The following is a 57,671-nucleotide window of genomic DNA, read 5'->3' on the forward strand; positions in this document are numbered from 1 at the left end:
GTCTGGGTCATGTTGGAAATGGTCTGCGGCGTGTAATGATGGCCGTACATGCGTTCGAGGAGATCGGCGATCTCCGCGGTAGTGACGCCCTTGTGGTACATATGCATCACAAACGCTTCCAGCGTGTCGTTCGTCCGTTTGTACGGCGCGACCGTCTGTTGGTGAAAGTCTCCGTTCCGGTCCCGGGGGATCGCCAGCGACAGCTCTCCAAATTCGGTTTTCAGCGTGCGTTCGTACGTGCCGTTGCGGGAATTGCCAGAACCAATGCCGGAGGCATCGTATTTGTCGTAATCCAGAAAGGACGTTAATTCGGTTTGAAGCAGCTGGTTGACGGCGTGTTCCAGGTGAGATCGAAAGATCTCGTTCACGTCCTGATGTTGGACTAGAGCGTGAGCAATATCTGTAGTAAAATCATTCATAGGGAAGTCCTCTTTTCTATGGATGTGGTCGGTAACTTCATTCTACTAGAAAAGGACTTCCTTTTTTCTTGTTCGCTCGTTTACACAAAATATTTTACGCTCTCGAAGCGAATCTATTCTTTCACTTAATAAATGAATTGTATAATCAAACATCAATTATATTGACATCAAATAAAGGACCAAGTGACTGGGGTGAATTATTGGGAGACCCAGCAATAACTGCAGCAATTTTGGATAGAATTATCCATCGTGCAGAAGTAATACAGTTATCAGGAGAAAGCCTTCGATTAAAAAATCGAAGTACTATATTTGAAGGTTAAACTGTTCAAAATTAATGAGCAAAAAGTGTTCAATTTAACTTGACAGTTACAGAGCCTTCATCGGTTCTGGAATGGTACAAAAAACAAGCGTGGCTACAACTGAATCAAATGTATTATCCGCAAACGGAAGCTTTTCCGCTTTGACCAGATAGGTTTGAATAGGGATACATGCTCTCTCCGTCCTTTTAAGTGCTCGTTCCTTCATCAAAGGGTTCGGTTCAATTGCATCTACCCGTGTTGCATCCAGATAGTGAGGAAAGTTCACTCCTGTACCTGAACCAACCTCCAGCACCCTTCCTACAGCCTGACTTACCAATGTTTTACGTATTTTCTTAAACTTAGTTTGTTCAAGCGGTCTCATTAACAAATCATAAATAGATGGAAACCATTTTCCCATTCTTCATTCACCTCACCTCGGAAAGGAACTTCTCCAGAACTGGACATACCATGAGACATATTACCTTGTGAATCGGAGGTTGATTCCTCGCTTGTATTTTGCTCGTTTTAATCATTCACTAAGACGACATCTGTTTCGATGGTGACATCCGTACCAGCTTTCTATCGCAATACCCAATACCAAGATCGGATCCGGCTGATGCTGGGGCATTATTAAAGCCATCACCTATCATGGCTGCCTTTTCCCACTTTTCTTTAATTCTTTACATGACAAAGCTGATTTTCCAGTCAGAAAACCAGCTTTGTCATTTTATATTTAGGAACTAACATCATAGCCTTGATCTTCAACAGCTTCTTTTAGTGTCTCAACTTTTACTTTTGATTCCTCAAAAGTAACATCTACTTTGCCAGATTTTAAGTTAACTTCAGCTGCTGATACGCCATCTAATTCATTTAATGCACCTTCAACGGACATTTTGCAATGTCCGCATGTCATGCCTTGAACATCTAGAGTTTTTTGTCCCATGCTTTTTCACCCCCTTTAAAGGTTTTAGAAAAAGTTATATCTTAACTCTCTTCAAGCGAAGGGAGTTAGAAACAACACTTACTGAACTTAATGCCATAGCTGCACCGGCAACCCATGGTGCAAGTAATCCAACTGCTGCAACCGGGATTCCTGCTGTGTTGTAGCCGAATGCCCAGAAGAGGTTTTGACGGATATTTCTAATTGTCGCATGGCTGATTTTAATGGCTTTCGGTATGAGCAATAGCTCCCCACCAAGAATCGTAATGTCAGCAGCTTCAATGGCCACTTCTGTACCAGTTCCAATGGCAATTCCAATATCGGCGATTGCAAGCGCAGGAGCATCATTTACCCCGTCCCCAACCATTCCAACCTTTTTACCTTGTAACTGAATTTCTTTTACTTTATCCGCTTTTTCTTCAGGCAATACTTGGGCTATTACTTGATCAATTCCTACCTGCTTTGCAATTGCTTGTGCAGTTCGCTCGTTATCGCCTGTTAACATGATAACTTCCAAGCCTTCTTCTTGTAACTCTTTAATTGCTTGTGGTGCTGTTTCTTTAATCGTATCTGCAACGGCAACAATTCCGCGATACTTCCCATCAACAGCAATTAACATCGCTGTTTTTCCATCCACTTCATAGTCGATCAATTCCTGCTCCGCACTACCAACATCAACTTGGTGATCTTGCATGAGTTTTCGATTTCCTACAAGAATGTTATTGCTGGAAATCGTAGCTTCGATACCATGACCAGGTATCGCATTGAAATCATCTACTTCACCTAACTCAATATCTTGTTCTGTTGCATAGGCAACAATCGCTTCTGCAAGTGGATGCTCGGAACCTTTTTCCGCACTAGCGAGTAATTGTAATGTCTCATCATCACCTGTAAAGTTTGTTACTTCAGGTTTTCCTTTTGTAATTGTTCCCGTTTTATCCAACACGATTGCATTTAATGCATGGGTACGCTCGAGATGTTCTCCACCTTTAAAAAGAATGCCATTTTCTGCACCTTTTCCTGTGCCAACCATAATAGATGTTGGTGTTGCAAGGCCTAAAGCACAAGGACATGCAATCACAAGGACAGCAATCGCTGCGACTAAAGCAGGTTCAAATTGCCCAGGTTGGACAAACGCGATCCATACAGTAAATGTTAAAATGGCAATACCTACAACGATTGGTACGAAATAGCCGGAAATGACGTCGGCTAGTCGCTGGATTGGTGCTTTCGATCCCTGTGCATCCTCGACTACTTTCACAATCGATGCAAGTGCCGTATCTTTACCAACCTTCGTTGCATGCATTTCAATCGAACCGTTTTTGTTTATCGTTGAGCCGATTACGCTAGCATCTACGTCTTTTTCAATCGGGATGGACTCCCCTGTAATCATCGATTCATCTACAGAGGTTCTTCCTTTTACAATCCTACCGTCCACAGGTATTTTTTCTCCAGGTTTTACAACTAATCGATCACCAACGACAACTTCCTCAACTGGAGTCATGATTTCCTCGCCATTTCTTATCACGCGAGCTTCTTTTGCCTGTAAATTAAGCAAAGAAGATAGTGCATTCGTTGTCTGGCTTTTTGCTCTTGTTTCCAAATACTTCCCAAATAAAATCAACGTAATGATTACAGCACTTGTTTCAAAGTACAAATGCGGTTCGTACACTGGATTACCGATGGTCCTAAACGCTTCGAATAAACTATAGAAATATGCTGCACTCGTTCCTAATGCAACAAGTACATCCATGTTTGCCCCGCCATTACGAAGGTTCTTATATGCACCAACATAAAACTGCCAGCCGATAATAAATTGTACTGGTGTTGCGAGTGCAAATTGGAACCACGGATTCATGAATATATCCGGTATATTCATATTAAATAAATGAACCAACATGGTTACTATTAGCGGCGCAGTTAACACGGCTGAAACGATTAATTTCGTCTTCATATTTTTAATTTCTTTTTCTTTATGCGTTTGCTTTTCTTCTGCTTCCGCTTTAAGTTGCGCATCATAACCCAATTTTTTGATTTTCTCAATGATTCCTTTTGTATCTACGAGTCCTGGGTTATATTCTACAGATGCCGTTTCTGTTGTTAAGTTTACATTTGCAGATTTAACCCCGTCTTGCTTATTCAATACCTTTTCAATACGGGTTGAACAGGCGGCACAGGTCATTCCAAAAACATCTAAATCTGTTTGTTCCATTAAAACGCCGTAGCCGACTTTTTCAATTTTATTCGAAATATCTTCGATGGAGGTTTTCTCTGAATCATAGTCTACTGTTGCTTTTTCTGTCGTTAAATTAACCTGTGCATCTACTCCATCCATTTTATTTAAAACTTTTTCAATACGATTGGAACAAGCAGCACAGGTCATGCCTGTCACACCAAGTGTTGCATGGTTTGTTTCGGTTTCACTCATGAATGCTCCCTCCTAACTACTTGGAAAACTGCTTCAGTACACTCATTAATTCTTCAATCGTTTCCGCGCCTTCACCTTGTTTAATCGCATCACTGACACAATGGTTGATATGTCGTTCCGTGACTGCGAAACCTACATTTTTTAATGCGGATTGAATGGCGCTAATTTGTACTAAAATATCTACACAATAGCGATCCTCTTCCACCATTTTCTGTATTCCACGAACTTGACCTTCTATACGTTTTAAACGATTAATCATTTTTTCCTTTTCAGCTTCTGTTCTTGGGGTACTTGGGTGATCACGTAAGAATTTATCCAAATGAATCACTTCCTTTTCTTTTATACTTATGCTATACCCCCGCATGGTATATTTGTCAACAAAAAAATCAGGAAAAAGTTAAATTACACCTTTTTCATAATTACCATACTAGCTAGGGGGGGATTTAGCCAAAAATACTCTCGCTCTAATCATAATGATATTAGCTATCCTACATTTAGCAGCCTTTTTATTTCATCCTTATTCCTTTCAAACCCAATCATACTTTTTGGCTTTCTCACCAACCTCAAAAGGGATGGATCAGAAAATACAAGTGCTGGTACGATTCTATTTCCCGTTATCTTTATAAGATCTTTTTCTTTTGATGGTTGTTTTGCCAAATCATATTGCTTGTGCGGAATATGATGACCTTCCAAGAATTTTTTCAGGTCCTGGCAATCCGAACAAGTAGGTCTCGTGTAGATTTCCAAATGATATTTAGCCATCTCTCTCCCCCCTATTGCTTATTCTTTTACTTCTATAATAAACTCCATGTCTTCTTCGAAAAGATCTAGCGTGAGTTTACTACAATAACCTCACGCTAGAGTTTTACTTTAAATAGCTGTTTGATGACATTACTTAAGCTTTTAATAGTTTTGCATTTATCGCAACAATAATGGTACTCAAACTCATCAATACTGCCCCTACTGCAGGACTTAGTACAATGCCAATCGGCGCTAGGACACCTGCTGCGAGTGGTATGGCAAAAATATTATAACCTGTCGCCCACCAGAGATTCTGGACCATTTTCCGATAGGTTTTTTTCGATAAATCCATTAGTGCCACAACATCATTCGGGTTGCTTTTCACAAGCACCACATCAGCTGTTTCCATTGCTACATCCGTACCTGCGCCAATAGCAATTCCCAAATCAGCTGTAGCAAGTGCCGGCGCATCATTCACACCATCACCCGTCATAGCAACCTTCCAGCCTTTTGCTTGTATTTGTTTCACCTGATTCGCTTTGTCATCCGGTAAAACTTCTGCATAGACTTCATCGATACCCAGTTGTTTTGCTACCCAGTTTGCAACCTTTTTATTGTCTCCTGTTAGCATAATGGAATGTATTCCATTTTCCTTCAGGGTTGAAATAGCTTCTTTTGCTGTTTCACGAACGATATCTGCTAACGCGATCATCCCGATCAATTCATCTTCAAGCAGAACAAATACGACGGTCTTTCCTTCTTCTGACATTTCATTAAACAACTGCTGATCGTAACTAAAATTATTATCACTTACATAACCCGGACTGACAACATTTACTTTTCTTCCGTCCACTTTCCCTTGAATTCCTTTTCCTGTTATCGACTCGAAATCAGTTAATTTTCCTAAAGCAACCTCTTGTTCTTTCGCTTCCTTCACAATCCCGGTTGCTATCGGATGTTCAGAGTTTTGTTCTACAGTGGATGCATATTTTAAAAGATCTCCTTCGTTATATCCCTCACTAGGCACGATATTAGTTACACCAAATTCACCTTTTGTCAGTGTACCTGTTTTGTCAAAAACAACCGCATTTAAATTACGTGCCCCTTCAAAATTAGCACGGTTCCGAATTAGCAATCCTTTTTTGGCAGAAATAGATGTAGAAACTGCTACAACAAGAGGTGCTGCTAACCCGAGTGCATGCGGACAAGTAATAACCATAACGGTAACCATCCGTTCAATGGCAACATCAAAAGAGTACCCCAAGAGCAACCAAATAAATAAGGTTGCAAAACCAGCAGCTAGTGCAAGGTAAAATAACCACTTAGCCGCGCGGTTCGTCAAATCCTGTGTTCTGGATTTTGATTCCTGTGCTTCCTTTACCATTGTAATAACCTGTGATAAATAGGAATCTTCCCCTGTTTTTTCAACCTTTACGGTAAGAGAGCCTTCCTTATTAATCGATCCGCCGATGACTTCATCACCTTTATTTTTTTCAACCGGAACAGATTCCCCCGTAAGCATAGATTCATCAATAGCCGAATTCCCATCAATAATCGTTCCGTCTACAGGGATCTTTTCGCCCGGTTTTATAAGTACCCTGTCATTATTTCCCAACTCCGATAATGGGACATCCTGTACTTGATCATTATCATCTAATCGATGTGCTTCGTTTGGCATAAGTTTCACCAGCTGTTCAAGCGCGTTGGATGCACCCATCACAGACCGCATTTCAATCCAGTGACCGAGTAACATAATGTCAACCAATGTAGCCAGTTCCCAGAATAGCTGACTGCCTTCCCAGCCGAATACAACCATGGTGCTGTATCCGTACGCTATAGTAATCGCAAGCGCAATGAGTGTCATCATTCCAGGGTTCTTATCTTTCAACTCACTGATTCCGCCTGTTATAAATGGCCAGCCACCATAGAAAAATACTACGGTTGATAATGCAAATAAAATATACATATCACCAATGAAACGCCAATCAACTCCCATGAAATCTTGAATCATAGGTGATAAAGCGAGAATTGGAATGGTAAAAATTAAAGAAATAAAGAATCGTTTCTTGAAATCTCCAATCATATCTCCATGATCATGGTGCCCATGACCTCCGTGGCCGCCATGGTCATGTCCCCCGTGACTGTCATGGTCATGAGCATGACTTTGATGACTGTCATGGCTATGTTCTTCACCATCATGATGGTCATGGTTATGGTGGTTGTGTTCGCTATGCTTATGTTTTTCGTCCTCATGTTTTGCCATTAATATCACTCCTTCTAAATTATTTTGTTTGTCCTTCCATATGTTGCACAAATATCCATTCCTTATTTCTAATATATCATACTATACCCATGTATGGTAATTTTAATATTAAAGAATTAATTATAATTAAGTGTTTTCTTTTTCGTATCGTTTAACCATTCGATAATACGTGGTTTTATTGACGTTCACCCGCTTGGCAGCTTCTACCGCCGTGATTTTTCCCTGTTTCCACTGATGATAGACGTCCACAAAATGCTCATCGAGAGGGGCCTGCGGTCGCCCCAGCTTCACGCCTTTACGTTGGGCCGAATCAATCCCTTCGCGTTGCCGCTGGCGAATGCGCGTGCGCTCTTCTTCCGCAATCCAGGACAAAATCTGCAGGACCATATCGACAATGAATGTGCGCATGGAATCATTTTGTTCCCGAGTATCTAAAAGCGGCATATCCAACACCACAATGTCGCACTGCATTGTTTTTGTCAGCTCGTTCCATTCCTGCAAAATCTCGTCTTTGTTTCGACCAAATCGGTCCAGCGAATGAATGGTCAGCACGTCCCCTTTACGGAGAATGCGTTTTAATAATTGATACTGTTCGCGCTCGAAATTTTTTCCACTCACGTGATCCACAAAAATATCCCGTTCCAGAATGCCGGCTTCTTTCATCGCATCCATTTGACGAGCTTCATTTTGGTCGCGGCTGCTGACGCGTATGTATCCATAATTCCGATTATCCATGATCGGTCGACTCCTTGCTCGTTAACATAGTCATTTCATCTATTTAGTGTATCAAAAAAGCCGTGCCAATTATACAACGTGGCAAAAATAGCAATTGGATATTTTGCCACGCTTATAACTCCTTGATGTGTATGATTTCAACGCGTGGCGAAAAGTCTACCTTTTTCAACGATTAGAAGGAACTTTATTACAATAAAAGTAGTGGAAAGTATTTCAATATTATATACGTATTTTGAATTTTATGAAAAAATAGTAAGAGGTAATAATTACATTAATTTCTAAGGGGGAAGTTTTATGAGGCTTGTAGAATTTAGTGTCAAAAATTATAAAATTTTCAAAAACGAATTTTCGATTAAATTTAGTGAAGAAAATATGTCTATCTTGACTGGTAGAAATAATACCGGTAAATCTACTATTTTAGAAGCCTTGAACCACTTTTATAAAAAAAACATAAAAGCTAATTGTATTCCATTAGATTGTTTTTCTAATAAAAGAGAAATTATTTCAATGAAAGCTATTTTAAGAGCAGAAAATGGCGAAGAGTATGAAATTCAAAAAAAATATGAAGCAGAAAAAGCAGCTAAGTTTTTGATAGGAAATCAAGAAGCTAAGAAAACAGGCGAAGATGCTGAACTTATCAATAATTTATTAGAGAATCCACCATTTTATATAACACCAAATATGTCACCAGAAGATATAAACAAACTTATTCAAGACATTTACACTGACGTCCTTAAAGAAAAGCTTGAAACTTTTGATAAGGGAGAAGTTCAAGAAGGAGAAGAAGAACTTTTAGAAAAATACCGGCAAGTGCAAAAGGCTGTACCATCTTTTCTAGAAGAAATCACTGGCAATGTTGACAATTCGTTAGAATATGTAAGCAATGTAGTGTCTGGAGACTTGCAAAGACTTTTTTCAAATCAGCAACTTTCTATCCAAATTTCTGGTGGAGAAAGCCAAGGATTCTCTCCTGCTGATATCATTAAATCTACTTCTTCTAAAGTAACAGTTAAAGATCAACAAGCTACGGACAATATGCCATTAGAGAATCAAGGTACCGGTCTGCAACGAATGAGCCTAATCTATTTAATACAGAAATTAATTTCTGAAAAAGTTATTGGTAGCGATAATAAATTATTGTTAATTGATGAACCCGAGGCCTTTCTTCATCCAGAAGCAATACGCGCCCTAAGTAGCTCTCTTTATCAAATAGGAGGGAATATGCCTTTAATTATTTCTACCCATTCTCCAATACTGATTGACCTTTCCAAAGAACATTCAAATCTTCAAGTGTTTCGTGTGTCTAAAGATAAAGCTATTGATTTGTTCAAATCCACAAGAATTCGGTTCGAAGACGATGATATAAAAAATATGAAAGTAATGAACTATGTTGATTCCCATGTAAGTGAATTTTTCTTTGCTGACAACATTATCATAGTTGAAGGAGACACTGAATATCTAGCATTTCAGCACTTTGCAGAAGTCCACGATAAAAACGTACATATATTAAGAGCTAGAGGTAAAGACACTATTTGTACTTTAATGAAAATTTTAAATCAATTCAATACCAGCTATGCAGTTTTACATGATGCCGACAATCATCAACATTACGCCTCCTCTCAATACCAAGCTCAAGAAACTAAATGTAAAAATATATTCGATCTCTCTGAGGGCGATAATGGCATATATATATATTGTGCTAATAAAACATTTGAAGTTGCCATTGGCCATGAAGAACTTTCAAGCAAAAATAAAACAGCCTTTACTTTTGAATTAATTCACAACCCAACTGATGAAAATAAAGTATATAGAAAAAAAACAGAAAATTTATTTCTCAATATACTCGATCGAGAAACTAATAGTGAAGAATTCAGCGGAGAATTCAACATGATCACTTGCTATGAAGACATAGAAAAACACTTTCAAAATTGAAGAGTTTTTCCTTGGTCGATTAGTGTTCAATGGGCTGTAAGCTAAAAACAGCCATTCAGTACTTAGGAGTCAGTACCGAATGGCTGTTTTTATTATTGTAATATTTATGCTTCGTTATATTTAACTTACTAAAAAACGAGTTTGGCTATATCCTTCAAGCGTTTTAGAAACTTCAAGAATTGCTGGAAAGACTTTTTTCATCTCTTGCACATGAGAAATAACTCCAATGGTGCGTCCGGATTTTTGTAGATCAATCAATGTATCAATGACTTTATGCAGAGACTCTTCATCCAGGGAACCAAATCCTTCATCAATGAACATGGTATCAATCGTTATACCACCCTGATAACTTTGAATGATATCCGACATTCCAAGGGCCATACTCAAGGAAGCATTAAATTTTTCCCCACCAGATAAAGTTTTAACATCCCGATTTTGCCCCGTATAGGCATCGTAAACATCCAGACTTAAGCCGCTTTGCTTGCCGCGACTTTCCTGACGATCACTACGGATGAGGTGAAACTGTCCGTCTGTAATTCGGTAGAGACGCTCATTGGCCGCAGCAATAATTTGTTCGAGAAATTCAATTTGAACATAACGTTCAAAGGAAATTTTATTATTGTTATTCCCACGAATCATGTCGTGCAAATCAGCAATGACGCCGACTCTTTTCTCTTTATTGTCTAAATCATGTACGGTCTCTGTTATTTTTGTAATATAATTGTTAATCAGTTTTAGGTAATTTTCCGCTTCCGAATTCTTTTTTCTAATGTTCTCTAGTCTCTCTTTTAAGCTATTAAGCTCTTGTTCCATCGCTTCTAGGTCAACTTGATAGTGACCTTCAAGCGCTTGTTTTAGGTCATTAATTTGTTGAGAGAGCTTTTCTAACGTGGAATCATAATCGTTGATTTCCTGTTTCAGTTGTAAACGTGTTTCTTTCGACAAAAGAGCCTCACGATAAGATTCTTCCGTGCTAAAACCTTCATCTTGAATGGCCGAAAAGAATTGGTTTTCGGTTTTTTTACGTTTTTCTTGAACTTCTGTTAATTGATTAACTCGTTCTGTATAGGTTGTTTGATGCGTTAATTCCATTTGTCGGGCTTCAGAAAGCTCTTGTTGGGCTAGATTCCATTCTTTTTCTAGTCGGTTTTTCTTTTCTTTTAGACTATCAATGGTCTTTTTCAGTTCTGTTGGTGTTCGAAGATTTTCCGGAATGTTACTAATTTTTTCTTCATATCTTGATTTAGCAGTGGCTTGCTCAATTTTGATTTCTTGAATTTTTTCTTCTATCTTTTCTTTTTTTTCTTGGAGAGTTTTTAATTGCTTTTCTTTGTCGTCTTTGAGCTTTCGTTTTTGTTTTATTAAATTGAAGGTTTTCTCGAGCTCTTGGATTTTCTGCTTCATTTGCTCTGCTTCAGCATATAGTTTATTAAAAATGCTCTCTGCTTCATTGTAGGTAGAAAAGTGAAATTGTGCTAGCTCCTCCTCTCTTAAACGTTTAGTTTCTTCTACCTTGGATTGATACTCCACTTTCGCTTGCATGAACGCTTGGTGGGACTGATCATACTGATTTCGAATTTGCTTAAACTGCTCCTCCGTTGGAATCTTTTCATGAAATTTTGCTTTGTTCGGATGACTAGTACTTCCACAAACTGGACAAGAATCTCCATCGTGAAGATGTTCTGCCAATACTACTGCTTGCCCTTTGATCCAGGTTTCCTCTGTAGAATGGTACATTGACTTGTCTTTTTCAAACTGGATTTGCTTTTGCTCCATACTCGTTTTTAGCTCTTCGTTCGCTTTAACCTGTTCGAGATAGCTACGGAAGGTACGACCAACCTTTTGTTTTTCTTGAAAATGGTTTTGTTGCTCAGTTAGTGTTTCCGTTTCTTCCTCGTTTTGCTGAATAAATGTTCGTAAGTCATCGATTTCTTGTTGGATAGTATTGAGTTCTTTTACTGTATCTTCATGACTCTTATTTTCTTTATCAATTTGTTTTTGATGATTATCTAGAATTCGTTTATCTTGGTCGGCGTTTTCCACAGTTGGTTGAAGTTCTTCGAAACGGTTCAGCTCGTACACTGTACGAGCTCGCTCGTCTTCTTTTCTCTGTTCCGTTTCGTGAACCCTTTCGGCTTTTTGACGACGATCAACGGCCGCATGTATGTTGTTCTTTATTTCCTCAAGAGCTTCTTGTTTTTCCTGCTCCTCAATGCGACTGTTCTCTCTATACTCGTCATAGAGAGTCAGACTAGCTGCTTTTTCGGCATTTTCGAACCGATGCTTTTTGTCTTCAATTTCTTTTTCTCTTTTTCTCATTTCTTGCAACGTAGTTTCTTTTTCTCGAAGTTGGTCAAATTGTTGATTAATCTGCTTAGCCTCATAAAAATTTTCAACCATCTTCTCGTGTTTTTCTTCCGCCAATTGCATTTCGTTTTTAGTTTGTTCTAATTGATGCTGAAAGTATTCCGCTTCTTCTTCCATCCCACTGATGACCTGTGTCGGAAGATAATTTTCTTGATGAAATATTTTTGTAAGAGTCGATGCTTCTCTATATGGAACTGCTTCATGAATATGGTTTATATGCTGATGCAATTGAACGTTAATCCGCTCGTGTTGTTTTTCTGCTTCTTGACGCTTTTCTTTCATTTGATTGGCAAACCATTGATAAGGCTCTGTTTTAAATATTTTGCGCAGTATGGATTCCTTGTTTTCAGTTTCAGAAGTGAGAAGCTTGCGAAATTCTCCCTGGGGAAGCATAACGATTTGTTTAAATTGCTCTTCAGTTAAACCAATTAAGTCCTTCACCTTTTGATTAATTTCACTAACTATTTGTCGATCAACGCAAGGGAATTCGTTTTCTCCCCTCTGTTCATAGAATTCATATTTTTCTCCAGTAGCACTTTTATTGCCTTCTTTCACGTGAGGCATTTGACGTAGAATACGATATGATCTATCCTGCAGTTCAAACTCGAATTCTACGGACGTAGGTGTGTCGTCTCGAGCGAAATGACTGCGCATCATTCTCGGCTCTCCCCGATCTTCTCCACTCGCGCTTCCAAAAAGCGCAAAACAAATACCATCAAATAAAGTAGTCTTTCCGGCTCCCGTATTACCTGAAATAATAAACAACTTATGTTCTTTTAGATCAGAGAATTGTATGACTTCTTTTTCCTTATAAGGACCGAAGGCAGTCATCGTTAATTTGATTGGCTTCATTGATTTCGCTCCTCCCTCTCGAATTCTTCCAAAATCTCTTTAAAGATTATTTCTTCTTCTTTTTTTAATTCAGTCCCTTTCACTTCATAGTAAAAGGATTTGAAAAGAGAGACACGGTCCATTTCATCGCGCTTGGCAGGAGACGCGAAACTATGCCCTGCTGTAGAGACAGAAATTTCTCTATGAATATGCAAGGTGTTTGGAAAGACAGCACGTATTTTTTCCATGGGAGAAAGTATAGGTGTCTCATCTTCTAAATGAACAAAGACATAATCTTCACTCGGCGTTTCACTAAGTAATTCTTCCATTTTTCCTTTGATAACTCGCATATCTCTTTTTGGATTAAAGAGTTGCTTGTCAATAGTCGCATTTCCTTGCTCGTCTAAATCTACTACATAAAATCCTTTTTGATGCTTTGCCTCTGATGAAGAGTATTTTAGTGGGGAACCCGAGTAACGAATGGTGCTTTCTCCCGTATAATGAGCCTGATGAAGATGACCCAAAGCTGTGTAGTGAAAAACATTAAAAATTTCTGAAGAGACGTATTCTGCCCCACCGATAGACAACGGACGTTCAGAATCACTCGTATTCTCTTGCTCTTCACCATAAGGAGTAACAAATAAATGGCCTACGAAAACATGTCGAGCCTTCGCATCCATTTGTTCTTTTATTAGATCTACAATTTTCCTTGCAGCATCATTATGGGTTCGTATTTCCTCATCACCCGTAACTATTCGAATAATGCTAGGGTCCGTGTAAGGAATGGTGTGAAAGTGCACTTCCCCGTATTCATCATTAAGTTTTATTGGTTCAAAATCTTCAGTAAATTCACCAGTGACGTGAAATCCTCTTGACTTCATAATACTACTAGCAAAATGGAGACGGCTTGGACTGTCATGATTACCAGCAACAGCAATCACAGGAATATTTAAGTCTAGCACAATTTTTTCAAGTGTCTCGTCTAATAATTTTACAGCTTCCGTTGGAGGCACTGCACGATCATAAAGATCACCAGCTACTATGACTGCATCTGGTTGTTCTGCTTCTACTGCATAGACAAACTGTTCTAAGATAAACCTTTGATCTTCTGTCATATAAACGCCTTGAACTAATTTTCCTAAATGCCAGTCCGCTGTATGTAAAAATTTCATGTTTTTCACTCTTTCTGGCGATGGCCCGGTATATACTTCCCATTTTACTGGAATATTCTAATGAAAGGAATCACTAACTTTTTTCATCTCATAAAGTGTACTTTTTGATATATATAAAGAAAGCCCACACGAACGTCTCTATCGTTCGTGTGGGCTTTCTTATGACCTATTCACACCATGATACGTTTAAATTCTTTGGGCATTACACGTTGAATCGATCCGATTCGTGCAGGAAAGTGTTTATGATTATCTGTCACGATATAATCACAATCGGTTTCGATCGCTGTAGCCCATTCAAGATGAAAAAAGCCGAGGCCAAAGAAATGCTTCGAACCCCGGCTTAGACGCCAACAAAGTTTCAACAGCTCTGTTTATATGTCGAAAAGGCAGACAAACATGCGCTAGCACGTGGGATGATAAAGACCGATGAAAACAGGCATCGTTTACGAATAGAGCATATAGGTAAGAGCTTCGGCGACGCCGTGTTCGTCATTGGTCCCGACAATGTGGTCGCTCATGGTTTTGACTTCATCCACGGCGTTTCCGATAGCTACAGCGTATCCGGCCGTTTCAAGCATACTGATATCATTGACATTGTCTCCGATGGCAGCGGTGTCTTTTAACGGTATAACCAGCGCTGTAGCCAGTCTTTCGAGCGCAATCCCCTTCGAAGCTCCCGTATGTTCAATTTCGAAATTATGATTCCCCGAAGTAACGAGGGTTAAATCTTCCCGGTGTTTAAAGTGCTCAATCCCTGCCTGGCGCTTTTCTTCGATAAAAGAAACGGCCAAAATATTATACAGGGAAACGTTCATCTCATGCAGATCGAGATAGCTTTCCATAAAGGAAAATCCGCTTTGGCTGTATTGTCGTTTCGCTGCTTGCTGCATGGAGGCTGTATCCGCATGGGGGTTGGCGCTTTTGATCCGGTCCTGCTCGATGTGAAGCAGTTCCCGGCTGTTGTGGGGGGTGTAGATCGCTTTTTCGGTAAACGCTTCATAATAGAATTCCTGCTGATGAAGCCATGAAAGGACTTCCATACCTGTGTCTTTGGGAAGAGGCACCGAAATATACAACTCCCGGTCCGGCGAGTGAATAGCGGCACCGTTCGCCGAAATGACCCACGGTTGAAGAGATGTATTTTGAAGCATGTTCCATACATCAAAGTGGGCTCTGCCTGTAGCGATAACGATAGCAATACCGTTTTCGACGGCTGCTTCAAGTGTTTGTACGGTTTTGTCATCTAATTGATTTTCGCTGTTCAACAGCGTGCCGTCCAAGTCAATGGCGACCATTGAAAACATGGCATGTCCTCCTATCCATAGACGAGGTTCAAAGCATGAACCTTTTATACCTTACCATAACATATCATCACCAACGAAATTACACACAAAGATTTGTATAAAATGGTAACCTATTTATATGGTTTCATTCGGAAGATGTATAAAAAATGCAGTGATCATATGATCTGTTTAACCCTTAAAATGAACAGGAAATAACAAGAGCCCTTGCTTTTAACAGAAGAAAGCCAATGGTGTTTTTTGTTAAAAATACGGTCCATGAAATTTTACATTTTACTTCCTCAAGAAGTTCCGTGGTTGCACCTCTAGGTCAAAACCTTGAAAATGGAAATAACTTACACTATTTTTTGAGCGTGTTGGGAGGAGGCTTATGGATGAGCCTGCGTTTGCTTTATAGATAGAGCACCCTGTGTTTATTGCTTAGTCTGACGTCGTGGCTACCCAACCTGATCTGGGATGATGGTTTTAGTTCCTGGATCATCAGCCAGGGATTCGGAGCTATTGGTTTTGTGTTAGCCGTCATTGGTCGGCTATGGTGGCTTCTTTTGCAGCCATTTGTCATCATGGCCAATAGTTTTTTTGTTTTCATGGCAGTGAGCTATTATTTTATTTTTTAAGCGCAACGATCGACACCAATCATTTCAATGGTGTTTCTTCTCTCTCTACTCGCCATTGGCCCCCATTATCAATAACAACAAGGAGAGAAAAAAGGAGAGAAAAAAGGAGAGAAAACATGACTTTTCTATCGACTTACGGCTTTTTGATCGCAGTTTTTCTTTTATCTTTTGGTCTCGTTACGGGGGGTTCCTACGTTCTGTCGCACGTCGGCAAAGTCGTGACGAGTTGGGCGTTAGGACTGACAGGCGCCGGTGTACTCTTGTATGGTTGGCTAGTGCCCGAAGAGCCGTTTGCCGGCATCGCTTATGGAGCCCTGGCTTTTTGTATCGTGCTCGGGATAAGCATCAGCTGGGCGTTTATCGACTTCAAAAACGATGAAAACCCTTGATGGCTAAAGGTATTTCTATTTCCGCCAGCTTGAGCCAAGGACAAGAATAGATAAATGATGGATGAGGCAGCAAACCCGTCTATATAAATCTGCCCCAAAGCTACCACCTGATCGCGTGGTTCCTCACAATCTCCATCTATATGCAAACGTTTCAATGTCCAGGACTGGACAACCTCCCTATATTCGTTCCTTCGCATGCTAAAAAATTGCTGCTCAGGGCTCGGAAAAGTTCCCGGCCTGAAGCAAAAGGGTTGCAACGGCCGCACTTATTGAAGGACGGCCGGGAACGTGGTGGGTTAGCAACTGTTTGGAGTGTTCGTATACTTCGGATTAGTCCCCGTTGCCCTAGCAATGATTTATATGGAAAAACCACGGAAGGTGTTTCTTCAGAAGACGTGTGGCACTTACATTGACAATCTAAGTAGTGAATTAACATAATCGCGATTATCAGTAGTCTTGCGCTAAAAGAAGCCCTTTGACTTCTGAAAAAGTCAAAGGGCTTCTTTGGTTTTTACACCTAGACAATGATACATCTATCAATAAAAAGCCAAGCTTTATCAAAATAGGCTCTTCTATTTTAAGTTAGGAGCAACATGATAAACGACAGACTGACTCTCGGTTTAAGCGTAGGAGGCGCCGAAACTGGGCAAACGAAAATGGTTAATCTTTTTTCAAACGAATATTCACCATTGGATGATTTGAATATTGTCCCCTTGGGGGAAGGATTGTTTTGTACGGTGGGCATATGGAAATATCCATCGCAGTTAATGAAAGGAGATGAAATCTAAAAAAAACCAGCCGATTGGCTGGCCATTCGAATACAGATCGAACGTTAAAGGGGGTGCTTGGGGAAGAATGTGACTCTTAGGCCACCGTACCATGTGTGGTCGACTGGGGATATACCAAAATCCCTATCTTAACAAATACTTCAAAAACATGAGATGATTGCGACGTTCTCGATCGATACTCTTTATTGTTCCTCCAGGGCTCATAAGAATACTTTCCAATATCTAAATGCTTAACCATAGCCAGGGCGTGCTTCCCTTTCTTATGGTTGACGAGCGAGAGCACGCGCGAACTTTTCGTTCAACAGCCTTTCGGTCACTTGCATGAAATTTTTTCATACAATGGAGCTATCTCCTTCCCAGGCGTGCCCCTCGCTGTCATGTTCAGCACAAAATTCACTTCAAAGCAATGTCTTATAGGTTGGTTTCTTCTTTAGGCAGTGTTAACCATACGCGGTTTTCAGCATATCTGACCATTTCTTGGACAACCGGGACCGATAACCCTTGAGCTCCGCTGACCTCAAACATGGCTTGGCGTTGCGATTGCTCCCTTCTAGGGCATTCCTGGCTGCTCCACGCCTCACGCCATGCTTGCCATACCTGATATTCCATCGCATGCAAATGATGTTGAGCCTGCCAAATTTCCTCTTCAATATAAGGCAAACGGCCAGCCACAGTTGTTATACATATAATCTCCCAATCTAACATTGTTCTCCCTCCTTTATAAAGAAAATGATCAAGTCACTTTTTCCTATAACGAACCGACAAAATGCCGAAAAGCATCAAGTTGGTTTTTTTGACGCTCGTTTTGCATGAAATCGTAACATGGCCCCCCACCATGTTTACAAATGTTAAAACTTTTCTTTCTAAAGCATATCGTACAGTTCTTTATTATCAGTTGTATCTATATAAACTGCTTGATTTCCCCCACCAATGCTTGTGGGGGTTCATGGGTCCCCTCGTGCGCAGCATAATCAAGTGGTACCAATTAGCTGGTGGGTAGAGACAGACGTTTCAATTTTAGATTTCTTCACATAACGGCCCTTATCGGAAGCTCTTTCGATAAAATAAAAAGAGGGAAGAGAGAGCCGTCCTGGACCTTTTCCCTCTTTATTCTGTGTCTTTTCGGATCTCATGGATGTATTGCTGCGACCAGTACACCTAGATCACATCACCACAAAGACCGGCTTTAATGGGTAGCTGCTTGGCTCCTGAAATCATATGCTTATGCCGTTAGTGAACATTTCCTTCCTGGCCTATACGTCTATTCTATTGATCCTTAAAAAATGCCTGAATTTCCCCCACGAAAGGGAACAAGCTTTTCATGCTTAAAGCGAAACGAAAAAGATATAATGAAACAAAAATGCAATAATACAATTATTCAATGATACAAATAGTCAATTTTCATACTCCCTGCCCCAATAGCCCATATTAAATAAATTATAACTTTTTCTAAGGAAACGAATGGTTTCCTTAGCTTTAATTCCGTCTGAACAGTGCCTGTTGTAGCTGCAAGATGTATTGGTTATAGCTTGCAAACGACAACGTCAGAAGTTCATGTTTGGGCATTCTCGTTCACTTATTTGTTTTGACCACCCAATATATTCTTTAATAGAAGAAAAACGAGCTGGTGATAAATCCTATGATGATCACAAGAATCAGTATGCCTGTACCTTTCCAACCCATACTGTTAACGAGATTCACGAGGTCCCCCATTGTTGGCTCGATGAAAAGAATCATTCATATTACCTGTGGGATTTTGTTTTAATTCCTCTTGTCTTAACCTTTCTCGTCGTCTTTGAGGAGTTGCTTTATTTTCACTCATTTGAACACCTCCTTATACTTATTTTAACATTAAATTCCAGTTTTCCTCTTTATAACGATTACTATATTACCTTTTTTCAAGAAAGAGGCACGTCGACCAATACCATGAGCAGAAGATGGAATGCTTTACCTTGGACGGGAATCGTTTTTCTGATGGTTTTGTTTCGATGTTCGTTTCAGGCTCACCAGAAACTTCGTCCCGACTAAAAGAAGGACCACACCCTGCGCGACCAACAGCGATGTTGGGGCCTTCCGGCCAGGAATCGTCACCAAAACGATGATACCGAGGACGAGACAGGCTAACGAAAGAAGAACTATACATATCATCCAGACCTTGATACGCATCGTATCCCTCCTTATTCAAGTATAGATAGGGCTAACAACTTCTTTTTTTAATTCTTTTAACCGTAGACAGTCCGCAATTCATCCGTCTGGCAATTTCTTGTTGGCCGTAGCCTTTCTGCAGAAGGTCGATAATCATGTAGTATTTGTCCCGGTGCTTGCCTTCGGGACTAAATTCGGTTTGACGGCCTTTGTACTTTCCTTGTGCTTTTGCTATCGCTATGCCTTGATCTTGGGCTTCTTTCCGTTGCTTCCATTGTTCTTCGGCCATCCAAGCAAAGACTTCTTTTAATAGGTTCATCACCATCTGCCCGACAATTTCCATTTCTCCGTACTTCCGGGTATCTAAGATCGGCATGTTTAACACCACAATATGCACTTTCATCTTCGTTAAGACTTCCCATTCCTGTTTGATGCCTTCCATGCTCCGGCCAAGCCGGTTGAGATCATGGATGAATAAGGTATCTTCTTCCCGCAAAAAGGCTTTGGCTTCCTCCCATCCTTTTCGCTTCATTTGTCGGCCGGAATCTTTATCCGTGAAGATTTTTTCGCATCCGGCTTCCCGGAATAATCGCATTTGCCGTTCTAAATTTTGTTCGTTCGTGCTTACTCTTGCGTAACCGATGTGTTTGCCAGCCATTCGGTTGCTCTCCTTTTCTTAGTTCTTCGCATTGATCGGTTCGGTATGCGTACAATTCGGATAGTGATTGCATCCCATGAACGCCCCGTGTTTCGATGTACGCTTTTCCAATGTGCCGCCACAGGCCGGACACTTCCGTTCTTTCGGTTGGACGGTTTCATATACGGTCTTGGCATCAAGAGCCGGGTTCGCCTGTAAAATCCACTGCTGCAAGTCCTCCCGATCAAACAGCTTCACGCCGGTTTTTTCGGCGCCGTTTTTGGCGCTTTGCGTGAACAAGCTGTTGGTTAATACCCACGCTTCATTTGCTTGAAAGTAGGTTTGAGCAAAAAAGACCTCCTGCACCGCTTTGATACCCACTTTGTTATTTACGCCGTATCGTTTGGCCTGTACGACAATACGGTTCTCTTTATCCAAAATGAGATCCGCTCCGTAGTCGTGAGACGCCTTCGACCCTTGGGCTTTGTATTGCAACTGCCGAAACAGCTCGACCAGAAAATGCTCGAATTGTATGCCGTCCATTTGGTCAATATAAGGAAGGCCGCTGTCGATGATGCGTTGGAACTGCCGCTTCTTCTGCCACCACTGGTAGAGATACAAGATGCCTTGCCCCAGGAACATGATAACCAGAAGCACGATCACAGCTGTTATGATCGTTGGAATAGATAAACTTTCCATGATTCTTCCCCTTCTCCACTCATATTCGTTTCAATGTAAATGATCACATTACCACATTTACATTATCTACCACCTTATCTTCGGTGTAAATGAACCATTCAAAAGAACCCTAAAAAACATTGATTTCCCGGCATTTTTGTTTAGATCTTTCGGGTATACCCTAAAGGTACAACATTTTAAAAAGAAAACCTCCTACATGACGTTCTGTGTAAGAGGTTCTGCATTTTTTGCTGTGGTAGCAAATTTTATATGACCTATGCTGCTCTAATATTTAATTCTTCATTCTTCAATTTCTAAAGGTGGTAAGCTATTGATTAAATCAACTGTTTGAACTGATACATTGATAATTGAGAGTAATAAATTGAAAATATATTTTTCATTTTCAGATGCTTCATTTGGATCATCAACAATACCCGAATTTTTGTCGGTTTTAATTTGATATTGATCAATAATCCATTCAATCGCAGGACGCCCATTTACTAAATACTCATAAGCCTTTTCGGGGACATTAGTGATAGTTAAGTCTTCATTGAACACTATCTTATCTAATACTCCTCGTTTTGGGTGTTTCATTTTTTTCACTTTGTACGAGGGATTTAATTTTCCTTCCACTACTAGATCTGGGTGAGCTGCAAATGTTTCATAATTCAAATGTAAATCAGCAAGTTTTCGGCCAATATCTACATATTTTTCTTTGTTTTTGAGTTTAGGTATTCTTGGCAAATTCTTACTTAAATCATTGGCGAATAAAGTTTTATATTCATTTGAATGTAATACTCCATATACGTAATAAAATATATCTTCTCTCGAAAGGCCGATTTGGAAAGTTGAGTGTTCTAAAATATTATTACCCATTACCGTGGTTTCAAATAAACCGTCATTACTTTCCGCATTATTTAATATAAACCCTGTGCCACTTCCGCCCAATAGTACTTCGGAAGGTATTGAATCAATCATTAATGCTGAAAAATCTCCTGCATTAGCTCCCTTAGTAATATAAATTATCTTATTATCATCACCAAAGATATTTTTAAAAGGGCCTGGTCTATCTATCAACTCTTCTTGATAAAACAAATATTTTTTCGTGAAGGGTCTGTATGCACTAAGCACAACTTTATTATTATTTAATTCGATTTCTCTTCCAGCTTTCAATCTTGAAAGCAATCTATCTGACCATTTAATATAATCTCCAGCTCTATTTGCTTTCTTGATTTTTTCATTTGAATTTATTTCATTCTTTAAACGTGAAACTTCGTTATTAAAATTTTCCGCTAAAATATGGCTATTCTTTATTACTTTAGCTTTTGAGAAATTGTACACCCAACTATCTCGTTTGGTGCTAACTCCTATCGCTCTTTTCACAAAAATTTGGCCTTCCAAATTCATAAATTCAGAATATCTTTCGTCTCTTTGATTAACCCAATCATTATTTTCGTCTGGAATGATTTCTTGCCACTCAATTGAAGACAAAGAAGAATAATCAGAAATAATTCTTAGCTTTTCTTCTCGAGATAAGTTATCGCCAATATCTTTATAAAATAGCTTATGAGTGTCAGATCCATCTTTTACAAGTATAGTTATCGATATTGGAGCTCTACTTCCAGAGCCAAAGATTTTTCCACCTTCTTTTCTAGACTGCTCTCCTTTTGTTCGTTGGTTTCCTCTCAAATTAAAAACATAAATATAATTAAATTCTTCTAGCCAAACTTTCCTTAACCCGTCCGTACTACGACTGTCAATAAAGCTTCCATTAGAAACAAATCCAATTACACCTTTATCTTTTATTCGATCACTAGCCCATCTATACGCAAGAATATAACTATCGTACAGTGATCTCTTTAAATTAACAGAAGAATATTTCACATAAGTGTTTTCAATAGATTTTTTTAAATTTGGATAGCTATTATTTTGATTATCATCATTTGCATTTTTTTGGCCCGCTGAATACGGAGGATTTCCTATTATCGCAAAAATAGGATTTTCTCTTTGGCGTTCAAGACGTGCATTATTTTCTCCGAATAACTCATCTTCAAATGAATCTTCCTTTTCAGTACTTTCAAATGTATCTGTCAAAACGATTCCTTCAAAAGGTTTATACTTTCCCTCCATGATCAAATGAAATGTTTCTTCGATATTAATTGCGGCAATATAATAGCTCAATAATACAATTTCGTTAGCATGAATTTCTTTTGTGAACTTACGTAATAAATCTTCTTTAGAAATTAATCCACTTTGCAATAAACGTACAATAAAAGTACCTGTACCAGTGAATGGATCGAGTACATGAACTCCATCATCGCTAATTGATTTTCCAAAGTGCTTCTTCAAAATTTCCTCCACGGAGTAAACAATAAAATCTACCACTTCGACAGGCGTGAACACAATACCTAAGCGATCAGTAGTTTCTTTAAACCCTACTTTAAAAAACTTATCGTAAAGCTGAATAATTATGTCTTGCTTTGCTTTAAGGTTATCAATTCCTTCAGCCCGAACACGCACACTTTCGTAGAATCCTTCTAACCGCTTTTGTTCTTTTAAAAGCCCTTGTTTATCCATAACTTTTAATACTTCTTCCATAGCTCTTGATATAGGATTATCGTTCGCAAAACTGTACGAATCAAATAACGCTTCAAATACTGGTTTTGTAATTAAATGCTGAGCCAACATTTCAATAGCTTGCTGATCCGAAATTTCTCCATTAATATTATGGCGCAAACTTGAAATGAATTTACGAAAAGCTTCATAAGCTTCGCTGTTATTCTCTTCTACCATCATACGAATACGCATGATATGTTGTTGAGCAATATCTGCCACGTCTTTAGACCAATCTTCCCAGTACCTTACATTACCGACCTTTTTTATAATTTTTCCGTATATTGCTTTCTCAAGATCTGATATTTCTTCCTCAGAAAATAAAGTTAATTGCTCATCGCCATGACTTACTTTCAATCCTTCTTCAGGCGCATCTCCCACTCCAACCACTTGGATTTGGTTCGGTTTCTTTTTGTTTAATTCTAATTTATTAATAGTGGCATCGAACCGCTCGTCTAATGAACGTAAAGCATTTAAGACATCCCAAACTACACGATATTTTTCATTATTATCAAGGACGGAATGGGCTTCGACTCCGGCAGGTACTCCTATCGGTAGAATAATATAACCGTAGTCTTTTCCTGGACTCTTTCTCATGACGCGACCCACTGCCTGTGCAATATCAATCTTCGATTTTCTAGGTTTTAAAAACATAATAGCGTCAAGATCTGGAACGTCTACGCCTTCTGTCAAAAAACGTGCATTCGACAATATACGGCATGTGTTTTCTGGCACTTCTTCTTTTAACCATGAAATTTTCCTATTTTTTTCTAGAGTATTCATGGAACCATCCGCATGATCAACTTCCACTTTAGTAGTACCTGTAAGACTGTTACTATTACTAATATATTGGTCCACGACGTTTGTGAACATATTAGCAATCAACTTTGATTCTTTGATAGTCCCTGCAAAAGCAATGGCTCTTTTCATTGGATCGCCAAGGGTTTCGTTAGAATCATGCTTCCTTTTAACTAATCCATTCCAACACCCGATAATTTTTGTCACATCATTAAACTCTAGCTTATCTTCTCTTGCAAGCATTTGTTGGAAGCGTCGGGCGATCATTTCTTCATCCACGCCTAATACCATCACTTTGTAATCTGACAATATACCTTTACGAATTGCATCCCCAAACCCTATTCGATAAAATTCCTCACCATAAATTGATGTATCGTGCATATCAGCTAAGAGAACCGATTTCTCATCGGCTTTCTTACGTGCGTCTTCCCCGTAAATACGAGGTGTGGCGGTTTGATACAGTCTTTTATTAGTTTTGATATTGTCGTTACTATGAACTTTTGTAAACATGCTGACGTCCCCGGTATCATCATCAGCAATTCCCGTCGTGCGGTGTGCTTCATCACATATGACAAGATCAAACTCGTAAAAATCATGCTTTTGTGCTTCAGTGATCACATCAATAGATTGATAGGTAGAAAATACGGTTAAAAACCCGATATCTTCTTTCTCATCCATCTCTTTTTGGTATGTAAGCAACTTTTCGTAATTAGTGGTAGCTGGAAAACCGATATCGGTGGTTGAAATATCACCAATGCCCGTTTCTTTATTCTCTTTCGTAACTTTCCGGTCAGAACATACAGCAATAGAATCCATAATGTGGTTCGTGTCAGCTGACCAGCTTCTTAGTGTTTGTGATAGAAGTTGAATACTCGGTACTAGGTAGAGGACACGGAAGACTCCCTTTTTTTCTTTAGCCATTTCCTCAGCGATTGCCATAGAAGTATATGTTTTGCCAGTTCCTGGAGCCATGATTAATTTTCCTCTATCATGGTTTTTCAATCCATTAACTGCAGCTTCAATAGCAGGAATTTGGTGTGATCTTGGCTTTTTCTTTTCCTGCAGCTTTATCGGCTCTGAACTCTGAAATGAAAAGGACGACCAATCAATTTTACTTTCTTTTAAATCTTCTAAACCAATTCTTGATACGCTTTTACTTCGTTCTGCCAGAGCACTTTCCGCATTTCGGCTCCATTTATCCGTAGAAGAAACGACCAGTCCTTCTGCATAATAAGTTCTGCCAACTTCATTTAGAAACGAATCAATATGCTCCTTACGAATTGTTGTATCTTCAGAGTAGAATTTACACTGAACAGCGACTAAGTCACCATTTGAACGCTTTCTAGCAATCAGATCAACACCTGTGTCTGCTTTTGGAATGTTATAACTTTCTGGTACTTCATTCAGCATCCAAACACCATCAAACATACGCTGATACATTGGTTCATTTCTTAAATATGTACAAACCAGTAATTCAAATAAAGTCCCTCTATCTCGTTGTTCGTGTTTTTTTACGTCAATTTCCTGTATTAATGATAAAAAACTTTTGTAACTTTCTGTTTCCAAGTAATTCACCTGCTCTCAATCATTTTTAAGTATATTAAGCGTTAAATAAATGATTCTTGAATATAATTAATGAAAACCTTTCTAATATATAATATGTTAACTAACCGTCTTATTACTAGTTCAAATTACTTTTTAAAATTTTTTCTGCTCGTATTTTAAGTTAAAAATAATCTATCAGTAAATGAGATCTATCAATTAACACTTAAACGTAAGATTTCGATATTATTTTCGTCTGTGTCTAGTTCTTGGGCGTATATCTTATTGAATCAATGAGGAAAGAAAAAACATGGATTTTAATCCATGTTATCTCCACTCTCTAATTCATTTTCTACTCGACATCTTGTTCATACTGCCATAAAAATTGAGCTACTGTACTATATCGAGAATTATCATTCTCTGGAAACGACATACTATCTACATCTTCAATAGGGTAAATATCGTCGATTGCACTTTTGATAAGATTAATATCGACATTACTTTTAATTTTTTTATAGACTTCCTTGTCTACATTTCCTTTAGTCACAGATGGGTTCCCATATACTGTGCTAAGAAATGATTCTATTAGCACAATTGCGTAAAGCTTATCTTCATCTATAATTTCTTCTATTATACTGTCTGGTTCTGATTTTTGGCCATATTCTTTGCAGATATAAATCAGACTTGGAAAATCAATAGAGGAACTAATTTTTTTAGGGTCTGATTCGAGCATCGTTCTTAATTCAGTTACCAGTTGGTTACTCAAGAGTGCTCCTAAAGCACTTATATCAATGACATTATCACTGGCATCATTTGCTTCTCTAATACCAGCAATGTTTAGAGAACGAAAATATTCTGTAGCAAGGATAGGGGAAGAACTTTCTATAATAATATCTTGAGATAATTCATTTTTTTCTTCATCGTTTTCTATTGTTCGAATTAATTCGACCATAGTAGAAGCTGTAGTACGTAAGGGGTTGTCTAAGCCAAGAAAAGTATTAGGATTTGACATAAGGTGTCCTGTATTAGCTAATACTTTACAAAGAACTTTTTTCTGAGAAGAATTAATGGTATCAATGAAATTCTTAATTTTGTTTAAAATTAATTTATCATTGGAGCTTTCGATTAATGAGGCAAACTCCTCCGCTGAAATATCGACATCTTCATTTCGTAGATTTGAAATAAATCCTTTTACTCGAACATCGGCTATATCCGAGGACGACACAGTATATAGAAAATATCTATTGAAGTATAACTCTGAACAAACTCTTTGCTCTTTTTTCCATTGTAATGAATCTCCACGGAATATACTGAATTTTTCAAATGCAGGTTCTACCGCCGGAAACAAATGGTTTATTATATATATTAAGCCCCTCTGTTCATTCTCACTGTACAATTCAATTGTTTCTTCAATGATTCTCTTTTTTTTATCTAGTTCATTCTTTTTTTCTTCTTCATTATATTTTTTATTTGCATTGTCTAGGAATAAATTTTTATTATTTCTTATTAATTTGTATAGATTAGGAACAAAAGCTTTAAATCCTTCAACTAAAAGTAAATCTACTATATTCACTTCGTTTTTTAACATAGGCAAAGAAAAATGTATGATGTTAGAGAAAAGTATACTTGATCTTGGGGTATCTAAAAAAGGTTCTAATCCTTGAAAGTAAGTAATAAATTCTTGTACTTCTTGACTCGTTAAGGTTATTTCAGCTTTATATAAAACATCTTCAACTTGTTTCATTGTGAAACTTCTTAACTCCGAAAATTCAATTTTAGGTAAAGGTAAAGGTACTTGTACAATTTTTTCTAAAAACTCATACCCAGCTTGTTTATTATCACTACCATATTTATCCTTTAATGCAGAAGCAACTAGGTCATTATCAAAACTCAGAATATAAGTTATGTAATTAATATCGGCGGTTAGTTTAACTATCCTAAAGATATTGTAGATTTCTTCTTTATCTAATCTATCAATATCGTCTATAAATAAAACAATTCTTTTCTTTTCTTCTAAAAGGATTTTTTCAATTCGTTCTTTCAACTCGTTTATATTAGCTTTTACAAAAAAAGACGATAGTTGATTTCCAATGTCTGGTACCCCAGGAAACATAGAAGCTATTCCCATAATAGGTTTTACATAATCATCCAACAAACTTCCAGTTAATTCTTTTTTTGTTTCTAATTTTTTATTTAAGCTATCAGCTAATAGATAGAAAAAGTTTGTCAACATTTCTTCTTCGTTACTAAATAGCCATGGATTAAATTTAATTGTCAGAATATCAGAGCTATTTCTTTCTTCAAAGTATTTTTCAATAAAATTAAGAACAGAAGTTTTACCCTCGCCCCACTTTCCGTTAATTCCAAATACCATACTATCTGCATTCACAAAGCTTTCTATTTGTTCTGCTATTCTTTTTGCAAAAGGAGCTCTACTAAAAGAATCATCTTTAAAGTGACTTAAAGCCTTATCAGAAGAATAAGTAAAGTCTTTGTGAATTTCGTCCATGATATCGTCTCCTCTTTTCAATATTTATAACTTATGAATGGTAACAATTTCGATTTCGTTTTCTTCCGTATCTAATTCCTGGGCATACAAGCTTTTGATTTTTGCTTTAGCAGCTTCTTCATGCTCGGCTTGAATCTCTCCTTCTAATATGCTCGGAAAAAAGTTGTCTGTAATCGCAAAAGCAAACTGTTGCATGGTTGCTCATCCTTTCTAGTATCTCATTTTCGTCTCATTAATTCATTAATCCGTTTCTGCCACTGAAAGATTTGAACCACCTTGATAAAAGTGAACAATGCCAATGCCAGAAGAACGGCCACAATCGCCAGCCATGAAAACCATTGTTGTAACCAGAGGGATGCCGAGGACACCGCAATGAGCATGATACTAACGATTAATAACTGCTTAGAACTGCTGTAAATCTTCGCTTCCAATTCTTCCATGTTCCAGTCTTGATTCATGCCGATTCCTCATTTATCTATCTTTTCTTAACTTCTATATTCATTCTATCACCTTTGTTCAAATTATACAATAATACAATAATACATTTATATCAAAAAAATACCTGTTTAAACGAACGCTTGTTCGTGTATACTAGGTAGTAACGAAAGGACGTGATACCCATGAAATCCAACAAACTAACACCGACCAGCAATCTCCGTTGGGAAAGTAGTCGCATGATTCTCCCGGAATGGCGCAAGCAATGGTTACAACGGCAGGAAGCCCAAACGTGGCAGGACCCTCCCGAAATGGACGACCAGATGATGGAAGAATATATGCAGATCATTCATGACGGCATGGCGTATACGTGGCTGTTGGAGGTCACGTACTGGCAGGACGGCCAGTTTCACATGACAACGGGTTATGTGGCCCGTTTTCGGGACGCACCGCCGCAGATATGGTTTCAAGTGGGGGGAGCCGTGGTAGTTATTCCCGTCGAACATCTTCAAGCTGTGGCGGTCCAGTCGTAAAAGGAGGGCAAACGGATGAAACGAGTGGTGTTTCTGATCGACATGCAGAGTTTTTATGCTTCGGTCGAAAAGGTCTATCATCCGCACCTGTCCCAGCATCCGGTCGTGGTGGCCGGCGACCCGGACCGGCGCAGTGGTGTGATTCTGGCGGCCTGTCCCGTGGCGAAAAGCCACGGCATCAAGACCGCACAGGCTCTTTGGGAAGCTCAAGCCCTTTGTCCCGAAGTAACGGTCCTTAAACCCCGGATGCAGTTGTACATCGACATATCCACGCAGATCAATGAACTGTTTTTAACGTATACCGATCAAGTGGAGCCGTTCTCCGTGGATGAATCGTTTATCGAACTCACCGGAACGGTCCATCAGTCCCGGCCCGAGCAAGCCGCTAAAAGCCTTCAAAAAGCCATTCTGCGACAATTTGGCATTTATGCCCGTATCGGCATTGGCGAAAATAAAATTCTAGCGAAAAGTGCATGTGATCTGCAAGCCAAAAAACGCCCTGGAGGAATCTTTTATCTGCCTAAGAACCGCCTAGCCGACGATTTTTGGCCGTTTGCGATTGGCGAGCTGTTCGGCGTCGGCAACCGCATGGAAAAACACTTCATTCAGACGGGCATCCGTACGATCGGCCATTTAGCGAATTATCCCGTGGAAGAATTACAACATCGGTGGGGCATCAACGGGGAGCTGTTGTGGCAGTACGCCAACGGCATCGACCCGTCTCCGGTTACGCCCGACACCCATCAACAGAAAAAGAGCATCGGCCACGGCATGACCCTGCCGAGAGACTACCATCAACGAACGGAGATTTTTGTGATTTTGCGCGAACTGGCCGAAGAAGTGGCCCGCCGCACCCGAGACGAACGATTAATAGGAAATCAACTGTCTTTAAGTATTGGCGGCACATATGAAAACCCCGTCGGCTTTTCCCGGCAACGAACACTCAACATGGCGACCAATGACGGCCGGGTGATCTATCACGCCTGTCAGAAGCTGTTTGACCGTCACTGGCTTGGCACACCGGTCCGGCGCATTGGCGTATCACTGGAAAAGGTCGAACCGGACACGCACCGGCAGTTAAGTTTATTTGATGACGTGGAGGACCGGTTCTCGTTGAACCAGACGCTTGATGCTTTGAAAGACCGTTACGGCGGCGGCATTATTATGTACGCTTCTTCCTTAACCGATGCCGGACAAGCCCTCGAACGATCGAAAAAAATTGGAGGTCATTATAAATGAACAAGTCTATCCGGGACCCCCGTTCTCCCCATTACATCGGTGATCTGCTTTATCACGCCCGAACGTCCAAAGATTTAACCGTCAAAGACGTCTGTACCATGTGTCTGGTGTCGAAGCCGGTCTATGAAGCCTATGAAATGAACCGAGTGCCAAACATCGGCTTTCGGGAAGCCGAAGCCTTAGCCACGCTGCTAGACCTTTCTTTGGATGCGTTAATGTGTCCGTATGATTAAAACCACCATAGCTTAAAGCGCCGGTCCCAGCTTTTATTTGTTTTGTTTCCATTTCCTAGTAGAATAATGACAAGGGTTATTTTACATGCTTTGTGGTTAGAGGGGTGGATTTATACGATGAAGGAATGGCAGATAGGAATACTAGCGGGTGTTTTCGTCACCATAAGCATCATTTTGTTAGATACTTTTTTTGCGTTGCCCTATCTCATTGAATTGCTGATAGCCACAGTCTTTTCAGTGATTTGTACGTTTATAGGAAATAAATTGCTAAATAAAAGACAAAAACATAAGGAAAGCACTGGAGGTTATTCATGACTAGTTGGAACTACACACCAATTAATCCATATAAGTTGTTTAATGATATTAGTAACCGACAACAGCAAATCACTTCTTTTTCTTATCCAAAATTTCATTTAACACAAGAATCAATGAAGCCTGTAAACACAAATAAACTTCTGGCCGAAGCATTAAGCGAAAATCAATTCACGAAAAAAATAGTTCAAAATCCTTTTATGTTAGGAAAACAAATATTTGCAGAACAAGAGCAAAAGCAAAAAGAACTTCGATCAACTATTTTTTCATTTTTTAATAGCAAAATGCCTAAAACACCTAATGTTTCTTCGGCTTTAGGCCAAAATCAAGAAATCCAAAAGTTTTTAAATTTCTTTAATGATACTATAAAAAAGTTTAGCCAAGATCCTACTGCATCGTTGAGACAAACCCTTGCAGAACAAGAACAACGACAAAGGGAATTTCGTGAGAACATCACATCTTTGTTAAGTATGAAGATGACTGATATTGCAAATTATTCGTTAGATTTCGATATAGAATTTCCTTATGAGGAAGTAAAAGAAAATAAGTTAAAAAATGCTTCAAAAGGTGTTAGTAATTGGTTTTATGAACTATGTTTAAATACTTATGCTTACTTTGCTGTAAAATCTTTTGTCGAATTATTGACTAGTATTAAGAATATCTTTAGCACCTTTCAATTTCTTAAAAGTATCATCGACTGGTGCATAAACTTCCTTAAATCATCGGGTCCTCCTTTTTAATTTCAATACTTATATCTAAAAGAAGGCCCCCCAACAATACGGTGGGCCTTCTTTTCCTAAATGATACACATGCCGCCATTTTGGTTAAGACATTCCCATTGAAGGAGACGATTGTTTGGCTTTTGGCGGTTGCTTCTGGTCCTGTTGAAAGCCCAGCTTTAATTCCTCGTTCCAGTCTTTGGTGTTCGTGGGCCGGTGATCGACAATCGCATCATGGTTAATATAATCTTGGAGCTTGTCGTGAAAATGCGCTCCGGCCGCATCGTTATCCACGGCCGAGATCACCTGCGTGACTTTGTGGCCGTCGGCCTGTAAGTCCTGTAAGCCCCGTTTGACCGCCTGTATTTTCAAGCCACTCATGCTCTGCAATCGGGTATTCTGAACGTCTCCCTTTTTCTCCGACCAGTAGGAAAGGGCGTCAATCGGGCTTTCAAACAGCGCAATTTTATCAATGTTCTTGCCGACATTGATCGCAAAACCGCCATCTTCGGCTGAACTTTTCACCACGCCTTTAAAATGCTTCCCGTCCTCCATCGGTTGTGTTCCCTGCCGATCAGCTCCGATCGTTTCCCCCTCCCGGTCTTTCCATTTCATCACGCAGTTATCTTTCCGGTCCTGCACGATTAAATCTTTGTTCAAGCACCAATCGACCACTCGTTCATCGACCTTCCGATCATTCACCAAATAGTCGCGGACGTTCGAGGTATCGGCCACTTCATAATGTGAAGGGTAGGAAAACGGCTCTTTCTCCACCTGTTGCACCGGCTGGCGGTCGAGCGCATATTCGTGTTCATTAATGCGCCGGACGGCATCGGGAAAGGAGAGATCGTGATAGGTCATCGCAAAATGAATCGCTCCGTAGCCGCCTTCCTGTCGGCTGTTCCAGTAGTATTTTTCGCCCTGAATGACCAAGCTGTCGTTTTCCACTAAGTTATAATACGGCGGCTGGCCGTTGCCCTGCTGTTTCACCTCCAAGCCGTTCGCATCCAAGTAATCCATAATCCCCACGGTTTTAGCCTGTTCGATTTCTTCACTGTTTACTCGCCGGTTGGCCATATATACTCCCTCCTTTCTACATGCTCATGCCGTTCTGCCGTACCGTCTGGCGGGTCGGGCTTTCTTCTACGGTTTCCTCTTTCGAGACGCTTTTCGTGTCGGCCTGTTCAAACGGCCATGTCGGTTCTTTTTCCGTGATCGTTTCGCCTTTCAGCCGTTGTTCCAATCGGTCCACGGTATCCACGGTCAGCACGTTCTGATCGACGGCTTGTTCTTTTAAGGCTTCATAGGCGTTTTGGCTTTCCACCCGATCAAGCACCGTTTCCATGTCCGGGTTCTTTTGCCCTTGTTCGTTGGTTACATGATCGTGATAGGACGTATAAGCCGAGGCTAACTGGACGCTTTGATTGACTGCTGCCCGGTCTTGTTGTTGCTCTTGAACGTCCGTCGTCGTGGCTTGATGAATCGCTTCGGCCGTTGCCCCAGGAACGTACCCATGTTCTTCGGTAAACGCCTGTACGTCCTGCCGTTGGCTTTCGTATAGATCAGAGTTATCCATGCTTGTGTGTCCTTCTTTGTGTTCTTGAATCTTCACCGCTAAATCCTCAAAGGTTTGTTCAAAGGCATCCGGCGTGTAAATCTCTTGCAGATACGATTGATCGTTCAAATGCTCCCGGTGAAAGGAATAGCCCTGTCGATCAAGTTCTGATTTTAAATCATGGTACGAGCCATCCCCGATCTCCAGCCGATCAGCCGCTATCACCTGCTGTTCGTTCGCTTCATCGGGCGGCATCATCACCTGTACTTTGGTTTTGTCGTACCCGATGTCTCCCATGCTGTTCATGTTCGCTTGGGCTAGGGCTTTATCCATCTCCGAAAGAGTCATTACGTTGCCATCCATCTTCGTTTCCGACCATTCCACATAGGCTTGCGGTTCTTCGATCGTTGGGTCTACGATCTTGACGTTGTTATGACTAGCCAGTGCCGGGTCTTTAAGGTCATTAAAGGCTTGCACTTCCTGTTCGACCGTTTCCCCTCGAACATCCCCATGTGCCAATAAATTATTGCCGTACCGATCTTCAAACGTGGACCGGAAGGTATCAGCATCCATATCTCCAATCGTTTGAACGGTCCCGTTGGCGACCACTTCATAGTTTTGGAATCGCTCTTGTAATTCATTGGTGCTTGCTTCTTCGTAGGTGTTTTCAATCTGCAAATCATCTTCCAGATGCGTAATCATGTCATACGATGTATCTTTGACACCTTGAAGCAATGCCACTTTGTCGGTTGTCGTATCATGCTGTTGGTTGTAGGTATGCAGGTAATCCAGACTGTAATCACTCGTATCCAGTCCAAAATGCGTACTCACCGTATAGGCCGTCATTTCCGCTTGAAATTCCTTCTCCGAGTGCGGCAGGTCCTTGCCTTCCTTGTCCCGGCCATGCAGTTGAGCGTGTGCCGCTTCATGGATGAGGGTTTTCACGTTCTGGAGTTCATCGTTCCGGGGATTGAGTTGAATCGCCCGGTGAGAGGATGATGCCCCTCCGGGGCTGGTCTGCGTGTACTCGATGTACTGGCCTTTGGACGCCCCGAGTTCTTCCATTGGTTCGGCCAGCACGTCCACGTTCATGTTGTTGCTGTATCGTTCCATCGAATCATAAAACGCTTGATAGTTTTCGACCGAGCCTTCCAGCCATTTGTTCGGATAAATCTTCGGTAAATCTTCGGCCGTGGCGTTCGTCTGCGAAATATCGAACACGGCGGCGGTTTTATAATGCCGGTGTTCCTGGACCTTTAATTCGCCCCGGTCGATCTTCGCTTTTTCCTCTTTCGTGGCCTTGTTCAGTCCCACCTGTTTGGTTTCACCGTTCTCCTGTCGTTCAAAGGTTTTGAACGGGGCCGGAACGAGAATCTTGTTTCCCTTTTCGCCTTTTTGGACCGAGAAGCCCTGTTCTTTCCAGAACTGAAAACCACCGACGGCGTTTGCTCCCGGAAACTGTTTTTGTATCAGTGTGGAGTTGCCGACCGAGTAATCATAGAACTTGCTCATAAAGCTCAAGTATTCCTTCATGTTCTCCGAGGACTGAAAGTAACTATCCACTTGATCGTTGCGATCTTCGGCTAATTGTTCCACTTCCTGCCGTTTCGTTTCGGCTGATTTTTTCTTATAAGCCATGCGGTTGTCCTCCTTTGTTATCGCACATATCCATCATCATCCACGCCCACATCGAGATCCTTTAGCGCCGGATTATTGGCTTCGCCTTCCATTACATCACTGTCGAAGATTAATTGTTTTTCGTCCATATCAACCAACACATATTCCATATCTGTTTCCACCATCATCTGTTGCAGAAGGTCCATATCTTTTGCTTCTAACGGAATAACCATTTCTTGTTTTTCGACCACCACCACCACGTCTTTTTCACCCATTTCTTGAATAAATCCAAATTCTTGTCGGCCCATCGTTATCCTCCTTGTGTTTGATTTTGTTTCTTCTCATATTCCGCTTTTCGTTGTTGCAGGTTCGCAATTCGTTCATTCACTTCTTCTTTGGCCGTGGTATATGGTTTCGAGGTAAATTCACTGGTTGGCATAATATCGGAGATATTACTGCTAACCATTAAGCCGTTCATCAGTTCCAGAAGCATCTGCGAATTACGGTCCGTGTTGTTCACGCCCAGCTGTAACCGATTAAAATATTTATGAAATTCCTGTTCAATTTTTTGGTTCATTTGAGCCATCAACATGGATGTCACGTAGTCTCCCTTTTCCAAATCTTTGTGTTCCTGTTGGTGTTCTAACAGGAGTTGGTCAATGATCTTGGCCTGCGAACTTTCGTTTCGTTTTTCTTTCATTTCTTTGACGTAAGCATCGGCTTCTTCGGATAGCCGCACACGGCTAATAACATCACTCATAAGGATTGCCCCCTCTGGTTATTTTGGATATTTCGTTGCATCTGTTCATAGGCGTTCTGGTTCTGATAGCTGTTCAGTTCCGCATGGACCACCCGATTCAATCCATACTGTATCTGATTCAAAGCCCGGTTCTTTTGAAAGTTCACTCGCTTCTGGTTTGTGCCAGAAGAACGTTGCTTTTGTTCGATATTTTTTTCCTTATAATCATACGATTTCATTTCCTGTAAGAACGTGTTTCCCATCCGTTTATACAGATCATCTTTTTTGTTTTGTTTGTAATCCTTGTACCGAGATTCGTTCCCTTCCCCGTACACTTTTTTCAGCATCTTTTCTTCTTTGTTCAATTTTTGATCGAGCTGTTTCATTTCTTTGGGGAAGTTCTTTTGTAAATATTTTTCGGTCAGTTTATCCAGATCGGGCTTCACATGATTAATGTTTTGATACCCGTATTGCCAGTACCGTTTGTTTTCCGGCAGTTGCTTTTTGATCGCCAGAAAATCTTTTTTCATGCCCCGGTCCATGCCTTTCATGTCCGGCTGTTCTTTCTTCTTATTCACGATTTTATTTCGCATCAGATCATTAATCTCTTTGTGTTCAAACGACCGGTCTTGAATCTTATTGACGAACGTGGACCGCATCCCTTCCAGTGATTTTAATTTCCGTCGGCCCCGTTGATCGTCTCCCGGTTCCGTATCGACGGAAGCCAAATGAATATGAATGTTTTCGGTGTTATGGTGAACGGCTCCGGTCCACGTCATCGTGTCTTTAAAGTTATTTTTTTCGTGCATATCGGACACAGCTGCGCGGGTAACTTCTTTCAATTTCTTTTCGTCTACCTGTTTAGTTGTTGGGTCATAAATGCCGTTTTCCTGTAACCACTCGTTATCAAAAGAGATCACGTCTTTATACAAAATGCTTCCTTTATTTTGGGCCTGTTTAAAATCATCCATCACTTGTTCTTTCCGTTCGTCTGTTAAATCATCGTGATACGCATTGAATAACGATGATGCTTTCTGGTCGTTATCCATGTAGTGATTATATGAAGCAAAATCCTGTTCGCTTTTTGCTTCGTCCCGGTCCATGTAATCAAGATACGTGGAATATCGTCTGTTGTTGGCTTTGCTTTTTCCCATTGTAAATTCCGACTTCACCACGACCGCTGTTTTGCTTCCGACCTCCATGCGTTATCCTTCCTCTCGTACCGCATCCATATCATCACTCATGCTTGCCAGCCATTCATTTTGTCGTTGCATCTGTTCACTGAATTGGTTCAGGGCTTCGGTGTTTTTTTCTATTAATGCTTTGTAGGCTTGATCGGTTTCGTTCAGTTCTTTTTGCATCACATAGTTTTCGATGAGTTCTTTCAAATAATGTTGCCGGGAAAGTCCTCGTTTTTTCGCTCGTTCGTCAATCGTTTGGACTACGATTGGACTTAATTCACGTACTTTAATCTCCATGTTTTGTACTCCTTTCGTGTAAGAGAAAACCCCAGTTCAATGACAACCCCGGTGCAAGATCAAAATAGTTGCAAGAGCATAAGGGAAAAGTGACCCCAGACGAGCTGGGGTGTCCGGCAGTGCCGGACTTTTCTTGGGTACGTAAAAATTGCTTTTGTTCACGGATTTGTGAACAGCTTGTTCACGGATTTGTGAACAAAACCGGGGGTTGTTCACGGATTTGTGAACAACGTTACCCCGTTCATTTACAGGGTTTCGGTCAAAAATTGACCGATAACCTGTTTCTTATTGAAGCGAAATGCTCTCCTGTTTTTTCTGTTCTTCGTAACTGTCGATGCGTTGGTTTTCCATCTTGATCTGTTCATTTAGTGCATCTATATCGCCCTGGAGCTGTTTCTTTTCTGTCTCCAGAGAGTTCAAATAACCGTCCGTTTCGGTTTGTTCTTCATCCGTTTGGTACGTTTTTTCTTGTTCAATTTGATTGGCTTCTTCGTCGAGATCAGCGATCTCTTGTTTTAAGGTTTGGCGTTCTTCTTTCTTCGTTTCAATGGTTTGTTCCGTGTCTTGAATGAGCGTATTCATAATATATTTCACGTAGCTGTATTCATCATTGGAAGGTATCGTTGCTTCTTCGACTTTCCGATAATCGGTGTACAGTTGAACCATTGTTTCGACTTCTTCCGTGTTCGTTTCCGCATCTTCTCCGGTGCTGTTATCGGTGGATTCCTGTTGGTCGATTTGAAGCAATACCTGTTCAAAGTTCTTCGATATTTTGCTGATTTCAAACACCGCATAGTCGTTCATTTGGTACGTTTTTTCGACTGGAAGTTCTTCGCCATTGGACCGTTGTTTGCTCATAAACTGTAACGAATCCTGTTCAAAACGGAGATCGTTCATGTCGATGACGACCTGCATTTTGTTTTTCTTTTTGTCATAAATCCAGTCCAATACTTCCACATCACTGGTCCCAGTGGTACTGATTTCTTCGCCAATCGGAGACGCTTGAACCTCAATGGTTTCCTCCATGTACAGATTGGATGTGCTAAATAAAATGAAGCCTAACACCACCACTGCTGTGATTACGCCGAACCATTTGCTGGTCTTTTTTCGCAAATTTAATCGGTCTTTATTCAGCATCGAATCCTCCTTCCGTGTCTGAAATATCTTCCATGCGTTGCGCGACCCATGTGCCGTTTTGTCGTTCAAAATGCACTTTCATTAAGATCGGACTGGTTTCATCGGCGCCGGTTTCTTTGTAATGAATCTGATGATCGAGCCGCACAATCACTTGGGCGTTTTCGGCATCATTCATGTTCTTGATGAAATATTCTTCGTTCGCAATGTCGGTCGTGACTTCGCCGCCCCCGTACATTTCCGCAGAGAAAAACCGGTCCATGAGTTGATCGTTCATGATGCTTTCAGCTTGTTCTTTTTGTTTCTCATAATTGTCCGTGGTATGCACAAAGGCGGTATTCATAAACGCAGCTGTCTGGCTTTCCAGTTCATCAAACCGAGCTTCCCGTTCCGTCTTGGACTGGTACTCCACTTGCTGTTGTAGGGCTTCGTTTTCTTCTTGTAATTGGCTCACTTGGCTTTCTAATTCGGTTGCTTCGGCTTCCGTGGGAGCGTTCGTCTGGTTGCTGAAAAAGAAGAACCCATTGAACAACAATAATAGAAAAAGAAGCACGATCGAGAAGTATTTAAAGGTTTTGATCGTATCCATGAGGTATCATCCTTTGAATATAAAATCCGTTTGAGATTAAGAAGAAATCCGTTTGACCCGGCCATTAAAATTGTCGCCCCAATAACCATCTTCCATGCTTTCAATCGCTACGCCGGTGCTTCCCTGTGAACCGATAAACTTGCCGTCTCCGGCATAAATCCCCACGTGGCCGTCCAGTTTATAGGTATCGAAAAACACCAGATCACCCGGTTGGGCGTTGGAATAATCGACCCGTTGGCCTTTCGTTTTGAGCGAATCCGTGTTCACCGAGCCGAGGTTTCCGAGTTCCACCCCGACCTGTTCATAAGCCCAGAACACGAAACTCGAACAATCAAATCGGCCGGCCTGTTGGTCACTCCGAGTACGGCCACCACCAAACACATAGTTGCTGTTGCCAATCCATTTTTCGCCTACTTGAACGACTTCGGCCACGTCTCCGTTGATCTCCGTGGTTGCCGTGTTCGTGACGTATTTCATCACCGCATCCACATACCCAATGTCGCCATAACAAGCCCCGGTTTCGGCACTTTCGGGCCGGATGCACGAATAGTTTCCGGTGCTTTTCACTTTCTGATACTGCTGCCTGGAAAACTCAATCGCTAACTCTTTCGAGTATTCCCCATCATTATTGGCGTTCGCATAATCAATAAAACCGCCGCCGAAATTGTAACTTTGAAGGGCTAATTTCACGTCACCATTGGCATCTTCTAATACCTTCGAGAAGTACCGGACGCCTTGTTCAATCGAGCGTTCCGGGTCGTCAATCGTGTTCGGAGGAAGGCCCAGCGATTCCGAGGATTGCATAATGTCATCGACCCGGCCGCCGGATTCCTGCATGGACAAAGCCATGAGAATGTTGACCTGATCGCTGACCCCGAACTCGTTGGCGTATTGTTCATACACCGGACGTAATTCTTCAATTTTAGCCGAAATATTCTGCGTTCCTCCGGCCACGAATGTGCCGGAGGTACTGTTATTATCCGAGGTGGTATCCATCATCACTTGAAAGAAACCAATCACCATAATGGTTAGAAAGACGGCCAGAAGCGCCGACAATCCGATGATGATACGCAGTTTCAGTGTTCCAAGTTTGAGTAACGCACCCCCGGCTTTGGCGGCTCCTTTGGCTACCGTGTTCATGGTGTTAGGCCCCTCCCCCGAATAAGTCTAATTCCTGTTTGCTGACGTCCACTTTCATTTTGATGTTCTTCACGGAAGATATGGAAAGCATCACTTCCCCTTTGGTGAGTTGAGGGATGCGTTCTAATTCCGACTGGTTGAGCTGTCCGGCAAAAATATCTTTGAGCCGGGCGAGCGATTCACTATCCTGTTCGCCAATGAACTTATATTGCGTCAAACTGAACAGCTTTTTGACTTCTTCGGCCGCCCCTTCATTTGCATTGGCCGGAACAAAATCTTCGATCACGTGGCTGGCAAAAAACAGACCGCCGAAATACTTCCGGGCTTCCCGCATGAAGGTCTGGAGGAACGTGACACCATGTTCCGAGCCTTTCCGGGTGTTAATGATGTGGTGCGCTTCGTCAATCAAAATCAAGTACCGCACCGCATCCTCGAACCGTAGACGGTGCTTGTTGAACGCCCGGAGTTGAGGATTACCGTTCCCAAGCATCCCGTCCCATAGCATATTCAAGACGTTAAACAGTTGGGCTTGAAAGACTTCGGCCGACAGCTCCGACAAGTTCCGCAGATGAAACGCCACAAAGTCCTCTTTATCAAAGTCCATCAGACTGGAGTGCGTGTTAAACAGCCGCCCGTAGGTTTCCTTTAAGTTCTTGATGTTGAGTTCAATGTTTTCCAGCCGTTCCCGGCGGTGAACACTCACGTCCTCGTTCACCAAGCCATTGGCTTGGTCGATGTAGAGATCATCTTGAATCATCGTCAGCAGATCGCTAAAGATCGGGTATTCGTCCGGTTGCCGTTCCGTGATGTTGTTTTCTTCCGGGTCGATCTCGTCCGACCATAACCCCTGTTCCACGTACAGGCGGCGCAGGGTGTTCTGAAATTCTTTGATTTCCTCATTGCTCACATCCGGGCTGATGAACTGGTAAAATACCTGCATTTTGGAGAGGTGTTTCGCAAATGACGCTTCCTGTTTGATTGTTCCCTCGTCCGTGGTTTCCGACCGGTACACCTGTAACGGATTGATCGACCCGTCCGAGCCATCAAGCGCAATTTTTTGGCCGTCTAAAGCGTCAGCCAGTTCGCCAAATTCCCCGGTCACGTCCAGCACCCGGACCTTGTGGCCTTTGATCGTATTGTCGAGCGCCATTTTTTTGAGCAGCGTTGATTTTCCCGACCCCATTTTCCCGACCATCACGGCATTGTAGAACTTGCGTTGATGATCTTGGTGAAACAGGTCAAAAATGACATTTCCGTGGGTGTCCGTTGTGCCGTAATGTGTGCCGAACGGATCATCCAGGGACGTGTAGTGGAACGGAAAGCCCCCGGCCAATGAGAGGGCCGGAAGTTCGATGCCTTTGCGTTTGTTCGGGTACTTCATCTGATGCGAAAAGCTATCGAATAAACTGCCCCACTCATATTCCTGTTCGTTCAGAAAGACGGACCCCCGGAAGTTGAGGGATTCCAGATGGTCGATCACTTTCTTCACGGTCACTTCCAGTTCATCGAGCGTCTTGTTGGAGACATACAGCCGCAGGACAATGCGTTTCACCACTTCGCCCTGCCGGATTTCGTTGTACACGCCGGAGAGTTCCTCGAACGATTCCGTGGCTTCGATCGCATCGCCCGTTTCTTTGGCCTGCACCGTCCGGGTTTTTTGTTCGGCCATGCTTTTGTTGAGTTTCGACATGACTTCCCGGCGGTCCGGGGTTGCCACATCGAGCGCCGCAATCACGTTTTCCATGCTCATAATTTCCTGTAACCAGAAGTCATTGACGATCGTTTGAAAGTCGTAAATATGCACACACGTTTCGTAGCCGTCGCCTTTACGGATATAGCTTTCATTGAACTTGATGCCGCCCTGCGGCTGAATGGTACTCACCAGTTCCCGGTTATAGCCGTCCGTTTTGGCCTGTTCCTGTTCTTCGTTGGTCGTTCCCCGTACTTTCTGCATGATGGATGCGAGCATGTGTTATCCCCTTTCGTGCGTGTGCCGGTTTTTGGAGTTCAAATTATTTAATTTGTAGAGAATATTGATCTTCTTGTCGTCACTGATTGGCAGGACCGGGCAGACGGCGTTGAGGTGGCCTTCCACTTCCATGCGCCGGGATTGAAGCGTGTATTCATCATCGGCATAGAGGAACAGGTAAAATTCCCGGTTGGTGCGGCGTTGTTCGATGAATTGGAGTTCCTGCAATTTCTTTTCTAAAAATAGGCGGTACTGCGGCTTTTTGGCCTGTTGCATTTTTTCAAGGATATGCCGTTGTTGGGAGGACGTATCCACCGGAAAATCAAACGGAATGATCTTAAAATCATGGTTATAGCCCTGCAAGAAGGTCGCAAAGTGATAAATCTTTTTGGTTTTATCCGTTTCATTCAGTGAATAAATATCGCTGGATTCCAGTTGCATCATATCCATATAGCCTTTGTTGTCCGGGAGTTCCAGAAAGCCGTTGCCCGTGAGATCAATCACGGGCGTGATGTCGGCAAAGCTGGATTTTACTTTGGGCTTGGCTTCCTTTTTTCGTTTCTGGACTTGATCGCTTTCGACAAAGATCGCGGTCCCTTCGTTGGGTTTCTTGCCAAACCAACGGCCTTTCTGATCGTTAAACAGCGCCATTTAGCTGTCGCTCCTTTCCGTCTCATCGGCTTCTTCGACCGGGGAGTAATCAATCGCCGTGTACGTGTCTTTGCGGCGCATGATCGCATAGTACACGGCTTGATAGATGCGGCGTTTCGGGTTACTGGTCGGCCGGATGATTAAGAGCAGGGCCAGAAACAACATGAAGCCGTAAAAGCCCCAGATCAAGTTGCCATGCACCAGATTGCTCATGACCATCGTGAACGGGATTAACCCGATCAGTAGAAGAAAATCTGTTAGATACATCCATTTATTGATTTTCAGTTCGGTACTCATATCTTTGGGGATGCGGTAGGACGCCATGTTTTCCCTCCTTGCTTCGTTCGATTTAGTTTCGTTTATTGTTTCGTTTCACGGTTTTCCGGGTGTTTTTCCCGAGATCATAGTTCCGTTTCATCGGTTCTTGCTGTTCGGTGACCCGTTCCCGGCGATTTACCCGGCCTTCGGTCTGCCGGTGCTTGACCGACTGCTGAACATCCTGTTCGGTATCATTGCCCTGATGCTGAACGGTCTGTTCCTGCTGAATGGTTTCCTTGCTTGTTCCTCCCCGGTGTCCCTGTTCGGTGGAGTGTTCATGCCGGACACTGTTTCCTCCGGCGTCACTTGGCGAAGATGCCGGAGCGCTTGGCCCCGGTCCGGGCGAGGATGACGGTGGTGGATCTGCTTGACCTCCCGTGTCGCCGCCAGACGTATAGGTGGTGTTTACTTGGCCGCCGTCCTGCCGGTGGTTCGTGGACGTTTGGACCTCTTGTTCCACGTTTTGGGTACGGCTGCTGTCCGTTTCCTGCGTCACCTGCTCCCGGTGGGTGCTTGTGGAGCTGTTGGACGGTCCCTGTTCCTGCCGGACACTGGCCGTGTCTTGGCCGGAGCTGTTCGCACTAGCAGACGCCGGAGCGTTCCCCGTAGCTGGTGCGTCCGGGCTTCCGGCGTTGGCCGCCGAGCCGGATTGGTTCGTCTGAACACTGCCGCCAGATGCCTGTTGGCCGCCCTGGACGGTTTGAACGTCCTGTTCCACGTTTTGAGTTTGTTGGCCGTCTATTTTCTGCGTCACCTGTTCCCGGTGGGTGCTTGCGGAGCTGTTGGACGGTCCCTGTTCCTGCCGGACACTGGCCGTGTCTTGGCCGGAGCTGTTCGCACTAGCAGACGCCGGAGCGTTCCCCGTAGCTGGTGCGTCCGGGCTTCCGGCGTTAGCCGCCGAGCCGGATTGGTTCGTCTGGCCGTTGCCGCCCGATGCTTGCTGTTGCCCCTGTACGGTCTGCACGTCCTGTTCCACGTTTTGGGTTTGTTGGCCGTCTGCTTCCTGCGTCACCTGTTCCCGGTGGGTTCCAGTCGTTCCGGCACTATCGCCTTTGACGTTCTGAACGCTTGCCGTGTCTTGGCCCGAAGTATTCGCACTGGCTGATGCCGGAGCGTTCCCCGTAGCTGGCGCGTCCGGGCTTCCGACGTTGGCCGCCGAGCCGGATTGGTTCGTCTGGCCGTTGCCGCCCGATGCTTGCTGTTGCCCCTGTACGGTCTGCACGTCCTGTTCCACGTTTTGGGTACTGGTCCCGTCCATTTCCTGCGTGACACTTTCCCGATGTGTTCCGGCCGAGCCGGTGGTTTCGCCGTTCATGTTCTGAACGCTTGCGGTATCTCCGGTGTCTGTATTGGCCCCAGCCGATGCCGGAGCGTTCCCGGTGGACGGCGTTTCCGTGGAAGCTGATTCCCCGGCGGTCCCGGCTTGGTTCGTCTGGACGTTGCCGCCAGATGCCTGTTGCCCCTGTACGGTCTGCACGTCCTGTTCCACGTTTTGGGTACTGGTCCCGTCCATTTCTTGGGTGACACTTTCCCGATGCGTTCCGGCCGAGCCGGTGGTTTCGCCGTTCATGTTCTGAACACTTGCGGTATCTCCGGTGTCTGTATTGGCACTGGCCGATGCCGGAGCGTTCCCGGTGGACGGCGTTTCCGTGGAAGCTGATTCGCCAGCCGACCCGGATTGGTTTGTCTGGACGTTGCCGCCAGATGCCTGTTGCCCCTGTACGGTTTGCATGTCCTGTTCCACGTCTTGGCTACTGCTGCTATCGGTTTCCCGTGTCACCTGCTCCCGGTGCGTTCCCGTTTGTCCGGCGTTATTACTATTCATATTTTGAACGCTGGCCGTATCTCCCGTGTCCGTGTTGGCATCTACCGATGCCGGAGTATCGCCCGTGGCCGGGGTTTCGTCCATATCGGGGCTTTCCGTGGTCCCGGACGTTGACGAAGGGCGTTGCCCGTTGGCCGGAGACGTGGCATTGGCGTTTGTTCCTTGCCGGTTGGTTCTGCCTTTGGCGGGGCCGTCTGTCCCGGTCGCTTTTGCCTGTTCATCGTCCATTTCCTCATGCAGAGAGGGAATGGAACTCTGGTTCTCGTTGGCATCGGTCGTTGACGTGGAGCTGTCGTCTTGATCGGTCGCTGAAGCCGCCGACGTCCCATTGGTCGAGGATGCCGAGCCGTTGGCGGTTGAATGGTCGCCTTGATCGGTGACGCTTTCGTTGGCCGTGTCTTGGTTCTGGCTGTCTGTCCCGGCTTTATTGCCCCGGTAATCGGCCATATTTGCCACGTTGCCGGTTCCACCCGTTCCGGCCTGTCCTTCGGCGGCTTGGGAGACGTCCTCCCGGTCTTGGCTGTTACCGGTGTTCGGATTCCCGGAGCCGCCGTTACCTTGTTCCTTGTTGTTGCTCATTTTATCGCTGATGTTTCTGACCCCACTCATGCCGGCTTTCGTTACTCCAGCGGCGCCTTTGGCGGCCGCATAGGTTCCGGCCAGAGCGCCCCAACTGGATTTCAACCCGGCATCCAAGCCAAAGAGCCGTTCAACAATGTTCGGCCCGTCTAACACGGCCACACTCAAACCAACCATGCCGAGGACGTACACCAGTCCATCGGTGCTGTCGTTCAGCATGTCGGCCGCAATCATGTAGATTTTTAGAGATAAAAAGACCATGATCGTGACCATGAAAATGCTGATGATGTTCTGGACCACCTGCTTCATCCGTTGGCCGGAGTGCATGTCGGACGCCGCCACCAGTGGAGCCAGTACGTAGTTAAAGGCCAGATTGAAAAACAGCGTAGCCAGTTTAACGCCAATAATCACTAACACGGCCGCAACGACCGTCAGCGTAGCGATTAACGGGACCCAATCTACGTTATAGCGGTAATAGTATTCCTGCGTAATGTTGGAAATCCAGCCGCCGTCCTCCAGGTCGGTCACTTCCCGTGTGCCATCCGGCAGGGTCTGAATTTTTTTCGAGACAATGTCTTGTCCTTTATCTTTCAAGGTTTCTTCACTGTTGATCTGTGTATCTTCATTGAGCGGCGCATTGATCGTAAGGTCTTGGGCATAGGATGGATTAATTTGATTTTCTTCTTCCAATTCCGTGGTTTCCCAACCTTGCAGATCATAGAGCGCCACATCGGTAATGTTATTTTTGATCGCATCATCGGCTAAGGTGTTTGTGCCATTCTCAAAGTTCACCGCATCCACCGCTTGATCGGTAAATTCATTGGCCTGATTCATGCCGACCGATAAAATGGTCATGATCGCCAGTGCCATGAAGATATTCGAGACAAGGGCCGGGCGATTCACGGCGTCCTGTTTCAAGATAAGCAAGTATCCAATAAACATGAGGTTCATCGCCATGAGAATGACCAATACCGGTTGCATCGTATTGACAAATTCGGTGATCTGCGGGTTATCGTATAAGAGTTTCAGCCCGAGCATCGAATCCGTGATATTCTGGAACGCATCGACAATCCAAGCCATGCCTTTGACAAACATCCATGCCATCATGCGAAGCAGATCAATCACGATCGTGCCTTTTGTTAATTCGTCGGAAAACCGTTCAAGGTATTCCAGTATCTGTTCATCGTTCACGGCGTTCCCTCCTTTCGGCCCGGTCTAGCAGGTCAAAAACTCGTTCACACTGGTGTTGACCGCATAATCGTATTCATCCACCAACACGTCCACATCTCCGGAATCATCGTTCTTTTCTTTCACTTTGACCGTTCCATCCGTGAGCCGGATAATGAGTTCGCCCCCCACCTTCATATCTTCAAAATGGTGTAAGACATCAGCCAGTCGTTGAAGAGATCGGTTCGGCATTGGTATTCTCTCCTTTGTCGATTGCTTTCTGGTACTTTCGGCGTTCGTTTTTAATAGCATCTTTCGTTTGGGTCATCATTCGTTCGGGTATCCATTCCGCTTCGTTCCATTCGGTTAACGAAGCCTCGCACTCGCCCACATTCATCTGATGCACGTCTAAAGGGACTTGCTGATCTAATATCTGCAACAGGGTCGCATCTATCACCTCTTGAACGGACTTGCTTTCAAAGGCCGCCGCTTCATCACTGATGCCTACGGCCTGTTTCGGTGCTTCATCATCGGCCGATTGGTTGTTGTCAGCTTCCCCCTGTTGTACTTCGGAAGAAGGTGCTTGTGGTTGATCTTGCTTTGGCCCGTCTTGATTGGCCGAGCCGTGATCGGTGTTTTCGTCCTCGAATCGGTAAATCACCTTTTGAAGATTGAGGTCGGTGTGTTTGCAGTTAATATCAATGTCCTCCAGGTCGATGTCGGTATTAAACTGGTTGCTTAAATACTCATACCGGAATTTCATCCGGGTCTTGCCGTGGTTGTAAATCGGGTACGGCGTCACGTTCTCCCGGTTCAAGTCCTCCCGTTTGATGCCACGGTACACCACCATTTCGCCGGGTTTTAAACGTCCGAGTTCGGACGCATCCAACAGGCGGCGGCCATCGGTCCCTTCGGTTTTGTTTTTATCCGTACTCAATGTACTCCCGGACCGACTGTTGGAGCTGATCGTTTTTTCGCCCAGCAGTTTGGAAAATTCCTCGTTCGTTTCGTAGTCGGTCGAAAGCAGATACATTTTATTCGCACAGTTGCCAATGATGTTGTCGGCTTCCTTGTCGTATTTGTGCTTGATCTGCGACAGGTCCTGCACGACCAGATTAAAGTGAATCCGGCGGCCGAGACTGACCGTAATCATGTTGCCCATGTCCGAGATCGAGGGCATGTTCCCAAATTCATCTAAAATAAAGATGACCTGCCGGATGCACTTCCGGCCCGGTGTGAAGTAGGAGGTTTTTGCCAGTTCGGTGTACAGCTGCTTGACGTATAAGGACGCAATCACATGCAGGGAAGTATCGTCATCCGGTGTTAATAGAAAAACGGCCGTTGGCTTCGTGAAGTGTTCAAATTCCCGGAGGGCGACAGCTCCCTGCTCACCGCCCTGTTGGTCGTTCTCGACCTTGTACGTGACTGTTCCAGTTTCTTCGTTAATCGCTTTGACTATCACCGTAAGGGTTGCGCCTGTTTTATGATCGTGAAACGTGACGGTTTGGCCTTTGTTCAGTGATCGGTCATGACTGAACTTGAACAAACCATTCGTATTTGCTCGGGTTCGTTCCGTTCCTTCCGGGAACGTGGCCGTGACTTCGCCCTGCGCCGATGCAAAGCCCGTGATGTGCTTGCCAAACCCGACCTTTCGCATATCAAACGAATGGTGCGAGGTCATTTTCGCAATCGGTGTGAGCGTAAAAATGCTCAACTTATCAAACGCATTGGCATAAATCCCGGCGACCGTCTGGCCCGCCCCACTCGCGAATTTCACCGTGGCATACTGAAGTTTGGCCGGATGGCTTGCTGGCAGACTGTCAAAAAAGTCGTCCAGTCCCGTTCGTGTATTGCCTTTCTCATCGGCGGTCTGTTGGCTTGCCAGTTCGTTAAGGGTGTTTGCCACGGAGTACATGGTGATTTTTTCCGGGTGGTCCGGCAGGTTCTTTTCGCACAGCCCCAAAATCAACGCTGTGCATAAGGAACTGGCCGAATCCTGCCAGAACTTGTCTTTGGCTTCCGGGTCGGCATACAGCATGTGAGCGATCGCCTTCGCATGTTGTTCGGCCTTCCCCAAATCCCCTTCCTCATAGGCATCAATCACCATGCGGAGGATCTGAAAACTCATGGACCGAATTTCCGGTTCGATCAAGTTCAGGGCTTCTACATGATAGCCCCGGCGTTCGAGGGTTGCCTTCGATGCCGCCAAAATTTCACCTTTGGGATCATTTAAAACCATAGACGCCTTCTGTTCGGCCCGGGAGTAAATGTCGATCATCGGAAACATGCCGATTTCGCCTTTACCACTTCTGGTTGTTCCTATCCATAAGTTATTGCTTTTGGAATCATCAATGTAGATGCGGTCCTCGTACCGGGACACCGGAACACCGCCTTCGCCCGGAAAACGCGGTTCTTCTTCCGTTTCTTTTTCGGGGATCGCTTTGTACTGCTGTTGAATCTCTTTGAGAGACGTAAAGCGACTGGAGCCTTTGGCATCCCCTTCGGTGATGTCTTTAAAATTACTCCGTAGTTTGTAATAGAAGATGCCGCCCACGATCAGCGTTGCGATAAACATAAATAGATAACCAAGCGCCGGAATATCCGAGGTCGTAAATAACAGCCCCAGGAAGTTAAAAGAGACGCCGGGAGGGTCGGGGTTGCCAAGCCCTTGAAGCAGGTTGCGAACGTTCGTGATACAAAAATTAATTAGCGTATTAGATAATAGAAAAAACACCAACGCCCCGAGCAACGCCAGAATCCCGTGAGCCTTTTTCGTTTTGAGTATCTTCATGCTGTCCCTCCTTTAAAGGTCGTTTTGTTGCTGTTCGGCTTCTTCTTTCTCCTGTTCCAGTTCCTCGATCTTATCGGCATCCTCGTCCTCGTCCAGATCGTCGATCTGACTGTTTAGATCATCAATGGTGGACTGATGCTCTTGATAGGTGTCGATGGTCTCCCGAACGCCATCCGTCTGATGGTTCTGGTAGACCTGTTCAGCTCCTTCCACATCGTCTTGATGCAGGTGGGCTTTTGCCAGCATTTCACTCCGGCGGTTCGTCATGTCTACGTTGTCGGTGTTCATCACCTTCTCGTAGTTGCCATTCTGATAGGCCAGTTCAAACGCTCCTTCGTCCGTTGGAAACGCATCGTGATAGGCTTGGAGCGTGTCGGTATTTTTGTTCAATCGAATAAATTCCACGGCCGTGGCTTTGTTGTCGAATAGCTTGTTCATCTGTTGAAACTGCTCCTTATCGGCTAAAAAACTGGCATAGATATTTCGTTCCTGCGTGGAAAGATCGGTCGGGTCTTTATCTTTGTAGTAATCCAGCAATTCCTGTTCATCCCCCATAAGCGCATCTTGATAGGTGCTGACTTTGGCTTCCTGCGTTTCTTTGGTGTTCGTGACTTCCTGCATTTCCGCACTGACCGAGGATAATTGGATGATGAAGAAGGAAAACAGGCCAATGGACGCCAGAACGAAAAACGCCGCCACGCCGTACACGGTTTTGCGTTGCCACCGTTTGAGCCGGGACACATAGTTGGCATCCACATTCTCGTTCGGACTGATCTGTTCCTCGAATTTGTATTTTTCTTCTACCAATGCTTCCATATCTTCCAGAAAGCCCAGCCGCATCCGTTCTTTTTCCTTGCTTGTGCGAATCTTCGGCAGGTTGTTCTTGATGTGCATGAACAGGTTCGGGGCCTGTTTGCTTCCAAAGGTAAACCGTCCTTCGTACATTTCTTCGTTCAAATCATCGTCCAAGACGTAAAAATAAGCCGGAATGGTATCGTTCTGGTCCCGCATTTCCATTTCGATGTTTTGCGAGAGTTCCACCGCTTCATCAAACGGAATCCGTTGATGCCGGGGAATTTTTGGGTGATTACCTTGCGTAAAATTCACGTACAGCATGGTTCGTCCTCCTTAAAAAAAGCATGAAAAAAAGAGCCGCAGAACGGCTCTTGCTTCGATGCTAGATAATTATATGATGTCGTTAAAAGGATATATTGGAATCAATGGCCTGAGCTATCCCGTAAGCGCCCATGACCACAACCAGTCCGGCTAAGGCGCCGATAAACCAGCCGACCGATTTCCGCCGACCATTATCGCCACCAAGCATCAAATAATACCCACCTACACATAACGCAATGGCTGCGCTAATCAAGCCCAATGTTTGAGCCGTGCTTATAATACGTTCCCCTGTCGAAACCAGATCATTGACACCGGTCGACCCGACCACCAGGGATTGTGCCATCCATTCTTTCATTATTGTCCCTCCTAAAGAGTGGTTTAGTATCGTTCGTTGTATGATTCGGTGTGTGGATGCGTTGGTTCATTGGTTGGCGTTTTCTCGTTGCTGTCCTCGTCCAAACCAACAAAGTCCAACAGATGATCGTCAATGTATTTGGTGTGCTGGTCGTGCAACCATTCCTCGTAGTTCACGTTCTGCTTTTCCATCATTTTCCGAGCAATATCTTTTTTCTGTTTTTGTTCCTTTCGTCCTGCCACGGAGACACCTCGTTTATTCAGCGTATTTTTCGACAAAGGCTTGCAGTTCACCCTCATATTCTTCTCGTTGAATGTCGTCCCCGTCCACCTCAAATTCTTCTAATACTTCGCCATCCTCGACGTACACCACATCGTCACTAGGCGTGATTAAATCCCTGTCTCGACTATCATCATTGGCTCGATCTTTCGTTTCTTGGTCATACTCCCACCCGTTCGTATACGTGAGCGTGGCACTGGTTTCCTCAAATGCCTGGAACACGTTGTCTTTGGCTTCGTCCACGTCCGGGCTGTAAATATACATCGCAAACCCGGTGAAATCATCAGCGTTGATCGTTTCCATGAACTGATCGTAGTCCTCGATTTCCTCCGTGGCCGGGCCACCGCAGGCCGACAGCGTGAGAACAGAACCAAGCAACGGCACAAGAGCCAGACCTTTCATTCGCATTACAAACATCCTTTCCTGTACACGTTTCCCCCTTCCTTCTGGTTCGGTGTTCGGGGACGTTCGCTTTATGGCTGAAAGCGGGAACCCTATGGAAACATGCGTACAGCCGAAGCTGTAGCTTCCCAATGCACAACGTTTTAGGCATGCACGAAGAACCAGAAAGAAAAGCGACATTTTACGCCGTCAAAGTAGCGGCGAGTTTTAGGCTGGAATTCGCAAACCTGCATCGAAGTCGTATATCCTCAAGATCATGCCGGAAAATCAGAAGGACACGCAATATGTAGTTATAGACGTGCTATTGATGTAAGATCAACTCTTCCTCAGGTTTTTTTCGTTTGGCGATCTGACAGCGCTGATGATTCTGTGCAGAACGTACTCGATAGTAAATGTCGGCTAATCGAGCGACTTTCCCTTTTCGTTCCACTGCCATACTGCCTTTTAGTTCATAGTATTCATCATCAAATGTGCGGATAAATTTGGCTCGAAAAGCCAACTCACATGAGGACACTCTCTGTTGTTTTTGATTCATTTCCCTCACCTCGATATGAAAATCCGTAAAAATTATTATCTTAGTTATTTTTATTTGTGGTTTTGAAACCCTTTCTTTCCATTTCTAGATTTATTTTAATCAAAAGAAAAAACGAAAGGGAGGGTTAAAATACTAACCCTCCCTTTCGTTCTAGTCGCTTACTCACTGTATTGAGATTATCAAAAGTTTTTGGCTTTTTTAACCTTTTTCTTTGCCTCTCGGAGTTGCATTTTTATTGTCTCAGGCGATTTAATAAGCTTTTGGGCAATATCCTTTTTTGTACATCCCTTCTTGTGAAGAATATAAACTTCCTTCTCTGGGGGTGTCAGATCACGCATATCCTTTTCTTGACGATAGGATTTCAATAACGTTTGTGCTGCATCCCCGTGAATGAGAGGTTTGCCTGCATAAACACTTTGGATCATGATTGGTAAGTCTTCATAAGAATTTTTGGTAATATAATTTACCGCGCCTGCTTGGAAAGCTTCATCTATCGTGTCTTCATCGTCCCATGATGTTAGGACGATTGCATGATTAAACGATCGTTCTTGAAATGCTTTCGTAAGTTTCAGTCCTTGTAATTCCTCTTGATCCTTGTCTAAAGATAAATCAATTAAAGCAATATCTATTTGTTTTATATCTATAGCCAATGCTTCTTCATAACTCTTGGCTATCACTGAGACATGCATCCCGCCTTGCTGTTCTAAATATTCCAAGAGCAACGTGGACCATATAGAATCATCCTCAATGATAGCTACCCGTATTTGGGGCATTACTATACCTCCTACTTGTGCCAGGCGAAAACCAGACATATTTGGACTTTGGAAACCATAACGAAAAGGTAGTCCCACGGTTTTTCTGACTTTGAACTGTAACGTCTCCACCATGCTGCTGCATAATATTGAAACAATAAGTTAGCCCTAAACCATAGCTTTCCGTCTGCTGTTTTTTTGAATAGAACGGATCCATTACTCGCTGGCTTTCCAATTTATCCATACCTGGACCGTTATCTGTAATATCTAGCACCATATACTTTCTCGCCTCGTACACATCGATACTTATATCTCCATTTCCTCTCAGTGCTTCTTTGGCATTCTTAATAATATTATTAATGACTTCCTGAATATGAATAGGATCGCCATAAAACGAATGTTTAGAACGAATGTGAGTATGGATCTCGATATTGTCGTCTGCTAACAAAAGTTCTTTTTGAGCAGCTTTTATTAACAAATGCGGATCGAAATTCTCTCGACGTAGTTCAATAGTATCTAATTTGCTTTGTACTCTTTGCGATAGTTCACGCAAATGCTGGGTGGTTTGCTGCATCATGTGGAGGTTTTCTCGCTGACTTTCCGACAGTAAATCCTGATTAAATTGTTTGACCATTAAATCCAATTTACTTACTTCATTTTTAATTGCGTGATTAAATAACGATGTACCGGATTTCTGTGCTTGCACGCTGCGCGACTGCTGCACAAATTGCACTTGAACACCAAGAAATCCGTATTTAACAACAAATACACAAAACAATATGAACTGAAATCCAATAATATAGGTATTGTATCGCCACATACCCGAAATATTCATAGCTTCTAAAAGAATGTTTGTTACAAGTGCAAAAGAAAGAATGGGAACGATAATAATAGCTGTTAATATTTTTTGTTTTTTAATCGATAGCTTCGTTTCTTTCCATGCAGTATATACAAGCAGACCGTTGCAAACTAAAACATAGGGGGTAACCCACACGGCAAAAAATTGATGATTCAGTAAAAAATCAGGATAAATTTCGGTTGAGAATAACATACTTATAGCAGGCATTAAAAAAAGAATGGTCCATATTTTTTTCATTTTTTGGTTTTGAAATATGTCACTATATATAAGCGCAAACATTAAAACAGCTACCGGTGTCCAAAAGTGACCCACCGAGCTCAAAATACTATCGGCAATAAGAATATAGCTTGGCCGATCTGTGCCTGCTCCTAATACACTGGCCAAGCCACCAGCCCCCCCACCAAATCCGATCGAAGCAGCCCACCGTGTCGTCTCACTATATGGATAAACAGCGATTAAGACCAATGCCATGAGCCAAAGCAAAATAACTAGTACTACCATAGTTATTGAGGTCTTAAAGATTTTTGAATAAATGCCTTGGTTTCTTTCGCAATAGCCCGTTTTTTAAAAACAAATCCTGCATGACCGCTGTTGTATATCGAACGTGCCGGTCGCCCCCAGGTTTCCCATAATTTATTTGCATCCTGATTACTTACGTATTGGTCATGCTTTGCACTCATAAGTAAAATGTTATCTTGAGATATTTTAGGTGTTGCTTCGCTTGGATCAATGATACGCCAATACCCCGCTAAATTTTCGTACTCTACCCCATGATCTTTCAAATCCTGTTTGATGTACTTGCCAGCCGGCGTGTGGTAAATAGCGTATGACATACGATTAGCATAGAAAACAGAAATCAGAGCATCAATCTCTTCTTCCAATGTAGCTAATAAATTAGAAATAAATCCACCTAAACTAATTCCAACGACAATGACTGGCCCCCCATGATACGTTTTCAGCCACTTTATTAGACCTCGTAGTTCTTGAATGGTCTGCTGGACTGTATCAATTGTTCGAGCAATATTAGCAGAAATCATCATTTCTCCACTATACGAGGAAGCTTCAGGCTCTCGTTCTAAGTGATATGGCATACAATAATAAAACATATTCCATCCTTGCTTTTGAAACGTCTCGTGAAAAATACTTTTTGTACGATCATGTGAATCTGCTCGCCATCCGTGGACAAAGACAATGTTAGGAGCTGACACATGTTGAATATACGCTTCGCCAGACAAAATTTGATTCTCTTTATGCTCTGCTTTGATCGCACTTTGAGCTTGAAATGTACCCTCTAAATAATGTTTGCTTGGAAGAAGGTTAAATGAAAGATCAAGATCGGTTGCAGCATAAAATTGTTCTCGTTCGTCTTGTCTTGGCACCCGCCTGGGAGGAGCATATTGATAATTTTCACTTTTAACTTTGTGAAGTTGGTTTAAAGCATATTTATCGATCCATTTTGCTATCATGATTTCAATCATCCTAACTAAGTATTAAATCTAATTAAAGAATAGCTGATTATTTATTTTCTCGTCTTTCAGCCAACATTGCCTTGAAATGTGCTTTCTCTATTTCTAAATTTGAATTGTTATCCGTATCTAAAGTTAAAGAAGAATTTTCGTCAGCAAATAAAGATGTTTCTAATCCTCCGTCTTGATTCATTCCTTTATTCTTAATAGCGTCCAGCCTTGTTTGAGAAGCTATATGCTTTTCTATTTCACTTTTGATCGTGATAAACAAGTAATCGCTAGGTTTATTAACTTTAGCATTGGTTTTTATATTTCTAATCGCGTTTTGAAGAATTATGAAGAAGGTTTCTTCATAATTCTCTAATAAAATTAATTGATCATTATCTTTTTCTACTTGATTTTTCGATCTAAATAAAATGCCGATCCACTCATATAATTCTTGATAAGAGTCACTAAAATTATCTAACGCATAAAAGATTTTATTTGGGAGTACAGATTTTAAACTAGCTTTTAACAGTTCTTCTTTATTCTTTTCTTTATCATTATATTTTTGTTCGGGAGAAAAATCTTTAAAATTCGTTTCTTTTATCGTTTCTTTTTGTTTCTTTTTATTAAAGCTATTATTGTTTGAGTTATTACTGTTAGTGCCCAAATTATCGGTACTTGGATTAACCGTATTCGGTTTTTTAGGGTGTGGATCCGTATTCGCAATTTTTTGGTACGGGTTACTTTCTTCCTTTTTAGACTCTACTGGAACAGCTAAAATAGAGTATATATTTCGATCAAATTTTGCCCCTTCTTTACGTTGCCGTGTAATACGAATATACCCGCGATCAACTAAGTATTTACGCCACTTATAATACGTATCTTCTGACATACCTAATTCATCGCATTGCAGACTGACACTAGGGAAGGCTGTCCTTTCACCATCCCCATTTGTGCCAGCAAACGAGCACATATAAGAATAAATAAGTTTTGATTGTTTTGGAAGTGTTTTATCACGCATAACTCTTTGAGCTATTAGTCCATAACCATTTTCATAAATAGTGCCCTCAAATTGAATTACTGTATCCATGCAAAATTCCTCCTTCTAGATATCCCTGCTAGAGACTCCCTAGAAAGAGGAATAAAATGCAAGTATAGGTTCTTCTCTTACATTTATTCATGACAAACTTTGAAAAACAGTATATAAAATTTAGCAAAAGGTTCAAAATTTTTCATCTCTATGATACGCTAAATTTCAAGATGTTTTTAGAGAGATCTCTGTTTATAGTACCTAGGCGGCCAAACCGGATACTATGAGCAGGGATTTTTTCATGTATTATTTTTTATAAAACGTCTCATCGAAGCTTCACTTACTAATATATTTCCTAATAATAGCAATAAGTTCCTTTCTTTATAAGTCCCTATCTTTATAAGCCCCTACTAATAAGAAAAATTGTAGGAATTAGAAATTTAAAAATTGTTTCGTTGAGAATAATCGTATATTATAATAATATACAGTAATTGTAACGTGTATTAAAAAGATACACAATAAGCAGGAGGAATTTCTTTTGTCCCAAATTGTAAATATGCGATACCCTAAAGAATTATTAGATCGAATTGATAAATTTAAACAAGATAAGGGATTTCAAACTCGTACCCAAGCCATTATTTACCTATTGCAATATGCATTGGAGCAATCTGAGAAAGACAAAAACAAATAAAAGAAGTGAGTATCTAACTCCTTGCTTCTATAAAAAGCTTAGATACTCTTTTATTTAATAATCAAGTTCATTATTGAATAATATACTATTATGTTTCATTAAACTGAAACATAAACTTTTAAGTTTATGAATACATTTAAATTTCAATAAACTATGGCATTTACATTTTATATTATGTATACTTTTAATAGAAACAATTACATAAGCGGGGTGACACGATGACGACAACGATCACATTTGGCATACAAAAAGGCGGCGTAGGAAAAACATTAACATCTGGAGTTACTGCCTATCTGCTATCTGAAGCAGGTTACAAAGTACTTTGTGTAGATATGGACTCCCAAGGCAATCTAACACAGTTTATATCTGGTATTGATGACCTATCCGAATTTGAAAATGAAACAGTTTTAGAAGCAATCAAAGAGCAAGATGCCAGGCCATATATCAAAGGAATCAGCGAGAACCTTCATCTACTTCCTTCTGACGATTACTTGGCGACCATTGGCCAGTTTTTGTATCAGGAGTATGATGGCAATCGTTCCCTTGCATTGCACCACACTCTCGAGCCTGTACATAAGTTTTATGATTTTATTATTATCGATACTCCTCCCGCTCTTTCAGAGCAGACGATCAATGCACTGAGTACCTCTACGCACGTGGTGATCATGTTCGAAACTAGCAAATTTTGTTATTCAGCAGTTCCTCGCTTTATTGATACCGTTTTGACAACCAAAGAACGGCTCAATCCAGATCTTGAAATTGCAGGTATTCTGCGAACACTTGCTGATGCTAAGCGCGTAGATTCCCAGGCAATGATTCAATTAATTGAAAACGAGTACCCGAACTATGTTTTTGATACGGTTATTCACCGACGAGCGACAACGGGACGGCTTCCTATTTACGGTCTCGTCAATAACTCAGAATCCAATCAAGCATTCAGTTATCATAAATCATTTGTAAAGGAGTTGATGGATCGTGTCAGAAGCGAAAAAACAAACCAATAAAGGAACAGATAAAGTACTTGAAAACATGAC

Annotated in this window: 53 protein-coding genes and 2 pseudogenes (1 of these 55 running past the window's edge); 11 read left to right on the plus strand and 44 right to left on the minus strand. The window is 42.3% G+C overall.

The genetic code is table 11. The features are described 5' to 3' along the window. Positions 1 to 419: transposase (locus tag Q0757_RS14195; RefSeq protein ID WP_298788488.1), on the minus strand; the 419-nt coding region annotated here is incomplete at its 3' end. A 104-nt stretch (positions 420 to 523) separates the two neighbouring features. On the opposite strand from Q0757_RS14195, the pseudogene Q0757_RS14200 reads away from it, so the two are divergent. Further along, positions 524 to 739 (plus strand): annotated as a pseudogene (locus tag Q0757_RS14200) (ATP-binding protein); the annotation flags it as partial. Positions 740 to 785: 46 nt separating this feature from the next. Here the strand turns inward: Q0757_RS14200 and Q0757_RS14205 are convergent. From Q0757_RS14205 to Q0757_RS14235, 7 genes are all read right to left on the minus strand, one after another. Next, positions 786 to 1,136: a class I SAM-dependent methyltransferase gene (locus tag Q0757_RS14205; RefSeq protein ID WP_298788490.1), complete on the minus strand. Its 351-nt coding sequence runs from the start codon at positions 1,134 to 1,136 to the stop codon at positions 786 to 788. Between the two features lie 315 nt (positions 1,137 to 1,451). Then, the gene (gene copZ / locus Q0757_RS14210; RefSeq protein WP_298788492.1) at positions 1,452 to 1,661 is read right to left on the minus strand and encodes a copper chaperone CopZ; all 210 of its coding nucleotides are present in this window, start codon (positions 1,659 to 1,661) and stop codon (positions 1,452 to 1,454) included. 34 nt (positions 1,662 to 1,695) lie between these two features. Further along, positions 1,696 to 4,086 carry a heavy metal translocating P-type ATPase gene (locus Q0757_RS14215; RefSeq protein ID WP_298788494.1) on the minus strand — a complete coding sequence of 797 codons (2,391 nt, stop codon included), beginning with the start codon at positions 4,084 to 4,086 and terminating at the stop codon, positions 1,696 to 1,698. A gap of 16 nt (positions 4,087 to 4,102) precedes the next feature. Continuing rightward, complete coding sequence (locus Q0757_RS14220; protein WP_298788496.1) at positions 4,103 to 4,405, minus strand: metal-sensing transcriptional repressor; 303 nt, start codon at positions 4,403 to 4,405, stop codon at positions 4,103 to 4,105. Positions 4,406 to 4,569: 164 nt separating this feature from the next. Continuing rightward, the gene (locus tag Q0757_RS14225) at positions 4,570 to 4,848 is read right to left on the minus strand and encodes a glutaredoxin family protein (protein ID WP_090928385.1); all 279 of its coding nucleotides are present in this window, start codon (positions 4,846 to 4,848) and stop codon (positions 4,570 to 4,572) included. A 133-nt stretch (positions 4,849 to 4,981) separates the two neighbouring features. After that, positions 4,982 to 7,090: a heavy metal translocating P-type ATPase gene (locus Q0757_RS14230; RefSeq protein WP_298788505.1), complete on the minus strand. Its 2,109-nt coding sequence runs from the start codon at positions 7,088 to 7,090 to the stop codon at positions 4,982 to 4,984. Between the two features lie 126 nt (positions 7,091 to 7,216). Next, on the minus strand, positions 7,217 to 7,825 hold the full coding sequence (locus Q0757_RS14235; RefSeq protein ID WP_298788507.1) for a recombinase family protein: 609 nt from the start codon (positions 7,823 to 7,825) through the stop codon (positions 7,217 to 7,219). Positions 7,826 to 8,119: 294 nt separating this feature from the next. Between Q0757_RS14235 and Q0757_RS14240 the strand changes: the two genes are divergently transcribed. Next, entirely contained in the window at positions 8,120 to 9,757 is a 1,638-nt protein-coding gene (locus tag Q0757_RS14240; protein WP_298788509.1) for an ATP-dependent endonuclease, read from the plus strand. A 120-nt stretch (positions 9,758 to 9,877) separates the two neighbouring features. Here Q0757_RS14240 and Q0757_RS14245 read toward each other — a convergent pair whose 3' ends face one another. From Q0757_RS14245 to Q0757_RS14255, 3 genes are all read right to left on the minus strand, one after another. Then, positions 9,878 to 12,976, minus strand: coding sequence for an SMC family ATPase (locus Q0757_RS14245; RefSeq protein WP_298788511.1), 3,099 nt, complete (start codon positions 12,974 to 12,976; stop codon positions 9,878 to 9,880). Beyond that, positions 12,973 to 14,127: an exonuclease SbcCD subunit D gene (locus Q0757_RS14250; protein WP_298788513.1), complete on the minus strand. Its 1,155-nt coding sequence runs from the start codon at positions 14,125 to 14,127 to the stop codon at positions 12,973 to 12,975. Before Q0757_RS14250 ends, Q0757_RS14245 begins: the two co-directional genes overlap by 4 nt. A 443-nt stretch (positions 14,128 to 14,570) precedes the next feature. Further along, a complete protein-coding gene (locus tag Q0757_RS14255; protein WP_298788515.1) occupies positions 14,571 to 15,431 on the minus strand; it encodes a Cof-type HAD-IIB family hydrolase in 861 nt (286 codons plus the stop codon). A gap of 730 nt (positions 15,432 to 16,161) precedes the next feature. Between Q0757_RS14255 and Q0757_RS14260 the strand changes: the two genes are divergently transcribed. Continuing rightward, positions 16,162 to 16,434 carry a hypothetical protein gene (locus Q0757_RS14260; RefSeq protein ID WP_298788517.1) on the plus strand — a complete coding sequence of 91 codons (273 nt, stop codon included), beginning with the start codon at positions 16,162 to 16,164 and terminating at the stop codon, positions 16,432 to 16,434. 1,199 nt (positions 16,435 to 17,633) lie between these two features. Here Q0757_RS14260 and Q0757_RS14265 read toward each other — a convergent pair. The 9 genes and pseudogenes from Q0757_RS14265 to Q0757_RS14305 form a co-directional block, all read right to left on the minus strand. After that, a complete protein-coding gene (locus Q0757_RS14265; RefSeq protein ID WP_298788519.1) occupies positions 17,634 to 17,927 on the minus strand; it encodes a hypothetical protein in 294 nt (97 codons plus the stop codon). Between the two features lie 900 nt (positions 17,928 to 18,827). Continuing rightward, positions 18,828 to 19,044 (minus strand): annotated as a pseudogene (locus tag Q0757_RS14270) (DUF6366 family protein). 125 nt (positions 19,045 to 19,169) lie between these two features. Then, on the minus strand, positions 19,170 to 19,388 hold the full coding sequence (locus tag Q0757_RS14275) for a hypothetical protein (protein ID WP_298788521.1): 219 nt from the start codon (positions 19,386 to 19,388) through the stop codon (positions 19,170 to 19,172). 31 nt (positions 19,389 to 19,419) lie between these two features. Next, a complete protein-coding gene (locus Q0757_RS14280; RefSeq protein WP_298788523.1) occupies positions 19,420 to 20,025 on the minus strand; it encodes a recombinase family protein in 606 nt (201 codons plus the stop codon). Between the two features lie 18 nt (positions 20,026 to 20,043). Further along, a complete protein-coding gene (locus Q0757_RS14285) occupies positions 20,044 to 20,703 on the minus strand; it encodes a restriction endonuclease (RefSeq protein ID WP_298788525.1) in 660 nt (219 codons plus the stop codon). Between the two features lie 279 nt (positions 20,704 to 20,982). Then, positions 20,983 to 25,668, minus strand: a complete 4,686-nt coding sequence (locus tag Q0757_RS14290) for a type ISP restriction/modification enzyme (protein ID WP_366139540.1) — start codon at positions 25,666 to 25,668, stop codon at positions 20,983 to 20,985. A 319-nt stretch (positions 25,669 to 25,987) separates the two neighbouring features. Next, positions 25,988 to 28,144, minus strand: coding sequence for a P-loop NTPase fold protein (locus tag Q0757_RS14295; RefSeq protein ID WP_298788530.1), 2,157 nt, complete (start codon positions 28,142 to 28,144; stop codon positions 25,988 to 25,990). Positions 28,145 to 28,168: 24 nt separating this feature from the next. Beyond that, a complete protein-coding gene (locus Q0757_RS14300) occupies positions 28,169 to 28,339 on the minus strand; it encodes a hypothetical protein (RefSeq protein WP_298788532.1) in 171 nt (56 codons plus the stop codon). 23 nt (positions 28,340 to 28,362) lie between these two features. Then, positions 28,363 to 28,602 carry a hypothetical protein gene (locus Q0757_RS14305; RefSeq protein WP_298788534.1) on the minus strand — a complete coding sequence of 80 codons (240 nt, stop codon included), beginning with the start codon at positions 28,600 to 28,602 and terminating at the stop codon, positions 28,363 to 28,365. 162 nt (positions 28,603 to 28,764) lie between these two features. Between Q0757_RS14305 and Q0757_RS14310 the strand changes: the two genes are divergently transcribed. The 5 genes from Q0757_RS14310 to Q0757_RS14330 all read left to right on the plus strand — a co-directional run bounded on the left by Q0757_RS14310 (position 28,765) and on the right by Q0757_RS14330 (position 31,636). Beyond that, positions 28,765 to 29,112, plus strand: coding sequence for a YolD-like family protein (locus Q0757_RS14310; protein ID WP_298788536.1), 348 nt, complete (start codon positions 28,765 to 28,767; stop codon positions 29,110 to 29,112). Between the two features lie 15 nt (positions 29,113 to 29,127). Beyond that, complete coding sequence (locus Q0757_RS14315) at positions 29,128 to 30,351, plus strand: DNA polymerase IV (protein ID WP_298788539.1); 1,224 nt, start codon at positions 29,128 to 29,130, stop codon at positions 30,349 to 30,351. Beyond that, positions 30,348 to 30,584: a helix-turn-helix transcriptional regulator gene (locus Q0757_RS14320; RefSeq protein WP_298788541.1), complete on the plus strand. Its 237-nt coding sequence runs from the start codon at positions 30,348 to 30,350 to the stop codon at positions 30,582 to 30,584. The genes Q0757_RS14315 and Q0757_RS14320 overlap by 4 nt, the downstream gene beginning before the upstream one ends. A 117-nt stretch (positions 30,585 to 30,701) precedes the next feature. Beyond that, complete coding sequence (locus Q0757_RS14325) at positions 30,702 to 30,899, plus strand: hypothetical protein (protein ID WP_298788543.1); 198 nt, start codon at positions 30,702 to 30,704, stop codon at positions 30,897 to 30,899. Continuing rightward, positions 30,896 to 31,636, plus strand: a complete 741-nt coding sequence (locus Q0757_RS14330; protein ID WP_298788545.1) for a hypothetical protein — start codon at positions 30,896 to 30,898, stop codon at positions 31,634 to 31,636. Before Q0757_RS14325 ends, Q0757_RS14330 begins: the two co-directional genes overlap by 4 nt. 84 nt (positions 31,637 to 31,720) lie before the next feature. Here the strand turns inward: Q0757_RS14330 and Q0757_RS14335 are convergent, their stop codons facing one another. The 24 genes from Q0757_RS14335 to Q0757_RS14450 form a co-directional block, all read right to left on the minus strand. Continuing rightward, positions 31,721 to 32,692, minus strand: coding sequence for a DUF3991 domain-containing protein (locus tag Q0757_RS14335; protein ID WP_298788547.1), 972 nt, complete (start codon positions 32,690 to 32,692; stop codon positions 31,721 to 31,723). Between the two features lie 16 nt (positions 32,693 to 32,708). Beyond that, positions 32,709 to 34,808, minus strand: coding sequence for an LPD25 domain-containing protein (locus Q0757_RS14340; RefSeq protein ID WP_298788550.1), 2,100 nt, complete (start codon positions 34,806 to 34,808; stop codon positions 32,709 to 32,711). Positions 34,809 to 34,825: 17 nt separating this feature from the next. Next, on the minus strand, positions 34,826 to 35,095 hold the full coding sequence (locus Q0757_RS14345; protein WP_298788552.1) for a hypothetical protein: 270 nt from the start codon (positions 35,093 to 35,095) through the stop codon (positions 34,826 to 34,828). A gap of 2 nt (positions 35,096 to 35,097) precedes the next feature. Next, the gene (locus tag Q0757_RS14350; protein ID WP_298788554.1) at positions 35,098 to 35,547 is read right to left on the minus strand and encodes a hypothetical protein; all 450 of its coding nucleotides are present in this window, start codon (positions 35,545 to 35,547) and stop codon (positions 35,098 to 35,100) included. Continuing rightward, entirely contained in the window at positions 35,544 to 36,728 is a 1,185-nt protein-coding gene (mobP2, locus tag Q0757_RS14355; protein ID WP_298788556.1) for a MobP2 family relaxase, read from the minus strand. Before mobP2 ends, Q0757_RS14350 begins: the two co-directional genes overlap by 4 nt. Before the next feature lie 3 nt (positions 36,729 to 36,731). Continuing rightward, positions 36,732 to 37,004, minus strand: coding sequence for a hypothetical protein (locus tag Q0757_RS14360; RefSeq protein WP_298788558.1), 273 nt, complete (start codon positions 37,002 to 37,004; stop codon positions 36,732 to 36,734). 285 nt (positions 37,005 to 37,289) lie between these two features. Further along, positions 37,290 to 38,141, minus strand: coding sequence for a hypothetical protein (locus Q0757_RS14365; RefSeq protein WP_298788560.1), 852 nt, complete (start codon positions 38,139 to 38,141; stop codon positions 37,290 to 37,292). Continuing rightward, entirely contained in the window at positions 38,131 to 38,727 is a 597-nt protein-coding gene (locus tag Q0757_RS14370) for a hypothetical protein (RefSeq protein WP_298788562.1), read from the minus strand. The genes Q0757_RS14365 and Q0757_RS14370 overlap by 11 nt, the downstream gene beginning before the upstream one ends. A 36-nt stretch (positions 38,728 to 38,763) precedes the next feature. Further along, positions 38,764 to 39,723, minus strand: a complete 960-nt coding sequence (locus Q0757_RS14375; RefSeq protein ID WP_298788564.1) for a bifunctional lytic transglycosylase/C40 family peptidase — start codon at positions 39,721 to 39,723, stop codon at positions 38,764 to 38,766. A gap of 148 nt (positions 39,724 to 39,871) precedes the next feature. Beyond that, positions 39,872 to 41,836 carry a VirB4 family type IV secretion system protein gene (locus Q0757_RS14380; protein WP_298788567.1) on the minus strand — a complete coding sequence of 655 codons (1,965 nt, stop codon included), beginning with the start codon at positions 41,834 to 41,836 and terminating at the stop codon, positions 39,872 to 39,874. 3 nt (positions 41,837 to 41,839) lie between these two features. Next, positions 41,840 to 42,487 carry a hypothetical protein gene (locus Q0757_RS14385; protein WP_298788569.1) on the minus strand — a complete coding sequence of 216 codons (648 nt, stop codon included), beginning with the start codon at positions 42,485 to 42,487 and terminating at the stop codon, positions 41,840 to 41,842. Next, on the minus strand, positions 42,488 to 42,811 hold the full coding sequence (locus tag Q0757_RS14390) for a DUF5592 family protein (RefSeq protein ID WP_298788571.1): 324 nt from the start codon (positions 42,809 to 42,811) through the stop codon (positions 42,488 to 42,490). Positions 42,812 to 42,836: 25 nt separating this feature from the next. Further along, entirely contained in the window at positions 42,837 to 46,400 is a 3,564-nt protein-coding gene (locus Q0757_RS14395; protein WP_298788573.1) for a pLS20_p028 family conjugation system transmembrane protein, read from the minus strand. 24 nt (positions 46,401 to 46,424) lie between these two features. Continuing rightward, the gene (locus Q0757_RS14400) at positions 46,425 to 46,628 is read right to left on the minus strand and encodes a hypothetical protein (protein WP_298788575.1); all 204 of its coding nucleotides are present in this window, start codon (positions 46,626 to 46,628) and stop codon (positions 46,425 to 46,427) included. Further along, on the minus strand, positions 46,597 to 49,167 hold the full coding sequence (locus tag Q0757_RS14405) for a VirD4-like conjugal transfer protein, CD1115 family (RefSeq protein WP_298788577.1): 2,571 nt from the start codon (positions 49,165 to 49,167) through the stop codon (positions 46,597 to 46,599). The genes Q0757_RS14400 and Q0757_RS14405 overlap by 32 nt, the downstream gene beginning before the upstream one ends. Before the next feature lie 12 nt (positions 49,168 to 49,179). After that, positions 49,180 to 50,283 carry a hypothetical protein gene (locus tag Q0757_RS14410; protein WP_298788579.1) on the minus strand — a complete coding sequence of 368 codons (1,104 nt, stop codon included), beginning with the start codon at positions 50,281 to 50,283 and terminating at the stop codon, positions 49,180 to 49,182. A gap of 82 nt (positions 50,284 to 50,365) precedes the next feature. After that, positions 50,366 to 50,638: a hypothetical protein gene (locus Q0757_RS14415; RefSeq protein ID WP_298788581.1), complete on the minus strand. Its 273-nt coding sequence runs from the start codon at positions 50,636 to 50,638 to the stop codon at positions 50,366 to 50,368. A gap of 23 nt (positions 50,639 to 50,661) precedes the next feature. After that, entirely contained in the window at positions 50,662 to 50,880 is a 219-nt protein-coding gene (locus tag Q0757_RS14420; RefSeq protein ID WP_298788583.1) for a hypothetical protein, read from the minus strand. Positions 50,881 to 50,893: 13 nt separating this feature from the next. After that, positions 50,894 to 51,325 (minus strand): hypothetical protein, encoded by a 432-nt coding sequence (locus Q0757_RS14425; protein WP_298788584.1) that lies wholly within the window; start codon positions 51,323 to 51,325, stop codon positions 50,894 to 50,896. Between the two features lie 295 nt (positions 51,326 to 51,620). After that, positions 51,621 to 51,854, minus strand: coding sequence for a hypothetical protein (locus tag Q0757_RS14430; protein ID WP_094908687.1), 234 nt, complete (start codon positions 51,852 to 51,854; stop codon positions 51,621 to 51,623). Between the two features lie 179 nt (positions 51,855 to 52,033). Then, complete coding sequence (locus Q0757_RS14435) at positions 52,034 to 52,627, minus strand: response regulator transcription factor (RefSeq protein ID WP_298788589.1); 594 nt, start codon at positions 52,625 to 52,627, stop codon at positions 52,034 to 52,036. After that, positions 52,599 to 53,966, minus strand: a complete 1,368-nt coding sequence (locus tag Q0757_RS14440; protein WP_298788591.1) for a sensor histidine kinase — start codon at positions 53,964 to 53,966, stop codon at positions 52,599 to 52,601. The genes Q0757_RS14435 and Q0757_RS14440 overlap by 29 nt, the downstream gene beginning before the upstream one ends. 2 nt (positions 53,967 to 53,968) lie before the next feature. Beyond that, positions 53,969 to 54,931: an alpha/beta hydrolase family protein gene (locus tag Q0757_RS14445; protein WP_298788593.1), complete on the minus strand. Its 963-nt coding sequence runs from the start codon at positions 54,929 to 54,931 to the stop codon at positions 53,969 to 53,971. A 49-nt stretch (positions 54,932 to 54,980) separates the two neighbouring features. Then, positions 54,981 to 56,006: a helix-turn-helix domain-containing protein gene (locus Q0757_RS14450; RefSeq protein WP_298788595.1), complete on the minus strand. Its 1,026-nt coding sequence runs from the start codon at positions 56,004 to 56,006 to the stop codon at positions 54,981 to 54,983. 478 nt (positions 56,007 to 56,484) lie between these two features. Between Q0757_RS14450 and Q0757_RS14455 the strand changes: the two genes are divergently transcribed. The 3 genes from Q0757_RS14455 to Q0757_RS14465 all read left to right on the plus strand — a co-directional run. After that, on the plus strand, positions 56,485 to 56,637 hold the full coding sequence (locus Q0757_RS14455; protein ID WP_022795260.1) for a ribbon-helix-helix domain-containing protein: 153 nt from the start codon (positions 56,485 to 56,487) through the stop codon (positions 56,635 to 56,637). 218 nt (positions 56,638 to 56,855) lie between these two features. Continuing rightward, positions 56,856 to 57,641 carry a ParA family protein gene (locus Q0757_RS14460; protein ID WP_022795261.1) on the plus strand — a complete coding sequence of 262 codons (786 nt, stop codon included), beginning with the start codon at positions 56,856 to 56,858 and terminating at the stop codon, positions 57,639 to 57,641. Continuing rightward, positions 57,613 to 57,671, plus strand: partial view of a hypothetical protein gene (locus Q0757_RS14465; RefSeq protein WP_094908684.1) — the start only. The gene runs 313 nt beyond the window's last position; the window shows 59 of its 372 coding nt (coding positions 1-59); it begins with the start codon at positions 57,613 to 57,615; the stop codon falls past the right edge of the window. Before Q0757_RS14460 ends, Q0757_RS14465 begins: the two co-directional genes overlap by 29 nt.

The organism is uncultured Marinococcus sp., assembly GCF_947493875.1.
In the GTDB taxonomy this organism is placed as follows: domain Bacteria; phylum Bacillota; class Bacilli; order Bacillales; family Marinococcaceae; genus Marinococcus.

Excerpts from the sequence above, each read along its gene's own strand:
- Q0757_RS14205 (WP_298788490.1), bottom strand. The coding sequence starts at position 1,136 with ATGGGAAAATGGTTTCCATCTATTTATGATTTGTTAATGAGACCGCTT.
- copZ (WP_298788492.1), bottom strand. The coding sequence starts at position 1,661 with ATGGGACAAAAAACTCTAGATGTTCAAGGCATGACATGCGGACATTGC.
- Q0757_RS14215 (WP_298788494.1), bottom strand. The coding sequence starts at position 4,086 with ATGAGTGAAACCGAAACAAACCATGCAACACTTGGTGTGACAGGCATG.
- Q0757_RS14225 (WP_090928385.1), bottom strand. The coding sequence starts at position 4,848 with ATGGCTAAATATCATTTGGAAATCTACACGAGACCTACTTGTTCGGAT.
- Q0757_RS14230 (WP_298788505.1), bottom strand. The coding sequence starts at position 7,090 with ATGGCAAAACATGAGGACGAAAAACATAAGCATAGCGAACACAACCAC.
- Q0757_RS14235 (WP_298788507.1), bottom strand. The coding sequence starts at position 7,825 with ATGGATAATCGGAATTATGGATACATACGCGTCAGCAGCCGCGACCAA.
- Q0757_RS14240 (WP_298788509.1), top strand. The coding sequence starts at position 8,120 with ATGAGGCTTGTAGAATTTAGTGTCAAAAATTATAAAATTTTCAAAAAC.
- Q0757_RS14245 (WP_298788511.1), bottom strand. The coding sequence starts at position 12,976 with ATGAAGCCAATCAAATTAACGATGACTGCCTTCGGTCCTTATAAGGAA.
- Q0757_RS14250 (WP_298788513.1), bottom strand. The coding sequence starts at position 14,127 with ATGAAATTTTTACATACAGCGGACTGGCATTTAGGAAAATTAGTTCAA.
- Q0757_RS14255 (WP_298788515.1), bottom strand. The coding sequence starts at position 15,431 with ATGTTTTCAATGGTCGCCATTGACTTGGACGGCACGCTGTTGAACAGC.
- Q0757_RS14260 (WP_298788517.1), top strand. The coding sequence starts at position 16,162 with ATGACTTTTCTATCGACTTACGGCTTTTTGATCGCAGTTTTTCTTTTA.
- Q0757_RS14265 (WP_298788519.1), bottom strand. The coding sequence starts at position 17,927 with ATGTTAGATTGGGAGATTATATGTATAACAACTGTGGCTGGCCGTTTG.
- Q0757_RS14275 (WP_298788521.1), bottom strand. The coding sequence starts at position 19,388 with ATGCGTATCAAGGTCTGGATGATATGTATAGTTCTTCTTTCGTTAGCC.
- Q0757_RS14280 (WP_298788523.1), bottom strand. The coding sequence starts at position 20,025 with ATGGCTGGCAAACACATCGGTTACGCAAGAGTAAGCACGAACGAACAA.
- Q0757_RS14285 (WP_298788525.1), bottom strand. The coding sequence starts at position 20,703 with ATGGAAAGTTTATCTATTCCAACGATCATAACAGCTGTGATCGTGCTT.
- Q0757_RS14295 (WP_298788530.1), bottom strand. The coding sequence starts at position 28,144 with ATGGACGAAATTCACAAAGACTTTACTTATTCTTCTGATAAGGCTTTA.
- Q0757_RS14300 (WP_298788532.1), bottom strand. The coding sequence starts at position 28,339 with ATGCAACAGTTTGCTTTTGCGATTACAGACAACTTTTTTCCGAGCATA.
- Q0757_RS14305 (WP_298788534.1), bottom strand. The coding sequence starts at position 28,602 with ATGAATCAAGACTGGAACATGGAAGAATTGGAAGCGAAGATTTACAGC.
- Q0757_RS14310 (WP_298788536.1), top strand. The coding sequence starts at position 28,765 with ATGAAATCCAACAAACTAACACCGACCAGCAATCTCCGTTGGGAAAGT.
- Q0757_RS14315 (WP_298788539.1), top strand. The coding sequence starts at position 29,128 with ATGAAACGAGTGGTGTTTCTGATCGACATGCAGAGTTTTTATGCTTCG.
- Q0757_RS14320 (WP_298788541.1), top strand. The coding sequence starts at position 30,348 with ATGAACAAGTCTATCCGGGACCCCCGTTCTCCCCATTACATCGGTGAT.
- Q0757_RS14325 (WP_298788543.1), top strand. The coding sequence starts at position 30,702 with ATGAAGGAATGGCAGATAGGAATACTAGCGGGTGTTTTCGTCACCATA.
- Q0757_RS14330 (WP_298788545.1), top strand. The coding sequence starts at position 30,896 with ATGACTAGTTGGAACTACACACCAATTAATCCATATAAGTTGTTTAAT.
- Q0757_RS14335 (WP_298788547.1), bottom strand. The coding sequence starts at position 32,692 with ATGGCCAACCGGCGAGTAAACAGTGAAGAAATCGAACAGGCTAAAACC.
- Q0757_RS14340 (WP_298788550.1), bottom strand. The coding sequence starts at position 34,808 with ATGGCTTATAAGAAAAAATCAGCCGAAACGAAACGGCAGGAAGTGGAA.
- Q0757_RS14345 (WP_298788552.1), bottom strand. The coding sequence starts at position 35,095 with ATGGGCCGACAAGAATTTGGATTTATTCAAGAAATGGGTGAAAAAGAC.
- Q0757_RS14350 (WP_298788554.1), bottom strand. The coding sequence starts at position 35,547 with ATGAGTGATGTTATTAGCCGTGTGCGGCTATCCGAAGAAGCCGATGCT.
- mobP2 (WP_298788556.1), bottom strand. The coding sequence starts at position 36,728 with ATGGAGGTCGGAAGCAAAACAGCGGTCGTGGTGAAGTCGGAATTTACA.
- Q0757_RS14360 (WP_298788558.1), bottom strand. The coding sequence starts at position 37,004 with ATGGAGATTAAAGTACGTGAATTAAGTCCAATCGTAGTCCAAACGATT.
- Q0757_RS14365 (WP_298788560.1), bottom strand. The coding sequence starts at position 38,141 with ATGCTGAATAAAGACCGATTAAATTTGCGAAAAAAGACCAGCAAATGG.
- Q0757_RS14370 (WP_298788562.1), bottom strand. The coding sequence starts at position 38,727 with ATGGATACGATCAAAACCTTTAAATACTTCTCGATCGTGCTTCTTTTT.
- Q0757_RS14375 (WP_298788564.1), bottom strand. The coding sequence starts at position 39,723 with ATGGATACCACCTCGGATAATAACAGTACCTCCGGCACATTCGTGGCC.
- Q0757_RS14380 (WP_298788567.1), bottom strand. The coding sequence starts at position 41,836 with ATGCTCGCATCCATCATGCAGAAAGTACGGGGAACGACCAACGAAGAA.
- Q0757_RS14385 (WP_298788569.1), bottom strand. The coding sequence starts at position 42,487 with ATGGCGCTGTTTAACGATCAGAAAGGCCGTTGGTTTGGCAAGAAACCC.
- Q0757_RS14390 (WP_298788571.1), bottom strand. The coding sequence starts at position 42,811 with ATGGCGTCCTACCGCATCCCCAAAGATATGAGTACCGAACTGAAAATC.
- Q0757_RS14400 (WP_298788575.1), bottom strand. The coding sequence starts at position 46,628 with ATGCCGAACCGATCTCTTCAACGACTGGCTGATGTCTTACACCATTTT.
- Q0757_RS14405 (WP_298788577.1), bottom strand. The coding sequence starts at position 49,167 with ATGAAGATACTCAAAACGAAAAAGGCTCACGGGATTCTGGCGTTGCTC.
- Q0757_RS14410 (WP_298788579.1), bottom strand. The coding sequence starts at position 50,283 with ATGCTGTACGTGAATTTTACGCAAGGTAATCACCCAAAAATTCCCCGG.
- Q0757_RS14415 (WP_298788581.1), bottom strand. The coding sequence starts at position 50,638 with ATGAAAGAATGGATGGCACAATCCCTGGTGGTCGGGTCGACCGGTGTC.
- Q0757_RS14425 (WP_298788584.1), bottom strand. The coding sequence starts at position 51,325 with ATGCGAATGAAAGGTCTGGCTCTTGTGCCGTTGCTTGGTTCTGTTCTC.
- Q0757_RS14430 (WP_094908687.1), bottom strand. The coding sequence starts at position 51,854 with ATGAATCAAAAACAACAGAGAGTGTCCTCATGTGAGTTGGCTTTTCGA.
- Q0757_RS14435 (WP_298788589.1), bottom strand. The coding sequence starts at position 52,627 with ATGCCCCAAATACGGGTAGCTATCATTGAGGATGATTCTATATGGTCC.
- Q0757_RS14440 (WP_298788591.1), bottom strand. The coding sequence starts at position 53,966 with ATGGTAGTACTAGTTATTTTGCTTTGGCTCATGGCATTGGTCTTAATC.
- Q0757_RS14445 (WP_298788593.1), bottom strand. The coding sequence starts at position 54,931 with ATGATAGCAAAATGGATCGATAAATATGCTTTAAACCAACTTCACAAA.
- Q0757_RS14450 (WP_298788595.1), bottom strand. The coding sequence starts at position 56,006 with ATGGATACAGTAATTCAATTTGAGGGCACTATTTATGAAAATGGTTAT.
- Q0757_RS14460 (WP_022795261.1), top strand. The coding sequence starts at position 56,856 with ATGACGACAACGATCACATTTGGCATACAAAAAGGCGGCGTAGGAAAA.